The following is a 57,671-nucleotide window of genomic DNA, read 5'->3' as shown; positions in this document are numbered from 1 at the left end:
AGTTTTCCCGACGCCTGTTTATGCCCGCGCCCATCTCCGCAGCTATGCTCGTTTATTAGGTGTGGACGAAGCGAAGATTATTTCGCTCTTTAATGCGGCGCTGGCGCCGGACGATAAGGATCCCCGCACCTTTATTCGCCGTACAACTCAGGAGCTGGCGCCTTACCATGACGCTCAGCCGAAAAACTTTGTCGGTAAATTTGTTGCCGGGCTGCTTTTCTTGGCGGTTGTGATTGCATTGGGTTGGATCGGCTACAACTACTACATGAATCAAAAAACGGAAAAAGCTGCCGAAGAACCTCTGGCGGAGGTCTCTCAGCCGGCTGAAACGCCGACTCCGACGGCCGAACTCTCCAAGGCCCCTGAAGCCGCACCAGTTTTAGTGTCCAATACAACGGTAGAGCCGGCCGCTCAGCCTGCGGTTCCGGTCCCGGCTGCAGAAGAGACTCAGGCTGATCGAGATGCAGCGTTGAAAGAAAAACTTCAGAAAGAGGCAGAAGCAGCCGCAGCCGCTAAAGTCGCTGAAGAAAAGCGTTTAGCAGAAGAGGCTAAGAAAACTGCCGCTGCCCCAGAACCTTCTGTTGCCGCTCCTGCAAAGCTGCTGACACTGACTCACAATGAAGCCGAAGGCCGATGGGATCTCGTGGTACCGAAATCTGCGAACGGAACTTACAAAGTGACGATCGGTGCGGACGGCGGTGAATGCTGGTTCGGCGTCTATCAAGATAAGAAACTTGTTCATAATGCTCAGTTAAAGAGCGGCGAAACTCGTGACTACGAAGTTCCGTATCCTTTCAAAGTCTCCGTCGGCAATCGTGCCAAGGGATTTGTGAAAGTTGACGGAGCGCCTGTTGATTTGAATATCAATAATCGCGCAGCTTCCACCGTGTTTACTTTGGTTCAGAAATAACGAATGTCATCTTCACAAAAAGAACCGATGATTGTCCGCTGGAAAGACAATATCGTTGAGATCGGCGCCGGCCGTCCCGTGGTGATTCAATCTATGACCAACACGGATACGGCTGATGTCGAATCCTCGGTCAAACAAGTTTTAGAGCTCGCTCAGGCAGGAAGCGAGCTTGTTCGTCTTACGGTTAATACACCCGCGGCGGCAAAAGCCATCCCTGAAATTCGTCGAAGACTCGATGAAGTCGGATGTTTTGTGCCTTTGGTCGGAGACTTCCATTACAACGGCCATAAACTTCTGACTGAATACTCCGAATGCGCCGAAGCACTTTCAAAGTACCGAATCAACCCCGGAAATGTCGGAAAAGGCGATAAGCAGGAAGTAAATTTCCGCACAATGATTGAGCTTGCGAAGAAGTATGACAAGCCGGTCCGAATCGGTGTGAACTGGGGTTCGCTGGATCAGGATCTTTTGGCCCGAATGATGTCGGAAAACCAAAAGCTTGAAAAACCGCTCGACGCGAAAGAGGTTCTGCGCGAAGCGTTGGTAAGGAGCGCTGTTGAGAATGCGGACCGAGCCGTTGAGCTCGGTATGAAGCCTTCTCAGGTGGCTATTTCCGCGAAAGTAAGCGGCGTCAAAGATCTGATTGCTGTTTATCGTGAGCTTAAAGCACGCTGTGCTTATCCTTTGCACCTCGGTTTAACCGAGGCTGGGATGGGGCTTAAGGGAACAGTATCCACGACGGCAGCCTTATCGGTTCTCCTATTGGAAAATATCGGGGATACGATCCGCGTTTCCCTGACTCCGGAGCCCGGTCAGTCCCGCACGGCCGAAGTGGAACTTGCCTGTGAAATCCTGCAGGCTTTAGGACTGCGGAACTTTACGCCGCAGGTCGTTTCCTGTCCCGGGTGCGGACGCACGACCAGCTGCCTCTTCCAGGAGCTGGCGAAAGAAACGCAGGATTTTATTAAGTTAAGAATGCCGGATTGGCGCAAGCACAATCCCGGTGTGGAAAATATGAATGTGGCGGTGATGGGCTGTGTAGTGAACGGTCCGGGAGAAAGCCGTCATGCAAACATCGGTATTTCTCTGCCCGGCTCAGGCGAGGCCCCGGTTTCTCCCGTCTTTATCGACGGCAAGAAATGGGGTTCTCTGAAAGGGCCGAAGATGAGCGAAGAGTTTCATTCGCTTATCGAAGAATACGTCCAGAAAAATTACCAAAATGCGAAGGAACAATAATGGCGATTGAAAAGATTCAGGCAATTCGCGGCATGAGTGACATGCTGCCGGAAGATGCCCCTCTTTGGCACTTCTTTGAAAAAGAAGCTTCCTCTCTGGCAAAACTCTACGGTTATCAGCACATTCGTACTCCGATCGTCGAACAGACTCGTCTGTTCAAACGCGGAATCGGTGAAGTGACTGATATCGTTGAAAAAGAAATGTATTCCTTCGTGGATTCCTTAAACGGCGACGAATTGTCTCTGCGTCCGGAAAACACGGCTTCTGTCGTTCGCGCCTGTATTGAACACAACCTCCTTTATGAAGGACCGAAGCGTCTGTGGTACATGGGACCGATGTTCCGTCACGAACGTCCGCAGAGAGGCCGTTATCGCCAGTTCCATCAGTTCGGTATGGAAGCAATGGGCTTCAAGGGACCGGATACGGATGCCGAACAGCTTTTAATGCTGAACCGCCTCTGGAAGCGCCTCGGAATCGCTCCCGTTCGTCTTGAACTCAACTGCTTAGGCCAGCTCGAAGACCGTAAAGCCTACAGAGAAGTGTTGATCAAATACTTCGAAGCGCACAAAGATGTCCTGGATGAAGATGCGACACGTCGTCTTTATTCCAACCCGCTTCGCATTCTCGACACCAAGAATCCCGACATGCAGGACTTGGTCAATAATGCACCGAAGCTCTATGACTCCTTGAGCGAAGAGTCCAAACAATTCCTTGCGGATTTAGAAGCGATTCTGAAAGCCGAAGGCATCGATTATGTTGTGAACCCGAGATTGGTTCGCGGTCTTGACTACTACAACCTCACAGTTTTCGAATGGGTCACCGATAAGCTTGGCGCTCAGGGCACGATCTGCGGAGGCGGCCGTTATGACCCGCTCATCGGAATGCTCGGAGGCCGAGACGCTCCTGCCTGCGGTTTTGCGATGGGCATTGAACGCGTGCTCGAGTTGATGAAAGAATGCGGTGTTAAACCCGAATCCAGAGAATGCGATGTTTATGTCGTTTGGGATAAGGCGCTGTACCTCAACGCACTTTCCGCCGCAGAAAGACTCAGAGATGCCGATATTGCCGCGATCATCCACAGCGGCAGCATGAAGTTCGGCAACCAGATGAAGCGTGCTGATGCTTCCGGGGCTCTTTATGCACTGGTGATCGGAGCTGATGAAGCCGCCGCCGGCAAGGTCGGTCTCAAGGCACTTCGTGAAAACCTCGAGGGTTACGGTGAACAGAAGACGCTGACTATCGATGAAGCGATCTCGTTCCTCGGACATCACGTTTAAGAAGAAGAGGGGACCGGCGTCCCCTTCCGTTTTACTTCTTTTTCAAGAATTGAAATTAGAACCTTTAAATAGACCGGGAGATACTTTACATGGCCTATGACTTAGAAGAACAAGAGTCCCTTGCCGAGATTAAGGCTTGGTGGGAGAAATGGGGCAACCTAATTTTGACCGTTGTGACGGTCGCCTGCTTGTGTGCTGCCGGTTTTCAAGGCTGGCGCTGGTATCAGATGAAAGAATCCACAGACGCCGGTGTTCTGTATGCTCAGATGATTCAGGCAAGCAATATGAAGGATGAGGCTCGCGTACAGGCGATCGCCGGTCGTCTGCATGAAAGCTACGCATCGACGACTTATGCCGGGATGGGTGCTCTGCTTGCCGCGCATAACGCTGAAACCGCCGGTAAATATGCAGAAGTTGAAAAAGCGCTCAAGTGGATCGTAGAGTCTGATAAGTATCCTGAACTCAAACCGCTTGCTTCTGTCCGTTTGGCCGGTGTTTATCTCGATGAAGGTAAGTACGATCAGGGCTTGGCAGTTCTCAACGCTGTTAAAGACGCCAAGGGCGAAGAAGTTCCGGTTTATGACCGTATGGGCGACCTTTATCTTGCCAAAGGCGATGCCGCTGCCGCTCGCAAAAGCTGGGAAGACGCCTTGCGCCATGCTCCTATGACCAATCCGTTGGTCGGTGTCATCGAAATCAAATTAAATTCTTTACCCAAGGAATAATTCATGAGTACAAAACTCAAGATTGCGGCCGCCGTTGCTGCAGCAGTTCTGCTTTCGGCTTGTTCCAGTCCTAAACATGAACCCATGCCGCTGGTAAGTTTCACACCGAGCCTGGAGGTGACCGAAGTTTGGTCGAAAGGACTTTCGTCTGCTGAGGGCTTCTTAGTTCCCGCGGTATATGACGATATGGTGTTTGCCGCCGGCGGCAAGACCTTGACGCGTTTAAATGCCAGAACAGGTGAAACCGAATGGTCCGTTTCTTTTGACAGCCCCATTACCGGCGGTGTCGGCTCTGACGGCTACGTCACAGCTGTCGGTCTTTGGGACGGCAATCTGGAAGTTGTGGATGCCGGAGGAAAGGTCAGCTGGGAAAAGAAACTGACAACGGAATTGGCTTCTCCTCCCGTTGTTTCTCACGGTCTGGTCATTGCCCGCACCATGGACACCCGTGTGTCCGCATTTGAAGCTTCCTCCGGCGAACTGCAGTGGACATATCAGAAGAGTCAGCCCGCTTTGACGGTCCGTTTACCCACAAGAATGCTGGCTCATGATAACTTTTTGTTAGTCGGACAGCCGAATGGCCATATCGTGATTCTGGATATCGCCTCCGGTAAACCGGTGTTCGAATTCCAGGTTGCCCAAGCTAAGGGGGTCACGGAAGTCGAGCGTCTGGTTGACGTTGTCGGCGCCCCGGCCTTTAGCGAAAACTTAGTTTGCGCCGCCGCCTTCCAAGGCGCAGTAACCTGTGTTGACAGCACTAATGGACAGACAAAATGGACGCAGAAGATTGACGCTGTTGCCGGTCCTGCTATTGACGAAGACAACGTTTATGCCGTCAGCGTCAACGGAGAAGTTCAGGCGTTCTACCGCGAAAGCGGTGAGCAGCGCTGGTCTAATAAGACCATGCTGTACCGCGGAGTTTCCGCACCGGTTGTTTTCCCGGGCGCTGTGGCTGTCGGTGACGAAGACGGTTACGTTCATTTCCTTTCACCGAGAACCGGTGAAGAAATGGCGCGCGTTCGTTTGAGCGGTCCGATCGTAACGCAGGCACAGCCTTTCAGTGCAGGCGCTATTTTCCAAACCAGTAAAGGCGAAGTCGCTTATTTGTCGAATAGATAAGAATTATGGTTCCAGTCATTGCGCTTGTTGGTCGTCCGAATGTCGGAAAATCGACCTTGTTTAATCGCCTGACGCGTTCTAGAGACGCTTTAGTGGCGGACTTCCCGGGACTTACCCGAGATCGTCATTACGGCGACGGTCGTATCGGCGATAAACCTTACTTAGTCATCGATACGGGCGGTTTTGAGCCGATCCGCACCGAAGGCATCGTCAAAGAGATGACCGGACAGGCGCAATTGGCCATTACCGAATCCGATGCCGTCTTGTTCCTTGTTGACGGCCGCGCCGGTTTAACGCCGCAGGATCAGAGAATTGCTCAGAATCTGCGCGAATCCGGAAAGAAAACCTACCTCGTCGTCAATAAGGCCGAAGGTTTAACGGAAACAGCTAGAGCCGAATTCTATGAATTGGCTTTAGGCGAGCCTTACACCATTTCCGCAGCACACGGCGAAGGTGTTAAAGCCTTGATGGATCTGGTTCTTGAACCCTTCCCGACCGAAAAGGAAATCGATGAGGAAGAGGATTTCAAACACAAGATTAAAGTTGCGATCGCCGGCCGTCCGAACGCAGGCAAGAGCACGCTGATCAATGCGCTGATCGGCGAAGATCGCCTGATCGCTTTTGACATGCCCGGAACCACGCGCGACGCCATCGAGGTCGAGTTCCAATATAAGGATCGCGATTACACTTTGATCGATACCGCTGGTCTGCGCCGCAAAGGCAAAGTGTTTGAGGCAATCGAAAAGTTCTCCGTTATTAAGACGCTTCAGGCCATTGAAAGCTCCAACGTGGTTGTACTTCTGCTGGATGCGCATGCAGGAATTGCCGAGCAGGATGCCAACATCGCCGGTTACATTCTGGAAAGCGGACGCGCTTTGGTGGTCGGTGTCAACAAATGGGACAGCCTGGACGATTACGAAAGACGCCGCGTGAAGGAGGAGCTTGAACGTAAGCTTCACTTCTTACGCTGGGCGAAGATCGTTTATATCTCCGCGCTTGAAAAACGTGGTCTGCATCACTTGCTGAATGCTGTCAATGATGCTCATACCGCTGCCTTCATGAAGCTTTCGACTCCGAAACTGACTCGCGCTCTGATCGAAGCGACCACGCGTCAGCTGCCTCCGAGAGCGGGCGGAGGACGTCCGAAGATGAGATACGCTCACCAGGGGGGACAGAATCCTCCTGTCATTGTGGTCCACGGCAACGCGCTTCAGGATGTTCCGGAAAGCTACCGTCGATATCTGGAAGGATGGTTCAGAGATAAATTCAAACTCGAGGGTACGCCTCTCAGGATTGAATTTAGAACCAACAAGAACCCGTACGCCCAAAAGGCCTAATTCAAAAAATCCCGCCGCAGCGCGGGATTTGTCATAAGGAGATATGTTTAAGGGCATATTCTTTGTGCGCCTTAAATAAGCATTAACAATGATCTTTCCGGAAGGCATTTACAGCTAAAATAGTTACTGTAGTAAGCGAATCTGCTGCGGGATTGCAGACCCTAACGGGGGATGTCGGCCAACAAGAGTCCTTCGATCATAGAAGTGCAGAAGAATTAAATGTGCGCCCAATATGATTAATACAAAGAACAATTTCGGCGTGCCGCAGCTAGAATTTATTCAGAATTTATGAGCGGAATTTTCCGTTTGGAGAAAAACAATGACAAAAGGGCAATTGTTACAAGACCCATTCTTAAACAGTCTTCGTAAGGGACGTATTCCTGTTTCCATCTACTTGGTGAACGGTATCAAACTGCAGGGCCAGATCGAATCTTTCGACCAGTATGTCGTTCTGCTTCGCAACACCGTAACTCAGATGGTTTATAAACACGCTATTAGCACTGTTGTTCCGGCACGCGCCGTACCGCTGGGCAATGAACAGCAGGGAACTGAAGAAGCAGAAACCGTATAGTGGATTATCAATATCAAAAGGGAGACGAGACACCCGGAAAGGTGTGGCTCGTCTCTGTCATTGTGGGCCGCGAAATTCATCGAGACGCGGCACTTGAATTATCAGAATTAGCGACATCCTGCGGCTTCCAAGTTGCAGGTCTGACGGAAGCAAAACGCGATCGTCCGGACCCCAAAACTTTTCTCGGAAGCGGCAAAATTGAAGAAATCAAAGATGAAGCGACTGCCAATGGGGCCAAGGCGCTTATTTTTGACGTCGCGTTATCTCCCGCGCAGCAGCGCAATATCGAAAAAGCCGTCGGAATTGAAGTCCTTGATCGGACCAATCTGATTCTGGAAATTTTCCGCCAAAGGGCAAAGACCAGAGAAGGCCGCCTGCAGGTCGAACTTGCTCGACTGACTCACTTGTCGACACGTTTGGTCAGAGGCTGGACGCACTTGGAACGCCAGAGAGGCGGTTTGTCCAAGACCGGCGGTCCTGGTGAAAAGCAGATCGAACTTGACCGTCGAATGATCGCGACGCGCGTCAAAGCGTTAAGAGAACAGCTTAAGAAACTTGAGCGCCAACGCAATACTCAGCGCAAATCTCGTCAAAGAGGCGAGGTGCTGACTGTCGCACTGGTCGGCTATACCAATGCTGGTAAGTCAACGCTCTTTAATCGTCTGACTCGGGGCGGTGTTTACGCGGCCGACCAGTTGTTTGCAACGTTGGATACGACCGCCCGCAGATGCTTTGTCGGCGGAGATGTGGAAGTCGTCTTAAGTGACACCGTGGGCTTTATCCGCGGATTGCCGCACCAGCTGATTGAGGCTTTTAAATCGACACTGGACGAAGCGGCCCAGGCAGACCTTCTGCTCCATGTCGTCGACTCCTCGACGCCGGCCAGAGAAGAACAGATGACGGAAGTCAATAAAGTCTTAGAAGAAATCGGCGCTAAAGATATTCCGCAGCTGCTGGTTTTCAATAAGATCGACCTGGAAGGCAGGAGTCCGTTTATCACTTGTGCCGAGGACGGAACGCCGAAAGCTGTCGGTATCAGCGCCGCAAACGGTGAGGGCATCGATCTTCTCAAAGACGCCATTCGTCAAATAGCAGAAAAAGAGCCGGAAGAGCCCCAAGAGGCTCCCGATAATGAGGACTGGCTCGCTGAATTTGAGCGGTAATTCCTTCGGGGCCTTCTTTGAAAAAGATCGGCCGCGATTAGCTCTTTGTTAAATGTAATAAGTCTTTAATCTTAAAAATATTATTATTTTTCAAGTGCTAAAATTCTCTGCTCTCTTGTCTAACTCACTCGGACAAGTTCCCTATGTCCTGTGATTTTTAAGGAAATATTCGACAATGTCGCTTAATGACCCCCGTTGGGGCCGAAAAGGCTCGGAGGATGATTCCTCCCAGAAAGAAAACGAAATCAAAGAGCCTCCCAAAGAGACTGATGAAGAACCGAGAAAAGCTGAACCGAGCAAAAACGAAATGCCTGGACGCTTTGCTCAGAACAACAATGACGGAGATTTAGAAGAGCTTTGGAAACAGTTCAACGATCGTCTGAACTCGATGTTGGGCACCAAAGGCAATCAAAATCGCAATGCTCAGAAAGAAGAGCCGTCAGCTTCTTCTCAGACACAAAATCAGAAAAACGAAGACTACGACTTCGACGAACCCCCGTTGCGCAAAGACCACGAATTCAAAAATCAGCAGAATTCGTTCGGCAATGGCGGCGGCAATGGAAACGGCGGCGGAAACTCTTTCCCGCAGTTTAAAGTTCCGTCTTCATTCTCCGGCGGAATGGCTGTTTCCGCCATTGTTATCGCTTTGGCCGCTTGGCTCGCTTCCGGTTTCTACATTGTTCCGGAAGGTCAGAACGGCGTCGTGACGACTTTCGGCCGCTACACCGAAAGTACCAACGCCGGTTTCCGCTGGCACCTGCCTTATCCGATTCAGGACGTTGCTTTGGTCGACGTTTCTTCCGTCCGTAAGGCTGAAATCGGTTTGAGAGGCGGTACACAGCGTCTTAAAGAAGCGCTCATGCTGACCGACGACGAGAACATTGTTGACGTGATGTTCAATGTTCAGTATCGAATTAAGCAGGGCAACGGCGCTGAAGAGTTCTTGTTCCGCACCCGCGATCCGATGGGTGCAGTTGTTCAGACTGCCGAGTCCGCCATGCGCGAAGTGGTCGGCCGCAAGAAGATGGACAGCGTTTTGTTCGAGTCCAAGCAGGAAATTGCAGAAGAAGTTAAAAAGCTGATGCAGGAAATGCTGGACCGCTACCACTCAGGTATTCAGGTTCTGTCCGTCGCCATTCAGAATGCTCAGCCGCCTGAACAAGTTCAGGCCGCTTTCAATGATGCCGTTAAGGCCGGTCAGGACCGAGAACGCCAGATTAATGAAGGAGAGGCTTACGCCAACGATGTTGTGCCTAAGGCCCGCGGTCTGGCAGAACGACTTCGTCAGGAGGCTGAAGCTTACAAGTCTCGTGTTGTCTCTCAAGCCGAAGGTGACGCAAACCGCTTCAATCAGGTCTACGCACAGTATGAGAAAGCTCCGAAGGTGACCCGCGACCGTATGTACGTGGACACCATGCAGCAGATCTTCAACAACACGACCAAGGTAATGGTTGACAATAAGTCTTCCAATAACCTGTTGTACCTGCCGTTGGATCAGTTGGCTAAACGAGCTGCTCCGGCACCGGCGCCTGCAGCTGCGGCCGCACCTGTGCAGCCGAACGTTCCTGCTTCATCTGCCCAGCAGACGCATAATCTGCCCGGCGGAGATCAGCCGCCTTTAACACCGGACGCGAGTCAGCCTACTTCCCGTCTTTTATCCCGCACTTTGAGATAAGGACAGAAAGATGAAAAAATTACTTTCCTTAGTTATTGTTATTCTTTTTGGCGCCTTGCTCGCGAGAACCTGCCTTTACACGGTCAACGAGCGTGAGTACGCCTTAGTCTTCATGCTCGGTGAATTAAAGAGCGTTGTTTCTACACCGGGTCTGCATGTCAAACTGCCGTCACCGCTTCAGAATGTTGTCTATTTGGACAAACGTATTCTCACAATCGACACGCCCGCAGCGGACTTGGTTCAAACCAGCGAGAAGAAGAACCTGATGATTGATTCCTATGTCAAGTGGCGTATCAATGATCCGCGCCGCTACTGGGTTTCCTTCCAGGGCAGCGAGCGCGCTGCGGACGACCGTATGTCTGCGCTGCTTCGTGACGTGCTCAACCAGGTTGTAAACCGCCGCACGGTAAACGACATCACGTCCAGCGACAGAGCACGCGCAATGGCAGAAATCTCTGAAGCGCTCCAGAAGCGCGTTTCCGACTTAGGTATTGAAGTTGTTGACGTCCGACTCAAGCGAGTTGATTTCACACCGGAAATTTCTGAGTCTGTCTATCGCCGCATGGAAGCCGAACGTAAGCGCGTTGCCAGCGAAGAACGCTCCAAGGGTGCTGCTGAAGCCGAAAAGATCAAGGCTGACGCCGATCGTCAAAGAACCGTTGTTTTGGCCGAAGCTTATCGTGACGCTCAGAACATTAAAGGTTCCGGCGACGCTCAAGCTAACGAACTTTACGCCAAAGCATTTAGCAAAGATCCGGAGTTTGCGAAGTTCTACCGTTCACTGGATGCTTATCGCCAGTCCTTCAATAAACCTCAGGACATGATGGTGGTGGATCCGAGCAGCGAATTCTTCGACTATCTCAAGAATTCCCGCGGTGAAGCTCAAGCCAATAAACAACCATAAATTTTTTGTGATCTAAATCATGAAGGCCTTCTTGTACGTACTGGGTTTCTGCTTTGTACTTGAAGGCCTTTTACCTATGTTGGCTCCTGATTTATGGAAGCGCGCCGTGAGATTTATCTCACGATTTCCTAGCGAGAAAATCCGTTATATCGGGTTAGAAAGTGTAGTCTTAGGGCTGGTGCTCGTTTGGGCCGGTTCATTGCTTTTTTAGAAAGGATCTTTATGTCAGTATGGCTGCTACCTGAAAATATCGCGGATATGCTTCCACGAGAGGCGAGGGCCATAGAGCATCTTAGAAGTTCTTTCCTAAAACTGGTGACAAGCCACGGTTTTGAAGTCGTCCGTCCTCCTCTGGTGGAGTACGTTGACTCTCTTCTGACAGGAACGGGCGGAGATCTGGATCTCAGAACTTTTAAAATCGTCGACCAGGTAACTGGAAAGACGATGGGCATCCGCGCCGATATGACGCCGCAGGTTGCTCGAATCGATGCTCACATTCTCAATCGTTCGGGTGTATCCCGCCTCTGCTATGTTGGAAGCGTTCTCCATGCACGTCCTCTGCATCCTCTTGCTTCGCGCCAGCCGTACTTGGCCGGTGTTGAAATGTTCGGCTCTTCCAGTGTGGAAAGCGAACGTGAAGTGATCTGTTTGGGAATTGAGTCTCTGCGTCAATTCGGTCTTGAAAATATTTTCTTAGATTTAGGCCACACCGGTGTGGTCAAGGCAATTCTGGACAGTGATCCTGTAAGTGAAGTTGTTCAGGACCAAATTCTCTTTGCTTTGAGTCATAAGGACCGCTCTGCACTTGAGGAGCTCAGAGGTGTTCTTAAAGAGAAAACCGTTGATGATTTAATTCGCCTGACGATGCTCTTCGGTTCGGAAGACGTTCTCAATCAAGTTATCGAAGAATTTTCCGATTATCCGGAAATTCCGGAAATTCTGGAAAGCGTCCGCAGACTCGGTCGTGAATCCGGCGCAGATATCGTCAGCTATGATTTCGCTGACGTTGCCGGTTACAACTATCACACCGGCGTGACTTTCAGCGTCAATATTCCCGGCCGTTATCAGCCGATTCTGCGCGGCGGTCGTTACGATGATATCGGTGAGCGTTTCGGACGCAAACGTCCCGCGGTCGGTTTTACGTTATACCTGCGCGAGATTATCGCCGTGATGGACACAAAGCGTCCTTATGCGATCTTGGCGCCCAACAGGCTGGACGATGCCGCCCTGCAGTCCCGCATTCGTGAACTTCGCGAAAACGGCGACATCGTGATTGAAAAACTGCCTGAAGACAATGTTGCTTCGCTGGAAGAATCTTTCCGCTTGGATGAAGAATTAGTTTGTATCAATGGTGTTTGGACGGTAGCGGCCCGTACGTCGAACCGTTAATTTTTTAAGAGGATGAAATGAGTAAAAATGTAGTCGTTGTCGGCGCTCAGTGGGGCGACGAAGGCAAAGGCAAGATCGTTGACTGGCTCACCGAAAGTGTACAAGGCGTTGTCCGTTTCAACGGCGGCCACAATGCAGGCCACACACTCGTGATCAACGGCCAGAAAACGGTTCTTCGTTTGATCCCCTCCGGTGTTATGCATCCTCACGTCAAGTGCTACATCGGTAACGGTGCAGTTGTTAGCCCCGAAGCAATGCTGAAGGAAATCGACGACCTGAAGGCTCACGGAATGGATGCCGAAGATCGTATTTTTGTCTCCGGTCAGTGTCCGCTGGTTCTCCCGTACCACATCGCGCTCGACCACGCTCGTGAAAACGCCTTAGGCGATAAGAAAATCGGTACGACCGGCCGTGGCATCGGGCCGGCCTACGAAGACAAGATCGCTCGCCGCGCTGTCCATGTCAGAGACTTGGCAGAACCGAAAGTCTTTGCAGAAAAAGTTCGTGAAAACTGCAAGCTCATCAACTTCCTGCTGGCGAACTATTACAACAGCGAACCTGTCGACGTCGAAAAGATGATCGAAGATACGCTGGCAATGGCTCCGAGAATTGTTCCGAAGATTCGCGACATTTCTCACATTCTCAACACTAAGATGAAGGAAGGCGAACAGTTCCTGTACGAAGGAGCTCAGGGAACCATGCTCGACATCGACCACGGAACTTATCCGTTCGTCACTTCCAGCAACACCGTTGCAGGCTTTGCCAGCCCCGGATCCGGTGTCGGCCCTCAGAAACTCAATTACATCCTTGGTATCACGAAGGCTTACTGCACACGCGTCGGTTCAGGTCCTTTCCCGACCGAACTCTTTGATGAAGTCGGCAAGACCATTGCTAAGAAAGGAAATGAATTCGGTGCAGTGACCGGTCGTCCCCGCCGCTGCGGCTGGTTCGACGGTGCTGCTCTTCGCCGCGCTGTTGAATGGAACGGCTTAAGCGGTCTGGCTGTGATGAAGCTCGACGTTTTGGATGGCTTTGAAACCGTTCGTTTGGGCGTCGGCTACGAATACAAGGGCGAAAGGATCGACATCATGCCTGTCGGCGCTGAAGAAGTTGCTCAGTGCAAAGTCATTTACGAAGACTTCCCCGGCTGGAAAGAACCGACTTTTGGTATTACAAAGTGGGAAGATTTGCCCGTTAACGCTCAGAAGTATTTAACTCGTCTGTCCGAAGTTGCCGGCTGCCCGATCGCAGTTGTTTCTACCGGCCCGGATCGTGCTCAGACAATTTTGCTTCATAACCCGTTTGAATAATTAGGAATAGGAATGAAAGATCTTCACGTTTCTTGGGAAGAATATCGCCGCCTTATTGAGACTCTGGCTTTTAATGTCTATGACAGCGGCTGGAAGTTTGATTCTTTGCTTTGCTTAGCTCGAGGCGGCCTTCGCCCCGGAGACATCCTCTCTAGAATTTTCGATATGCCGCTGAACATTTTGTCGACCAGCTCCTATAGAGAAGCTGCCGGCACGATTCAGGGAAGTTTGGACATCGGTAAGTACATTGCTTCCAGCCGTCCTGACTCTCTCAAAGGAAGAGTGCTATTGGTCGACGACTTGGTCGATTCCGGACTGACTTTGAAGAAGGTTGTTGAGCACCTTCAGAACAACTATCCGGGCGTGACCGAAGTTCGCACTGCTGTTTTGTGGTGGAAAGGTTGCTCTCAGGTTGAACCTGACTACTATGTCGAATATCTCGGAGATAATCCTTGGATTCACCAGCCGTTCGAAGAGTACGACACAATGCGCCTCGGACAGCTGGTAGCCAAAGTAGAGGGAAAAAGAAAACCCGAATAATGATGGTGTGACAGGGCCTTGAAAACCGTTTGCCTTGAGGATAAATAATTTTGCGGCTTACTGTGCCCGGGTGGCGAAATTGGTAGACGCACTCTTCGCGGGCGTGCTGGTTCGAATCCATTCCCGGGCACCAGATTTATTCCTGAGACCTCGCAGATTCGCGAGGTTTTCTTTTTGCCCTTCGCATTCTCCGGGACCGATAAATTGAAATCGAAGCTCATTTGAAATAATTTATTACAAATAGAGTCTATATAGGTGTTTGCAAAAATCGAATCTTATAGGTAAAATTTCATTTCTCTGTTGCCCGGGTGGCGAAATTGGTAGACGCACTAGCTTCAGGTGCTAGCGCCTTCACGGGCGTGCTGGTTCGAGTCCAGTCCCGGGCACCAGACCTAATTCTTAAGACCTCGTAGATTTGCGGGGTTTTTCTTTGTCCCAAAAATCCCTAGAACTATCCGAGCCTTCATTTCATTAGCGGGTTGCGTGGTTAGTTTAAATTCTCACTTTCAATTCTATTTGCGCGACCTAAAGCGCTCGATGCTTCCGTTCTTTCTAAAGAGACGGTTTCAGATTTGACTTTTAGTTCTCGATAATTCATGAGTATTTGGAGAGGTTAATAGCCTTTTTACGCAAATCCTTAACTTAATTTGGGGTTAATTACGGTAAAAACGCGTTCCATTATTGACGAATCGTAGGAATTCCTTAGGGTGAAAATTAATCATCCCTTCGATGATTGCCTAGCTTCTGCATGGTTCACGTTACTAAGGTTAGTTGGAAAGAGCTTATGGCAAGGTTCACTCAAAATTGGTACGTATCGATTGTTCAAGGTAAAAACAATGCGAACTCGACAGGAGCCATTTTTTCTAAAGTTCCGGTAATGCCTTGGATCCATCATCGCCTTCATCCGGTGCTGGTGAGGATTTTCTTGAGATTAGGTCTTTCCAAAACGCTGAAAGAAGAAAGAGTATTTTCTCCGGGTGAACGTGTTGACCACGTGGTCCTCGCTACTAGAGGCGTGACTGCTCGTGCGATCGGCTCAACAAAAGGAGACAGTCCTGCAATTGCGCTTTCCACACCTGGTCATTTGGCGGCCGGTAACTTGAATTTCTTCTCCTGACGGCCCGAGCCGGACACTACTTAGCGATCACAAATGCCGAAGTCGCTTATGTTCCGCGGAATATTTTGGCGGAACTCGCCAAGCAAGACAGTCTAATCAACGAACTGCTGCAAGTTCAGTTTGAACTTGCCAGTCTCTCTGATCGAGTGGGCGTCTGCTGTTTATCGCTATTGAGTAAGGAAGACAAGCTAAAGGCATTTACTTCGGCTTGGGCGCTCAACTTCGGCACAAGGTTTTTAACAGAGAAGGCCGAAAGATGATTCGAATGCCGGTTCCTTTGACGAGAAAATATCAGGTTCTGGTCACTAACTGCTCTTCGGTTTGGCTCGACAAAGTACTTCATAACTGGGTTCGGGAGAAAAAATGGGAGCGAGACTGAGAATTCGTACTCGTGAGTCCCGAGCTTTTGGACCGTACTACCGCTGGCTGAGAGGATGTATGGATGAAGCGGATACCTACAACTACCCCAAAACTTTGTCTGAGCAAATCTTTTTCGAAAGTAATCCTGCTTGATCGTACTTTTTTCTGATCTGAAATACTAAAAAGCCTTGAAGACTGAGAAGTCTCCAAGGCAAAAATCACTTATCACGCTGTTTCTACGTTAGAAACGCTGAGCCAAACCGGCACCGAGACCCGAATTTTCCTGCGTCTCGTTCTAGGCGAACCGATTTCACATAGATAAAAATAGGCAAAGGAGCCGTCTTTTTGTGCCAAAGGCGCAGTCGGCAGAAACATTTCTTAAGCCGACGCTTTGTCGTTAGAATCCTTTTTCAAGTTCAGGCGGCAATACAGCCGGTCTTGATTCAACTTCAATTTTCCATGCGGTGTTTCTGTGCTTTTTCGTTATTGCGTCCCTAAGGCTATTTCGTCGACCGAGTTTTATCCGATTCCCTATTACGAATCGGTTTATCTGGAAAACCAATGCTTCACGATTGAGGCTGATAGCCAATACCAAGCGGACGAAAAAGCTTATCGTTTTCTCGCCAATCTGCAGAAGAAACATGATTTGGCTTACGAGAAGCTTTTGGATGAACAGGGCATCCGCTTTCGTAAAAGAGAGGAAATCATTGAGCGTCGTCCGATTTATCTGAGAGATCTTCGAAGGCCCGGAGATCTGGATACTTTCGGAAGTCAAAAAGATCCCAAAGTTTGGAATGAATATCGTCTGAACGATTATTACTGGGAAACAGAGCTCCCTGAAAACTTCCAAGTCTCAGGCTACCGCTATGAACAGAATCCGTCGGGAGGCCAATACCGTTTCTTCAGGCAGTTAACGGATCATCAGTTTGCCTACGGACTGGTCTTTCTTTTGATTGTTGTTCTGTTAATTCTGCTTCTTCCCCAGTTCCGCGGACTCGGAATGCTGGATGTGCTTAATTTGGATTGATATTTTTAGTACCTGAAGGCCGAAATCAAATATCTCCACTCTGAGCGATCTTAGGACTTTGTTAGCAACCTCAGCAATTACAATCCAGCATAAATAGGATCAACATTAATTAGTTGAGGCTCAAAATTACTGCGAAGAATAAAACCACACAGAAGTCTGCGTTGACTTCTGCTAAGCCGCAGCGTGCCATCCTGGCTGCCGGAGTGGAAGCGGCTGAAAAGGCAATTGAACGGGAATTGAGGACGGCCGGATTCCCGATGGAAATGGACGACCTGAAAGAGTATGTGATGCTTTCTCATAAGGGCATCTCCTCTGAGGTCTTTGATCGCGCTTTCAATAAATTGAAAGAGGCAGGAAGAATCTTTACGAATCGGGAAGACATTGTTCTCCTGACCTCTTCTGCCAAACTTCATACCGGCGTGGTGCAGGGACACCGTGACGGATTCGGATTCCTGATTTGCGAAGAAGACGTTCCCGATATGTACATCTCTCCGGAAGAAATGACCAAAGTTCTTCCCGGAGATATTGTTGTCGCTAGAGAAGCAGGAACCGACTACAGGGGTCGAGTTTTAGCCGATATCGTCGAACTTGCCGATCGCAAGTTAAAACGCATTGTCGGCCGCTTTGAACTGAGACGCGGCGTCGGAATTGTGGTGCCTGAAGACGCAAGAATTTGCAAAACGATCTTAATTGCACCGGGCCGCTCTTTAGGCGCAACGCCTTCTCAGATCGTCGTGGCCGAACTTGAAGATAAAGGCCTTCTCACTAATAGTCCTGTCGGCCACGTAGTCGAAATTTTGGGAACGATCGACGAGCCGGGAATGGAAACAGAAATCGCGGTTCGTAAATTCGATCTTCCCTACAAGTTCTCCGAAGAAACAAAGAAAGAAATTAAGCGTTTCTCTGACTCTGTAACGAAGTCCGATCTTCGAGATAGAGTAGACCTCCGTGATATTCCGTTTGTGACGATTGACGGCGCAGATGCCAAAGACTTCGACGATGCTGTTTACTGCTTACCTGTGGAAGAAGGCAAATTCCGTCTGCTCGTAGCCATTGCCGATGTTTCTCATTACGTCAAACCCGGTTGCTCTATTGATAAGGACGCTCAGTTAAGAACAACGAGTGTCTACTTCCCGAGACGCGTTATCCCGATGCTGCCGGAAGAGCTTTCTAACGGCTTGTGTTCTTTGAATCCGCAGGTTGACCGCTGCACCATGGTGTGCGACGCGATCATTGGCGCCAACGGATTGGTAGAAGCCTACCAGTTCTACCCAGCTGTGATTCGTTCGGCGGCACGACTGATTTATGACAATGTTTGGGCCGCACTCTGCAACCCGAACGGTCCTGAAGCCAAGGTCATGGAACACGTGCTTGGCAACGTCCAGGATCTCTATGATCTTTACAAGAATCTGATCAAGAGCCGTGAATTGCGCGGCGCGATGGATTTTGAGACGGTTGAAACTTATATTGTCGCCAATGAGCAGGGCAAGATCGAACAGATTCTGCCGCGCGAACGCAATGACGCTCATCGCCTCATTGAGGAAATGATGCTGGTGGCAAACACCTGTGCAGCCGACTTCCTGCAGAAGAATAAGGCTCCGTGTCTCTACCGTGTCCATGAACCGCCCAGCCAGGATCGTCTGGAAAAAGCCAGGGCAACTTTGGCGCCGTTCGGCGTGACGCTGCCCGGCGGAGATTCCCCCACTCCGGGAGACTATGCCAAGGTGCTGGAATCGATCGCTGATCGTCCGGATAAGGCAATGATTCAGACGATTTTGCTGCGCTCCATGCAGCAGGCCGTCTACAGCCCGCATAACGTCGGTCACTTCGGCCTGGCTTATGACGCTTATACGCACTTCACCTCACCGATCCGCCGTTATCCTGACTTGCTGGTGCATCGCGCTATCCGAGGTATCTTACGGCGCCGGAAATACGTGCCGAAGATTTTGGTTGAACCCAATGAAGCGGATGTTCCGGTTCAGACAAGAGAAATCATCTGCAAGGCAAAACCCGATGACAAGAAGAAGGTTGCGCATATCGACTTGTGGGAAAAGCTCGGCCTTCTGTGTTCTGCCCATGAACGCCGTGCCGATGAAGCCAGTTACGATGTAATGGCTTGGCTGAAATGCAACTATATGCAGAAGAAACTCGGCCAGGTCTTTAAAGGCGTGATTTCGGGTGTAAGTCCCTTTGCAATCTTTGTGACGCTTGAAGACTTGTATGTCGAAGGCGCGATTCATATTTCCGGCCTTGGGGATGATTACTTCGTCTTTGACGATAAGTCCAATGAAATTTACGGCGAAGACTCCGGGTTGCGTTATCGCTTGGGCGACGAGCTCACTGTTAAGGTTGCCCGCTGCGATCTCGACGCAAGAAGAATAGAATTCGCTTTGGTTTCGAAGAATCGTCAAAGCAGGCCGAAGACCGAAGCCAAAAGGAAAACCGTAAAATCTTCTGCCGCACCGCGTAAGCCGGCAGCGAGAAAAACGAAGAAAGCACCGTCTGTTGCAAAGAAACGCTCATGAAAAAAGAAGATACAGTCCTAGCCGGCTTCCATGCCGTGTCCTCGAGAATGAAACGCGATTCTTCGTCGATTCGCATCGTCTACTATGATCCGAAGCGCCGCGATCAGCGTATGCGCAGGATGATTGAAGAGATTGAAAAGGCCGGCATTCGTTTGATGCAGGCCGACAACAATCGCCTGGACGGCTTTTCTCATGAAGTTCCGCATCAGGGTTTGATTGCTTTAGCTGCACCGATCGATATCGGCATGTCCTTCGACACATTGATGGATAATCTCGCCGGTAATCCGCTTCTACTGCTTTTGGACGGCGTGACCGATCCGCGCAATTTCGGTGCCTGCCTCCGTGTCGCTGATGCGGCAGGAGTATCTGCCGTAATCACGCCGAAAGACCGCTCCGCCACATTAACGGCTGCGGCAGTGAAGGCCAGCGCCGGCGCATCTGAAACCGTTCCGATTGTGCGAGTTACGAATTTGGCGGGTTCGATTGTTGAGCTCGTTGACGCCGGTGTTCCGATCATCGGCACAGCCGGTGAAGCTCAAAAGACCATTTATGAATTTGATCAAAAGGGCGCTTTCGGCTGGGTACTCGGCGCCGAAGGCGACGGTCTTCGTCAATTGACGCGCCGCCGCTGCAGTGACTTGGCGAAGATTCCGATGCTGGGAACGGTCGAAAGTCTGAATGTTTCCGTTGCTGCCGGTATTTGTTTGTTTGAAACCGTGCGTCAGCGTACTGTTGGCTGATCAGTATCCGCCTTAAGCGGAATCTGAAGTTTGCTAAGTCAGAGGTCGTGCTAAATCACGGCCTCGATTTTTTGATCTGTTGCAAGTCCTTTCCTACAGATCCCGGCACGGAGCCCTATCTGATGGGAAAAGCGGCTCCTCCATGAAAGACAGGTGTAGCCAATGTGTTTTTTGCAACGATTAACGAACACCGGAGAAATAATTTCTCTTCAGGAGTACTCAAGGAAGGTTCAACTATTAGAACTAATAGGTCGATTCGAATAGTAGAAAACGCAGCACACACCATTCAACCCGGATGTTCGTAGAGTAATAGGCTAAGCAAGCAGGCATCTCATTTTCATTAAGGCTATTCCTCGACTTGTTTTTCGTAACTAATTTAGTAATCAGGATTTTTTCTACTGAAAGTGGTGTAGAATCACGCACTTTCTAGTCCTTGTCACACCGGAAGACGCTCCGGGCGACTATTTCCCATAAGGAGGTTCAATGCGTCACTATGAGATTTGCTTCATCGTCCATCCTGATCAGAGCGAACAGGTTCCGGCGATGATTGAGCGTTACAAGGCTGCTGTGGAAAGCCACGGCGGTAAGATTCACCGTCTCGAAGATTGGGGCCGTCGTCAGCTGGCTTACCCGATCGAGAAACTCGTGAAAGCCCACTATGTTCTGATGAACATCGAATGCGGCCCCGAAGTTCTTGAAGAACTCGAAAACAATTTCCGTTACAACGACGCCGTTCTTCGTCACCTCACCGTGAAAATGAAGAAGGCTGAGACAGAACCTTCTCCGATGATGAAGGCTGTCGAGAAAGAAGAAGCCCGTAAGGCTGCCAGCGCTGCTGCTGAAGCTGCTGCTCCCGCACCTCAGGCTGCTGAAGAAGCCCCGGCTGAAGCCCAGGCTTAATTTAGGACTGCGAGGTGAACTCGTTCGAACTGGACGGAATTCTTGAAAAGAAAGACGTCATCCGCTACACCTTAGCTTCTGTTCCCATTCTTGACCTGGCCATCCGCCATATGTCGGTGGTCCAAGAAGCCGGATCGGATAGAAAACTGAGCTTTTCCGCAGAAGCGGCGGCAGTCGGTCCGGCTGCTAAGGCTCTCAATGAGGTGGAGCTCGGAAGCCGTTTGAAATTCAGAGGGTTTCTGACAACATCTTCGGCGCGTTCACGCAAACTTGTCCTGCATATAACGGAATTCGAAAAGGAGTAAATCATGGCTTTTGGTGCCAAAGGAAAGGGTAGACCTCGTAACCCTAATCAGCAGAACGCGCTTTTCAAGCGTAAAAAATTCTGCCGCTTCACAGTTGATCATGTTGACCAGATCGATTACAAAGATATCGACACACTTCGCGACTTCATCCAGGAAAACGGCAAGATTATGCCGGCTCGCCTGACAGGTACGAAGGCTCACTATCAGCGTCAGCTCGACACAGCAATTAAGCGTGCTCGCTTCCTTGCTCTTCTTGCTTACACCGACAATCAGTAATCGGGGGAAATCAACATGCAAATCATTCTGCTTGAATCTATTCCTCACGTCGGTCAGCTCGGCGACGTCGTCAAAGTTAAAGACGGTTTCGCTCGTAACTACCTGATCCCGACAAAGAAGGCTAAGCGTGCTACAGCAGCTGCGATCGAAGAATTCAAAGCCCACAAGGCTGAACTCGAACGCGCTCAGGCTGAACGTCTTGCTAAGGCTGAAGAGCTCAAGGGCAAGATCGATGGTCTGACCATCACTATCGCTTCCAAGGCCGGCGTCGACGGTCGTTTGTTTGGTTCTGTGACCAACATGGACGTTGCCGAAGCCCTCGAAAAACTTGGTTACGATATCCACAAGAGCCAGGTTCGTACACCGCTGGGTGCTATCAAAGCCGTCGGCGAGTACCCGCTGCAGATCGACCTGCACCACGACATCGTTGCTAATGTCAACGTTCAGGTTGTTGCTGAAGCCTAATTGAGGAAGAAATTCCTGAAGACTTCGGTCTTCAAAATGCCTCTCAGAAATGTCACATTTTTGGGAGGCTTCTTTTTTTCATGTCTCTGCTCTTTCAGCTATAGTTTTCTCATCTGCTTTTGGAAAAAAGGAAGTTCATAAATACGATGCCCGATATTCGCAGCGAAGATCGTGAAGTCCAGCAATACCGCACTCCGCCTTACTCAAAAGAGGCTGAAGACGGTGTTTTGGGCGCACTCCTGATCGATAACAATACGTTCGACTTGATCGGCGGAAAAATCGATTCGGAGGACTTTTATGACTACGGAAACCGCTTAATTTTCGAAAACATTAAGCGCTTGCTCTCGCAGGGAAAGCCGGCCGATATTCTGACGGTCCACGACATCCTGCGTGAGGGCGGTCTCGAAAAAGAGACCGGCGGCCTCGAATATCTCAACCGACTCGCGGATTACAGTCCGGGTGCGGCTAACGTTCTGCGCTACGCGGAAATTATTCGCGACCGTTCGATTCGCCGCCGTTTAATTACAACCGGTAACGACATCATCAATGACTCCATGAATCCTGGCGCTCGCGAAGCCAAGGATTTGTTGGACGAAGCTCAGGCAAAAGTCCTTCGCATCAGTGAGGATTTGTCCCGCTCGTCCAGCGGTTTCCAAAAAATCGACGCGGTTTTGGCCGATTACACGGATCATCTTCGTGAACTCTCCGAGATTGACAACCCGAGCAATGTCTCCGGCACTAGCACGGGCTTCCCGGATCTCGACCGTATGACGAGCGGTATGCATGACGGTCAGCTCATTATCATCGCCGGTCGTCCGGCCATGGGTAAAACCGCGTTTGCTTTGAATATCGCGCTGCACGTCGGCAGCAATCAAGGCTTGCCTGTCGGGGTCTTCTCGCTGGAAATGTCAGCCGAAGAAGTTACCGGTCGTCTCCTCAGCGCCAAGGGAGAAATTCCACAGTCAGAACTCAAAACCGGTCATCTGGAAAACTGGCGCGGATTCTACGACGCCGCCGAATCTCTGGAAAAAGCGCCGATCTTCATCGACGATACCGCCGGTATTTCCATTTTGAATCTGCGCAGCCGCGCCCGTCAGCTGATGAGCCGTGTAGGCGGCAAGCTCGGTCTGATCGTGGTTGACTACCTCCAGCTGATGTCCGGCGAATCCGGCGGACGCAATGACGCGAACCGCGCCCAGGAAATTGCTGAAATTTCCCGCGGCCTCAAGGGTCTTGCCCGTGAACTGAAGGTTCCCGTGATCGCGCTTTCTCAGTTAAAGCGTGAAGTGGATACCCGTCCCAACAAGCGTCCGCTGATGAGTGACTTGCGAGAGTCCGGCTCTATCGAACAGGACGCCGACGTCATCATCTTTCTGTACCGTGAAGTCGCTTATCAGCAGAAGACGGACGACATGGGGGAAGACGGTCAGCCGATGCCGGCGGTGGATTCCAATGCGCCGAGCGATGCCGAAGCAATTATCGCCAAGCAGCGAAGCGGTCCGACCGGTACCGTGAATCTGATCTTCCAAGGTATGTATACGCGTTTTGTCAGCAGAGCCACACCGGCACAAATGCACGCAGGTTATTAATCAATGCTGGATATTATTCTTTGGGTCATCGCCGCTGCCCTCATGGTCATCGGCTTTGCAGGCACTATCGTCCCGATGATTCCGGGGCTCCCGCTCATCTTTGCAGGTGCGTGGCTGGCCGCATTCATCGATCATTACAACGAAATTAGCGTGATGACGCTGGTGATTCTTGCCGTGCTGACCGTTATCGGTCTGATTGTCGACTGGATTGCACAGACGCTCGGCGCGCAGAAAGCCGGGGCAACCAAACTCGGCATTTTAGGATCCTTTATCGGTACCATTATCGGCATCTTCACCGGTTTATGGGGGTTGATTTTTATGCCGCTGCTCGGCGCAGCCATCGGCGAATTTATTGATCATCGAGACCTTCTCAAAAGCGGTAAGGTCGGTTTTGCCACATGGCTCGGAATGATGATCGGGATCGTCATCAAACTCGGACTGGCCTTTACAATGATCGGCATTGTAATTGCGGCTCTCGTAATTTGATTGAGACGGCGAGCATCAAAGAAAGAATAGGTTTTTAAGCCGCTCTCCTCTAAAGAAGAGCCCGAAGGAACACATATGCCATTACCAAAAGCCCCGGTCGCTAAGGGATCTGTCCTCACCGACATTCCGGCCGAACTGCCGACACAGGCGCCGGCACCGACAGCAGCCCGCGCGCCTCGTAAAACCAAGGCGGCAGCTAAACCTGCTGTAGCAGCGAAGACTCTGCGCACGAAAACAACCGTTGAACCGATTTCCGCTAAAGAAGCCAAGCAGGAAGTTAAAGCCGCCGCGCCGGTTGAAACCAAAGAGGTTCTCAAAGAAACGACGCTGGCACACAGAAGAAACAAAAATCTCAAGCACGACGGCAAGAACAAACTTTATGTGCTTGATACCAACGTGCTGCTGCACGATCCGACGAGTATCTTCCGCTTCCAGGAACACGATATCTATCTGCCGATGATGACGCTCGAAGAGCTCGATAACCACAAGAGCGGTATGACCGACGTGGCCCGCAACGCTCGTCAGGTCAGCCGTACGCTTGACGGCATCCTGCAGAATTTGGAAGGCCCGATCGACAAAGGCATTCCGCTTGAAACACTGAACCACGGTGAAGCAACTGGCCGTCTGTTCATTCAGACCAAGCCCTTTGACGTGAAGCTTCCGATGCTGCCGCAGGGCAAAGCCGACAACCAGATTCTTTCCGTGGTGGAAGGCTTGAAGGAAAGCGTCAAAGACCGCGACGTCGTCTTGGTGTCTAAAGACATCAACATGCGTCTGAAGGCTGCCGCCCTCAACCTTGTCGCTGAAGATTATTACAACGACAAGATGATCGAGGACAGCGACATCCTTTACTCAGGAACGCTCAAGTTGCCAGCCAACTTCTGGGACGAACACGGCAGAAACCTCAAGTCTTGGCAGAAAGACGGTCGTACTTGGTATCAGATCGAAGGGTCTCTCGTTCCGAGCTTCCTCGTGAACCAGTTCATTTGGTATGAACAGGAAGGCGCCACACCGTTCTATGCACAGGTCATGTCGGTCGAAGGCAACCGCGCCACCGTGCGTTTGATTGATGACTACCTCAATCCGAAGCACACGGTTTGGGGCATTAACGCCAGAAACAGAGAGCAGGCCTTTGCGCTCAATCTCCTGATGGATCCGAACATCGACTTTGTGACGCTGCTCGGCCAAGCCGGTACCGGTAAGACGCTGCTCACGCTGGCAGCAGGTCTGACCCAGACGATGGAGCAGAGACGCTTCAACGAAATCATCATCACGCGTGCCACCATTTCCGTGGGCGAAGATATCGGATTCCTGCCGGGCACGGAAGAAGAGAAGATGGCTCCGTGGCTCGGTGCCATTGACGATAACCTCGAAGTTCTGAACCGCGGCAGCGGCAACGGATCCGACTGGGGTCGCAGAGCTTCTGAAGATTTGATTCGCTCCAGAATCCGCATTAAGTCTATGAGCTTCATGCGCGGCCGTACCTTCCTGAATAAGTTCGTCATCATTGACGAAGCTCAGAACTTAACGCCGAAACAGATGAAGACGCTGATCACGCGTGCCGGTCCCGGTACCAAGATCGTCTGCTTGGGCAACATCGCTCAGATCGATACACCTTACCTGACGGAAGGGTCCTCCGGTCTGACCTATGTGGTAGACCGCTTCAAAGGCTGGCCGCACTCGGGGCACATCACGATGCAGCGCGGCGAGAGATCCCGCCTGGCGGATTTTGCGAGTGATGCCCTCTAACCCAAAACTTTCCAAGAAAACCTCTGCGAGTCGGAGGTTTTTTTGTGCCTGTTGACAGAACGTCCAGCAAAAACTGTTTGATTCATCTTTAAATCGAAATGTTTCAATTAAACTCAAAAGATTACTGATAACAAACAAGTGAAGGTCCACATGAATAACGATTTTCCCCGCATTAAACGACTCCCGCCTTACGTCTTTAACATTACCAACGAACTGAAGATGGCGGCCCGTCATCGCGGAGAGGACATCATTGATTTGAGCATGGGCAACCCCGACGGCGACACACCGAAGCACATCGTCGACAAGATGGTCGAAGTGGCGCAGCGCCCCGGAACCCACGGCTATTCCGCTTCCCGTGGTATCCCTCGTCTTCGCAAGGCCATCAGCGATTGGTACAAGAGACGCTGGGACGTCGATATTGATCCGGACAAAGAAGCCATCGTTACGATCGGCTCCAAGGAAGGTATCGCTCACCTGATGCTCGCAACCTGCGATCGTGGCGACACGGTCCTCGTTCCGAATCCGAGCTACCCGATTCATATTTACGGTTCCATCATCGCCGGTGCCGATGTCCGCAGCGTCCGCATGGGCCCCGGCATCGATTTCTTCAGCGAATTCGAAAGAGCCGTGACGGAAACGACCCCGAAACCCAAACTCATGATTCTGGGTTTCCCGAGCAACCCGACCGCTCAGTGCGTAGATCTCGACTTTTTTGAAAAACTCGTCGCCCTGGCTAAGAAGCACGGCGTCTACATCGTTCACGACTTGGCCTACGCCGACATCGTCTACGACGGATTCAAGGCGCCTTCCATCATGCAGGTCCCGGGCGCTAAAGACGTGGCCGTCGAGTTCTTCACGATGAGTAAGAGCTACAACATGGCCGGCTGGCGTATCGGCTTCATGGTCGGAAACCGTGAACTTGTCGGCGCACTGACTCGTATCAAGAGCTATCACGACTACGGCACTTTCACACCGATTCAGGTCGGCGCGATCGAAGCCTTGAACGGTCCTCAGGAATGCGTCGAAGAAGTCAGAAAAGAATACGAACACCGTCGCGACGTGATGGTCAAAGGCCTGCATGACTTAGGCTGGATGGTAGAAAAACCCAAGGCCTCCATGTATATCTGGGCTGAGCTCCCCGAGTTCTACAAGTCCATGGGCAGCGTGGAATTCTCCAAACGCCTGCTGGAGAAAGCCAAGGTCGCCGTTTCTCCCGGCATCGGTTTCGGTGAATACGGTGAAGGCTTTGTGCGTATCGCCCTGATCGAAAACGCCGATCGTATTCGTCAGGCCCTGCGCGGTATTCGTCAGATGTTCAAAGAAGACGGTCTGATCCAGCCCAAGACGAAGAAATTCCATCGTCGCTGGAAGGGCGAGCCGGCCCCAGCTGCTCCGGAAAAGAAACCGGCAGCACCCAAATTCGCCAAGGTCAAGAACATTCCTACCAAGGGTTCTAAGAAACCCAAGGCAAAAGCAGCTTCCAAGAAAAAATAGTTAAACGCAAGGAGAGGAAATGGCAACGGAAATCAAAGTCGGTTTGGCCGGTTTCGGTAATGTCGGCAAAGGCACGTACGACATCTTAGAAAGAAACCATTCTTTAATCAGACAAAGAGCGGGTGCGCCGATCTCGGTCAAACGCGTGACCGTCCGCAATGTCGACCGCGTTAAACTTCTGGTCGACGAAGATGTGATCGTCACCAACGATTGGCATGATCTGGTTAATGACCCGGAAGTCAACGTTGTGGTTGAAGCCATGGGCGGCATCGAGCCTGCAAAATCTTTGATTTTGGCCGCTATCGACGCCGGCAAGCATGTCGTGACCGCAAACAAAGCTTTGCTGGCAGAACACGGCAACGAGATTTTCTCTGCCGCTCAGGCCAAAGGCGTCAATGTCGCCTTTGAAGCCGCCGTTGCCGGTTCCATTCCGATTGTTAAGGCGCTGCGCGAAGGCTTAGCCGCCAACCGCGTCTCTTCGATCGCCGGCATCATCAACGGAACCTGCAACTTCATCCTCTCTACCATGCGTGATACCGGACGCAGTTTCGACGATGTGCTCAAAGAAGCTCAGCGCTTGGGTTACGCCGAAGCCGATCCGACCTTCGACATCGAAGGTACGGACTCCGCTCATAAACTGATGCTTCTCTCGGCTATTGCTTTCGGCGTTCCGGTCGATATGTCTAAAGTTCATATCGAAGGCATTACACATCTGGAAGCCAAAGACATTAAGTTTGCCGAAGAACTCGGCTACCGCATCAAGCTGCTTGGCATCACCAAGTACACCGATTACGGCATCGAACTTCGCGTCCATCCGGCGCTTGTTCCCACACGCCGCCTGCTCGCCAATGTAGAAGGCGCGATGAACGCCGTCGTTGTGAAAGGCGACGCCGCCGAAAGTTCTCTTTACTACGGCAAAGGCGCCGGCTCTGAGCCGACCGGTTCTGCCGTGGTTGCAGACTTGATCGATATCGCTCGTACTGCGGAAGTGGCTGTCTCCGAGCGTCCTCGTATGCCGACCACAACGCATAACCCGAAAGCCAAATCTTTTGCTGACTTCGGTGATACGGTCTGCTCTTACTACCTGCGCATTCCCGTTGAAGACAAACCCGGCGTTTTGGCGGAAATCGCCCGTATTCTGGCCGACAACAAGATTTCTATTGAGTCTTTGATCCAGAAAGAAGCACCTTTGGAGGACGCTTCTACCGAAATCATTCTGCTGACGCACAGCACCCGTGAAGCGGATATTCAAAGAGCCATCCGTACGATGCAGCAGCTGGCCAATGTCCGCGGCGCCATCGTGCTTCTGAGAAAGGAAGAATTACAGTAATGCAATACGTGTCTACACGCGGCGGCGTGCCCGCCGCCTCTTACAGCGAAATTGTTCTTCAGGGTTTGGCGCGTGACGGCGGCTTGTTCGTGCCTAAGGTCTACCCGCAGGTTTCGAAAGAAACTCTAAAGAACTGGCGCGGCCTCTCTTACGCTCAGCTCGCGACTGCCGTGACAAGTCTTTTTGCCAAAGATATGCAGCGCTCGGATATCGCCCGTCTGTGCGAAACCACTTACACGCCCGAAGTTTACTGTCACGGCCGCGAAGGCACGGATTTCAAAAAAATCGCGCCCGTCGTTTGGCTGGAAAATGACTTCGGCATTCTCGAGCTTTCCAACGGTCCGACGCTCGCCTTTAAAGACATGGCGATGCAGTACTTGGGTTCGCTCTTTGAGTTTGTGCTCGCCCGCAAAGAAACCCGCCTGAATATTCTCGGCGCCACGAGCGGAGATACCGGCAGCGCAGCCGAATACGCTATGAAAGGCCGTGAAGGCATTCAGGTCTTCATGCTTTCGCCAGCCGGCCGCATGAGCAAATTCCAGAAAGCTCAGATGTATTCCCTGCAGGATAAGAACATTTTCAATATTGCCGTCCAAGGCAGTTTTGATGATGCTCAGGATATCGTCAAAGCCGTATCCGGCGACTTGACCTTTAAGACTGAGCATCACATCGGCGCTGTGAATTCCATTAACTGGGCACGAATTGCCGCTCAGGTCATTTACTACTTCAGCGCTTGGCTCCAAGCGACCGAATCCGAAGATGAAGAAGTCACATTCTCCGTGCCCTCCGGCAACTTCGGTGACGTTTTAGCAGGCTGGATCGCCAAGCAGATGGGGCTCCCTGTGGCTCGTCTGATCGTAGCCACCAATGAAAACGATGTCCTCTATGAATTCTTCCGCAGCGGCCGTTATCGCATTCGCGATTCTGCACATACCTTTGTGACGAGTTCTCCGTCCATGGATATTTCCAAGGCTTCCAACTTCGAACGCTATATCTACGACATCACCGGCAGAAATCCTGAGCGTGTGGTAGAGCTCTGGACCGAGCTGGCTCAGAAGAAGGAATTCCTTCTCAATGCAGAAGAATGGGCAGCTGTGAAGGCAAGCGGCTTTACCGCTTCCAGAAGCACCCACGCCGACCGTTTGGCCTGCATCAAGCGCGTTTGGGATCAGTACGGCTTCCTTGTGGATCCGCACACAGCGGACGGCATCAATGCGGCAGTGAAAGAACGAATCCCGGGTGTAAAAACCATTTGTTTGGAAACCGCATTACCTGCTAAATTTGCAGCTACGATTAAAGAAGCCGTCGGCTTTGAACCTCCGGTTCCGGCCGGCTACGAAGATCTGCTCGAAAAACCGCAGAAAGTGCTGGAAATGCCTGCGGATGCGCAGTTGGTTAAAAATTTCCTCGCCGAGCATGACGTCGGGAAATAAGTTTTAATTTGAAGAGGCTTGCTTAACCGCAGGCCTTTTTGTTTTTATGAAGATTGTTAATTTTGTTGGATACTCCGGCAGCGGCAAAACGACCCTGATCGAAAAAATCATCGCGCTGCTCGCTGAGCGCGGCCTCAAAGTCTCGGCCGTTAAAAATGCCCATCACAATGTCGATATCGATAAGCCCGGGAAGGATTCTTATCGTTTTCGTGAAGCAGGTGCGACGCAGGTTATTGTGCATACCGACGAACGCTGGGCCATGCTCACCGAGACGCCGAAAGACAAGCCCACGCTTTCGGATTTGATTCGTCATTTAGATCCTGCGGACATCGTGATTGTCGAAGGCTTTAAGACCGAAGAGCAGGAAGCGCTTCGTCTGGAGGTTTGGCGCAAGCTCGAACGGCATGAAACACCGATTTGCGCACACGACAAGCGCATCGCTGCGGTCGTGACCGATACGACACACCCGGCATTTGGAAATCTGCCGATTTTTGATATAAATGATGCCGAACCCATTACTCGCTTCATAGTTCGAGAGCTTGGTCTCGAAGACGGAGAAACACGGAAATGCTGACAGTTGAACAAGCAAAAGCAAAGATTTTGGAAGGTGCGGAGGCGGTTGCCGAAGTAGAAGATATGGTGACCCTTTATTCGGCAGGCAAGATCCTCGCCCAAGACATCGTCTCCGAAATTAAAGTCCCTCCTCTGGATAATTCTCAGATGGACGGCTATGCCGTTCGCTGCGCCGATTTTGCAGGCGGTCGCCGCAATTTCCCGGTTTCTCAGCGAATTTTTGCCGGCCACGTCGGTACTGAACTTGAACCCGACACTGTCGCCCGCATCTTCACCGGCGCCCCCATCCCTCCGGGAGCCGATGCGGTTATACCTCAGGAAGAAGCTTCCGAGATGGAAGACGGCAGCGTTGAATTCCATTGTGATCCTAAAGCCGGTGCCTGGATTCGAAGAGCAGGCTGCGATATTGATGTCGGCCAGACTGTATTGAAGAAGGGCGACCGCTTAACGCCTCCGGCGCTCGGCGTTGCCGCGAGCATCGGCGTTTCCACAGTTAAGGTTTATCGTCCGATTCGTGTTTCGCTTTTCTTCACCGGTGATGAACTCGCGATGCCGGGAGAAAAGCTTGTCGAGGGCGGCATCTACAACTCCAACCGCTTTGTCCTGCGCGGACTGCTCCATCAGCTGGGCTGCGATGTGGTGGATTACGGCAATATTCCTGATACGTTTGAAGCAACTCTGGAAGCTTTCCGTAAAGCCTCACGCAAGTCTGATTTCATTCTGACCAGCGGCGGCATGAGCGTAGGCGAAGCCGACTTTATTCGCCGAGCCGTTGAAGAGCTCGGCAAGATGCAGATGTGGCGCATCGCCATGAAGCCGGGCAAACCGGTCGCCAAAGGTGAAGTTCGCGGCGTTCCGTTTATCGGTCTTCCCGGCAATCCCGTCTCCGGCTTTGTGACCTTCCTGCTGTTTGCTCAGCCGCTGATTCTTAAACTTTCCGGTCGCGGCCAGATTGATGTGAAGGGTTATATCCTTCCGCTGGCCTTTGATTACAAGTGCGGATCCCGCCGCGAATTCATCCGTGTCCGCCGCAACGGCGCCGGAGAGCTGGAAAACTACCGAACTCAAAACTCGGCAGTGCTCAGCTCCTGCACCTGGGCAGATGGCTTAGCCGACATTCCGGCTGAAGCTGACTTGAAGAAGGGCGATTTGGTGACCTACATCCCATTCACAGAATTCAACTTATAAGAGGCGTCAATGAAGATTGCAGTTCAAACAGAAGACTTTGATGTTCAGGCTGAAGTAGCGGCACTGCATGCGTCTCCCAAAGTCGGCGCCGTCGTGATGTTTTTAGGCACGGTTCGCGACCTTAACGAAGGTGACGAGGTCGCTTCCATGACGCTGGAGCACTATCCCGGCATGACCGAAAAAGCCCTTACGGCCATTGTGGAAGAGGCAAAGAAGCGCTGGGACATTATGGATGCGACCGTGATTCATCGTGTCGGCGAATTATTCGCCACGGATCAGATCGTTTTTGTCGGCGTTTCCGGCGCCCATCGCGGGGAAGCATTTAAAGCCTGCGAGTTCATTATTGACTACTTAAAGACCGAAGCCCCGTTCTGGAAGAAGGAAAAGGTGGGCGAGGGCACCCGTTGGGTACAGGCCAAAGAGACCGACGAAGCTGCAAAATCCAGGTGGACCAAATAAGCTCAAAATAAGAGAAAAACGCACGTCCGTCTCCGCGGACTCTTCAGAATAGACGCATAGGGGAACAGGAGTTGATTCCGAATGTTTCCTTAACAAAAGGAGATTCAAACTCTTATGCGTCAAGATCAATTTACAACTCGGTTCCAAGAGTTGCTCGGAGAAGCACAATCGATGGCTGTTGAGCGTTCCCAGCAGTACATCGATCCGCTTCACTTGCTGCTTGCGGTATTAAAGGACACCGAGGGCACCGGAAGGACGCTCTTAGAGCGCTCCGGCGTGAGAGTCAGAGAACTCGAACGTAAGGTGAAGGAAGCGATCGGCAAACTGCCGGAAGTTTCCGGAGCTGCCGACAATGTCCAAATCAGCCGTGAGTTGATGGCAATTCTTAATTCGATGGAAAGGGAGGCCGAAAGACTCGGCGATAAATTCATTTCCACCGATCTCTTCCTTTTAGCTTTATGCGACAGCAAGTGTGACGCCGCACACCTTGCGCAAGAGGAAGGCCTCAATAAACCGAGCCTAGAAAATGCAATTTTATCCGTGCGCGGAGGTGAAAAAGTGGACAATCCCGAAGCTGAGAACAATCGTGAAGCCCTAAAGAAATACACGGTTGACCTAACCGAAAAGGCCAAAGAAGGAAAGCTCGACCCTGTGATCGGGCGAGATGACGAGATTCGTCGTGCGATGCAGATTCTGCAGCGCAGAAGTAAGAACAATCCTGTTCTTATCGGCGAACCCGGTGTTGGTAAGACCGCTGTGGTTGAAGGCTTAGCACAGCGTATTGTGAACGGTGAAGTGCCCGACACACTGCGCAACAAACGCGTCTTAAGTCTCGATATGGCAGGACTTGTCGCCGGTGCGAAATACCGCGGCGAATTCGAAGAACGTCTGAAAGCACTGCTGAAAGAAGTGGTTGCCGAAGAAGGCCGTATCATTCTGTTTATCGATGAAATCCATACAGTGGTAGGTGCCGGTAAGACAGAAGGTGCAATGGATGCCGGCAACATGCTCAAACCTGCACTTTCCCGCGGTGAACTGCATGTGATCGGTGCGACAACCTTGGACGAGTACAGAAAGTACATCGAAAAAGATCCCGCTCTGGAACGTCGTTTCCAGAAAGTGATCGTCAACGAACCGAGCGTCGAAGACACGATTGCTATTCTGCGCGGTCTGCAGGAAAAGTACGAAGTTCATCATGGTGTCGAAATTACCGACCCGGCGATTGTGGCTGCTGCTGAACTTTCCGCCCGCTACATTACCGATCGTTTCCTTCCGGACAAGGCTATTGACCTGATTGATGAAGCGGCAGCGCGCATCAAGATGGAAATTGACTCCAAGCCTGAAGAACTCGATAAGCTGGACCGTCGCCTGATTCAATTGAAGATTGAACGTGAAGCCGTTAAGAAAGAAAAAGACGAAGCCAGCAAGAAACGCTTGAGCGGTTTGGAAGAAGAAATCGCTAAGTTAAGCCGCGAGTATTCCGATTTGGAAGAAATCTGGAAGAAAGAAAAGAACGCCGCGTTGGGATCTAAAGAAGTCCGTGACGAAATCGACAAGCTCAAGACCAAGATGGAAGAGCTTCGTCGTTCCGGCAAGTATGAAGAACTCGCTGCGATCCAGTACGGCAAACTTCCCGAACTTGAAAAACAGCTGGTGAAGGAAGAAAAAGAAGAAACCAAGCTCTACGATGAAAAACCGAAGCTCCTGCGTACGCAGGTAGGCGCTGAAGAAATCGCTGAAGTGGTTTCCCGCGCAACCGGTATTCCGGTCTCCAAGATGATGGAAGGCGAACGCCAGAAACTTTTGGATATGGCCAAGTACATCGGCAAGCGCGTTGTCGGACAGAAAGAAGCGGTTGATAAAGTCGTTGACGCCATCCTTCGTTCTCGTGCCGGCCTGTCCGACCCGAACCGTCCTTATGGTTCCTTCCTCTTCCTCGGTCCGACAGGCGTCGGTAAGACGGAGCTCACCAAGGCTTTGGCCGAATTCCTGTTCGACACTGAGGACGCCATGATCCGTATCGATATGAGCGAATTCATGGAGAAACACTCCGTGGCTCGTTTGATCGGAGCGCCTCCGGGATATGTCGGCTATGAAGAAGGCGGCTACTTAACAGAAGCCGTACGCCGTAAACCTTACAGCGTGATTCTTCTCGACGAAGTTGAAAAAGCTCACCCGGATGTCTTCAACATCCTGCTTCAGGCATTGGACGACGGCCGTATGACCGACGGTCAGGGACGCACGGTTGACTTCAAGAACACCGTCATCATTATGACTTCTAACCTCGGTTCTCAGGAAATTATGAACCGTCAGGGTGAAGATCCTGAAGTTGTGAAGGAAGCCGTAATGGACGAAGTCAAGAAGCACTTCAGACCCGAATTCATTAACCGTATTGATGAAATCGTTGTCTTCAATGCCCTTGATCAGAAGGCTATTCGCGAAATCGCCCGTATCCAGATCCGTAAGCTTGCTAAACGTATGGAGCAGCAGAATATTGGTTTGGATGTTACCGAAGCGGCTCTGGACGAAATCGGTAAGGTCGGCTTTGATCCGCTGTTCGGTGCACGTCCGCTGCGCCGTGCTGTCCAAGACTATCTGGAGAACCAGATTGCGGTGGATATCCTTAAGGGTAAATACGCTCCGGGAGACACGGTGTTTGTGGACTATGTTGACGGAAAATTCATTTTTGAAGACCGTAAAGACAATCGATAAGATCGTCTGATCAAATCTGAGTTAAGAGGCTGAGAGACCAACAATCTCTCGGCCCTAACTTATTTTGGAAGACGCGAGGGATAGAATAAGAAAAAACACTCTTAAGCCACGCCATGTACGCACAAGGAACTCGCGGTCACGACATCCTCGCGATTTTTCTCGTTTCGATCGCCCACGCCAGCTCTCATTTCTATCACTTAGTGATTCCGTCGTTGTTCCCTTGGATTCTTCCGCACTTCGGAATGAATTTCCTTCAGGGCGGAACCTTGATGACAACGTTCTTTGTCACGAGCGCAGTCGGCCAGTCGATGAGCGGCTTTCTGGTTGATAAAGTGGGCGGCCGGACCTCAATGTATACAGGCCTGGTTTTGCTGATTGCCAGTGCCGTGGCTTTAGGCATGGCAGAAAATGTGCCGATGCTTTATCTCTCGGCGATGCTGGCCGGCGCCGGCAACTCGGTGTTCCATCCGAGCGATTATTCGCTGATGAACTACAACATTCGTGATCGCTTCTTGGGTCACGCTTTTGCCTGGCATAACATCACCGGCAATATCGGCTGGGCAATTTGTCCTTTCTTCATGGTAACGACAGCGGGCTTGTTCGGCTGGAGAGGTGCGGCGTTTGCAGCTTCTTCGGTAGCGCTGATTGTTCTTGTCATCGAGCTTGTATTTAGAGGCGTTTTCTCTCGAGATTCCGTTCGTGACACTACACCGCCGACTCCGAAAGAGAAAGAAGAGGGGACTTTCGGATTTCTGCGAGTGCCGGATGTATGGTACTGCTTCATGTTTTTCTTCTTTACGTCTGGGGCCTTCGGCGTTCTTCAAAGCTTTTCGCAGACGATCTTCAAGAATGCCTATCACTTGAATCTGACCGGAGCTTCGGCGGCTCTGACAGCTTATCTCTTGGGCGCCGGCGCGGGCGCTTTGATCGGCGGGTTTTTAACGAATCAGCATAAGATCTCGAGCAATCGTGTTGTTGCTCTGTGCCTTACGTTTGCTGCCGTGATGGCAGCTATTTTGGCGTCTCAGATTCTGACCGGGTATTGGGCAGTCGTTCTAATGTGTCTGATGGGTCTGGGAACAGGTGTGGCAGCACCGAGCCGAGACATTATGATTCGCGGAGCGACGGTTGCGAAGTTAGGAAAGAAATCATTTGGCCGCGTTTACGGTTTTACTTATTGCGGAATGGATGTGGGTCAGTCTCTGACACCGATTTTGTTTGGACCGCTTCTTGACGTCGGTATGTTTACAGCCGTTCTTTTCGGTGTTGCGATTCTTCAGACCTTTGCAATTTTTACGGCGCTCCGCGTCTCGACTCAGTCAAGTCCGTCGGCGCCTTAAAGAAGCCTGGGTGTAAGCTCGTCCATATCGCCGAGATTCAACATGTTTTCGGTGTCTTCTTCCAGGCGGTTTCCAATGGCGATTCCGAGGAGGCGAACGGTCTGATGGTTGAAATCGATTTTTTCAAGCAAAGACTCAGCTGTTTTGAGGATTTGGGATTTCTCATTAAAGACTGAGTTAGACGTCTGAGTTCTTGTGATTGTCTTGAAGTTATGGAAACGTACTTTTAACGTCAGCGAGCGACCGAGGAAATCATTTTTACGCAGACGCGTCATCAGATAGTCCGTCAGTTCCGAGAGCGTATCTTCTAACTTATTGAGATTTCCTTCGTCTTTGGAGAGCGTGATCTCAGCGCTGACCTGTTTGCGGATGCGTTCGGTTCTGACAGGACGATCGTCAATACACCGGGCAAAGTTGTAATACGACAGTCCCGAACTGCCGAATTGCTCGACTAAAAATGAAAGATCTTTTTCTCGCAAATCTTTTCCGGTAAAGATGCCGAGGGCCTCCATCTTTTGCGAGGTCACCGGACCGACGCCCCAAATAGCCTTCACAGGAAGACGATCAATGAACTTAAGTGCCGCATTCGGATGGATCACGCATAAGCCGTCGGGCTTGCGCCAGTCGCTTGCGATTTTGGCGAGGAATTTGTTGTAGGAAACGCCGGCAGAAATAATGAGACCGACTTCACGACGAACATCTTCTTTGATGAGCTTTGCGATTTCCATCGCATAACCATAGTCGCGCCAGACGTCTGTGACGTCTAAGAATGCCTCATCGATAGAGACTTGTTCAATGAGATTTGTGTAGCGAGAAAAAATTTCGAAGACTTCGGCTGATGCTTTTTTGTACTCGTCCATTCGTCCGGGAACAAAAATCAAATTTGGACATAGCCTTGCGGCAACTGAGGAGGGCATTGCGGAACGTACTCCGAACTTTCTTGCTTCGTAAGAAGCAGACGCAACGACACCTCGAGCGGAATTTAATCCGACGGCAATTGCCTTCCCTTGAAGCGAAGGATTATCTCGCTGTTCAACGGAAGCGAAAAAAGCGTCGAGGTCGAGGTGAAGTATTCGGCGATAGTTATCGAAATTCATAGGCGAATTTTCGCATTATTCATGGCTTTTATCTTGCTGAAAAAAGTAAGGAATTTTCTGAAAAATAGGATTTCTTAAAAAGAGTAGGAACTCGTTCTATCCCATCACAAAACTGGCAGACTCAAGAACCAGAGGAGACGAGGATGAATAAAACATTAAAAGGCATGGCGATGGCCGGACTAGCGGCTGTTTTTTGGGGATCAATGGGTGTTGCAGGACAGTATTTACTTCAAAATTGTCACTTTACACCGATGGATTTGATCTCTATACGCATGCTCCTTGCAGGCTCGATCTTCGTTGGCATTGAGTTCTTTCTTTTAAAGAAGGGGGCTCTGAAAGTATTTGAAACCAAGCAGAACATTATCGATCTGATAATTTACACGTTAACAATTATCGGAACGCAATTAACGTTCTTTGTTTGTATTCAATACGCAAACGCACCTTTTGCCGCTGTTTTAACTGCAACTGTTCCATTGTGGATCATGATTTTCATGGTGGTATTTCAGCATAAACGGCTCACTGTGAAAGAAGTTTTTTGCGGACTTGTAGCTGTAGCCGGAGTGGTTCTAGTCGTAACCGGCGGATCATTTAAAAACTTCAACGTCTCAGGTATCGGCTTTTGGGCCGGTATCGGATCTGGAATCACAGGTGCTTTTTATGTTCTGTTGCCTCAAAAATTTATTGCGCGTGTCGGTTCCGGGTTAGCAACGAGCTGGGCACTTTTGCTTACCGGCGTTACTGTGACGTTGTTCAGTCACTTTTGGAACGAACCTTTGGACTGGACCGTCTACTCAATTTTGGCTTATGCGTTTATTGTGCTTTTCGGAACGATTGCGGCGTTTTGGCTTTTTCAAGCGGCTGCCGAAATTATCCCGGCAGATATTGCCGGCATGATGGAGACCTTCGACCCAGTAGCTGCAACTCTACTGAGCATGATATTTCTTGGGGTGAGCGTTAATTCTTGGGAGTGTATTGGCGGGGCATTGATTCTTGGCGCTGTTGCTTTTCTTGCCGTTCCCTCGAAGCATCCGTTTCTCATCCACTATTCCAGAAAGGCGAGAGCGAGTTTTTCGCAAACTGACAAAGATTAGGCAACTATCTTTTTGACGAGAGTGGCATTTGTTTACAACGTGGATGATTGTACCGAAGTGGAGTAGGGTGTAAACGAAAGTTTGTCTCGCTCTTGGACGCCGAATATTTGGTCTCAGCGACAGTTAGAAGAATGTGATTCGGAGACTTTTTAGAAAAAGATTCTGGCTACGCCACTAGACAGTTCCAGTAATCCTTGGAAGAATGTAGTATTGAAACCTTAGAGTTCGAGTTCAACGCCGAGGACTGGAGTTTCAATAGTTATTGAAACGTGACAGGCGGATCTTTTAAAAACTTCAATGTATCGTTTCAGTAGTTGTTAGAAGAATGTAGTATTGAAGCAATCTGAGTTTCGTAGTAAAGCGGGATCACATGCTGTTTCAGTAGTTGTTAGAAGAATGTAGTATTGAAGCTTCTTTTAAAGGGAATATGTGCTTTGTCGATTTCGAGTTTCAGTAGTTGTTAGAAGAATGTAGTATTGAAGCTAACTGAGACATTCCCAGCCGGCGCCGGCTTTTTTGTTTCAGTAGTTGTTAGAAGAATGTAGTATTGAAGCAGTCTAAAAATTCGGAATCGGAAAACGAACGGAGAGTTTCAGTAGTTGTTAGAAGAATGTAGTATTGAAGCTCGATTGGGCCCTAGTCCTACTGGTGGTTATGGCGTTTCAGTAGTTGTTAGAAGAATGTAGTATTGAAGCTGGGTTGACCAGCGCTTGTCTCCCGTCATAGTGAAGTTTCAGTAGTTGTTAGAAGAATGTAGTATTGAAGCAGGATGCGGCGAAATGATCGCAATGAATACGCAGTTTCAGTAGTTGTTAGAAGAATGTAGTATTGAAGCAGCTAGACAACTTTTCTTTTATTTGCGGCTCCGTAGTTTCAGTAGTTGTTAGAAGAATGTAGTATTGAAGCTGCAGTTTGATCGCGCGCCTGTCCTTTGCACCCTTGAAAGTTTCAGTAGTTGTTAGAAGAATGTAGTATTGAAGCAATTTCACCAAGACGAAAAATCGCTTGGTGTCACGGTTTCAGTAGTTGTTAGAAGAATGTAGTATTGAAGCCTCGGACTCAATTATTTGAAAACAAAGGATTTTGATAGGTTGATTTCGGAGCTGTTTTTCGAAAATGGTCGACCTGCACGAAAAGTGCCGTTATTTTCGAAAAATTGGGGTGATTGCTTGACTATTTAGAATATTTCTGGCAATATTTAATTACATTCTTTTAACAACGAAGTCGCCTTCGGGCGAGCTGAAATCAATTTGATTAAATATTAGATCCGGCTACTGAGGTCTTTGACCTTATCCGGATTAACGAAGAGCCTCCGAGGAGGCTTTTTGTGTTGCTAGAAGCGGTCCCCGCAAAAATTCAAAAATTCGCATTGCCCGCATTGTGCTGAAGTGGCGGGGGAGTCTGGAAGAAGGCCTGTTTCGAAACTACTAATAATCTTTTGAGCTATTTCTATCACTTTCTTTTTTCTTTCTTCCGTGAATTCAACGCGCAGGCTCTTGCCTTTCTTGCCGTAAAGAATGAACCCTTGCTTTACCTCTCTTTGGAATTTCTCCTCTAGAAGAATGGCATAGCCGGTTAGCTGAAGAATGTGTCCGCGAGAAGCGACAAAATTGTCCTGAGCCTTGAATTCAAGCGGAATAATCTCGCCATCCTCCATGATAAAAATACCGTCGGCGATTCCATGAATCGGATAAACAGAGCTCTTCAAATAAATGTTTGACTTGAACACTCCTTTTCCCGACAAGTTAAATTTTGACAGCTTCCTTCTTTTTTGAAGCATCGCGGCCTTTTCATGAAAGTCCACGCCGTCTTGGACCCACAAAGGTGACGGCGGTTTAATCTCCAAAAATACGGACAGAAAAGGGATTCTCGGACAAAAACAAAATTGTCGTATGTAAGAAACAGGTAGACTTTCGCGGTTAGATGAATCCATAGCTATCGGGCTCGCTGTATTCAAAATCCTCGTAACCAATTGATTTCTTGAACTCTTCAGGTTTCAGGACGCAAGGAATACAAAGACATTTATCCTCTGCTCCAAGGAGCTTTCGAGATGAGAAATCCAAAGCATGCCTTTCTGTGGCGGTAAGTGCCCCATAGAAGACAGATTTCTGTAAGGCGACAAGTCCCAGATCTTTCAGCATTTCAGCAAACTTGGTGCGTTTTGGCGTGTTGGGAATGTCGTAACAAATCAAAAAATGTGTGTACATAACTCACCATTTGAATCGAATACCACGATAGCGTTTGCCTTCTACGATAGCTCCTGCAAGTTTATAGACCTGCCGTTGAAGAGCATTCTCTAATTTGCATTGCTTCTGTGAGTAATTGATTTTTGTGCTCATCGTTTTATCGATAAGTTCCACCAATTGTTTCTTCAGCGCAGTGTCCAAAAAGTTTTGCTCAGAACCAAGCTTGCATCTCAGACTGATGACATTTCTATCGACCACCCACGCTCTGTACTCCTCAATGCAGTCAAGTACCAAAGATGGCTTTCCGGCTCGATCTGCATGGAGCAGTCCGGCGTAGATCTCCAGACCGGCGTTGCCTAGCGCATTTTGAATATAACTATGAAGAATTGCGTACCCATAGTTAAGTGCAGCGTTGGTGATTTCAGTGCTGCCTCTTCCTTCGCGTTCTTGGAACGTCTCGGGCAAAAGTCTTGCTTCTTTTAAAGCGTTCCAGTAAATGAGTGAAGCGCTTCCTTCTAGTCCCATTACCGTATTCTTCCAGTCGGGGCCTGAGGCTCGAGTGTTCAGTAAGTTACTGATCTCTTCTAATCGAGTTCCGGCATTCCGAAGTAAAAGACCGTAAGCCGTTTCTCTTTTCATGAGGTATTTGCTGAAATAAAGGAGGACGGCCCGTTGGTTTCGGATTTTCGAAAAAATGATTTCCTTAGCCAGAAGCTGGGCTTGCAAAGATTTGAGGCATTCGAATTGGGATTTTCTGACGCCGACGACGGCATGGCGGTGCATGCCGGATACTTCGACAACTCCTACGCCTTTCCAGTCGAGAAAGTAGATTCGAATACCTCTTGCTGCGCAGGCCAGGATAAGGTTAGAAGATAAGGAAACGCTTTTATCGATTCGGATGGTTCTGAGTCTGGAAAGCGCAGTTTCTAGGATTACGTTATCGCCGTTGCGTACGATCAGGCGATTTCCGTGAACACCTAGGAAATCGCCAAATCCCGAGACTGTTAGGTGTCTCATGACCTTTCCTTACCGGCCTCTGAGAAGATTTCTTTCAGCGAACAGGCTGCACCTCCGACGATGTAGTTGAAAATCACTCTTGGTCCGACTAATTCGAAGAAAATCGTTCCGTTGTGTTTATTGTCCTCCCTTGGTTTAGGGAGGAACTTCGTAAATTCTGCGTTCTCAGTATAAATTTTGTTGTCAAAAACCTCCGAGACGCTAAATTTAAAAGAACTTCCTAAAGAAATAGAATTTTCTCCGAACCAGGCCAAGAATTTTTCTCCAGGCATTTCAACGCGTAGGTAGCGGCGACTGGAAGTGCCTTGAGCAAGCTCGATCCTCATCAAGTCATCTTTGTTGTAAACCTCTCGGAATTCAGACATGGAAATACTTCTGTCGTGATCCACAAAGCGGTAACCGTAAGCGGTTAGATTGCGGTTTTGTAGTGCAGGGTGGATGATCGGAGAGCTCCAGTCTAATTTTCCATTTTTCACCGGGAAAGAGGAGTAAAGATTATTGGTATCCTGAGATTGATAAACGAAGTCTCCGAAAGCTGTTTTTCTTCTGATTCGAACTGCCCCGGATTGAGTAGCAACGACAGGTAGGCTGAATACTCTCTTCGCTTTCGAATGAAGATTTCTTGTTCCGAAAGAAGAGGGCCAAGCAGCCTCTAATGCTTTTCTCAAGGCATTCTCGTCTTTGAGTTCCTCAGCAGTATTTTCTTTGAAAACGTTCCAAAGAACCTTACCCCATTCAACGGCCGCCGGAATAATAAGAGATCCCTTAAATTTAAATTCCTTCGAAGAGTATTCAACTTTTTTGAGACAGCCTTTTTGTTTAGCTAGATTTTCAATTGAGTCTTTGGAAAGTTCTTTTTTAGACTTAATGAGATCAGAAACGGTTGCGGCAACGTCTTGTTTTACAGTAACGAAATGGAGCGCTTCTAGAATCTTCGCGGCTTTATCCTCTTCAGCGGTAAATTTGGAGCCGGCTACTTTAGAGAAAAGCTCGAACGCCTTGTTCTTAACAACTCGATAAATTGTCAGTTTTTCTTTTTCGCTGCTTGGCGCTTTATCTAAGTAAGCTCCCAGGACGCTGAGGATGCTGAAGGGATCCTTTCCTCCGATAGAAATGCGATTGGGCTTTTCCTCAAAAGGCATATTAGAAGGATAGCCGATAAAGATTTCTCCTCTAGAGACGATGATGTCCAAGAATCGTTCGGCATAGATCGTTTCTTTGAAGATGGGAGAATTGGCGATATTCGTCTTATCAGAAAAGCTTCTTGGAGTGTTTTGGATAACTTGGCATGAGCCCGTAAACAGATTGTCGAAATTAATCGGCTCATAGATAGCTAACTGCGATCCCATCCTCTTAGTTTTAAAAGGATCAGAGCACGCCGCCAAGTAAATACACATAGCGTCGATCGAGTGTGAAGCGACCGGTTGCACCTTAGGTTTACGGAATTCTGGCCGATATTCAGCAAAGCGTTTCCGCATCTCGCTCGAATCGGCAGCAGGGACTGAAATGGCATCAAAAATGAGTTCATTGCCTGTTTCCTGAGTCCAGGCTGCTAGTGCTTGTCTGACCTTAGAGAAAATCGAGCGGACGAACCAAGCTTGCGTACCATTTACAGAGGCTTTTCTTCTGGAACCTAGAACGTCTATGACTGCCCGACGGGCTTCGGAGTCTGAGTTCAGGAATAAAGCGTGACGGGCACATGCTCTTTCTTTCTCAGAAAGCAGATCGAAATAGCCAAGTCTGCCTGCAGCTTTTAGCTGGAGCACAGTGCTTTCGATCTCATTAGTAATTTGACTCAGGTCAGAGGTGCCGAAGACGGCAGCCAAATAATTTTTAGCAAGATTAGAGAGTAAGTAGATATTGTTCTTCTTCTCTTGATTTCCCTGTGCGCTGACAAAGATAAGGTTTACTTCGCTGTTATAGATGCTTTCTGACTTCTTTAATGTCAGGCTGCGAGGAATAATGTGATCGATTTCTCCGACGTCATCGAGCGGTCTTCCGGTATAAGCGCAAATTCCGTGACTGTCAGCACGGATTCTTTCTTCTTTGCTTAACCATCTCTTCTCTTGATTCTCTTCATTGCGTTGAATGTCTTCCAGTTTTTTCTTCAGTTTTTGTTCTTTAAGTTGAATGTACTTCAAGTCGGTGAGAGAGGCGGTGAAATTAAAAGAGTTGGCTTCAATGGCGACCGGGATCTTTACGGTTCCATTAGTAAAATCCACGCTCTTTTTAACTTCTTCCGCAATCCTTTTAGCAACTTCCCAAGAATTCCTGTCGATGGCTTTGCGAATAAATCCGTCGAATGGACGAACGCAATCCGCAGGGAGGCGACAGCATTGTGCCGAGCCGTCTGTCATCGTCATACGCCAGGCGTTTTCTAAGTGGGCGGCAAGAGAGACTTTAGAGAAGCCGTTTCTTTCGGTTTCGATGAGGTTATATAACTGAGCCAAAGAATACGGGTTATCAAATTTACTCTGAGCCTCATCCGACAACCGGAGTTCTTTTCCGATAAAGGGGGCAACTTCGCTGACCATCTTCAGCACTTTGATAACGGCAGCAAACTTCTTGGAGAGTTCTTTTTCTGTTTTGCCTTCTTTTAGTGCTGTTTTGACGAATTTGTAGTCCTCAGAAAAATAAGGACCGTAAGTCTTTCTTTCATTCTCGATTGCATTGCAAATCGAGCGAACTGTCGAACGACCTTTGACCTTGCTGTTCCAGATCTCTTCGATAAAGTCAGTTCCTTCTGCAGGTGACACGCCGAGGGCTTGTCCGACGATCACATTAAGGATTTTGTTTTTCATCGGAGGATGCAGGTCAGCCCTTTCCAGCAAAGCGTTTTCCGGGAACCAAAGACCATTTTTTGCCTTAGCGGTTTCTTGATAGTAGCGATTGGCAACTTCAAGAAACTCTTCCAGCTGATGGCCCGAGAGAACATCTTCTAATTTTTCGTTTTTAATGACGACTCCGTTCTCGAAGTCTTCGGCGGTTCTTCTAATCGAGCATTCATCAAGAGCGATACTTCGATCAAACGCTCGCTGCAAGATATAGGCAAGCCGATAATCAGAGTCGGGCAGGACATCCGATCGGATTTTTATTCTGCTTTTACGATCCGTGTTTTTTAAGATCTCAGTCAGATCTTCTGTGAGAAGAGGGTAGGCGCCGGCAAATTTGTTCGCCCAAGACTTCCATTTCTCTCCATATTCAGAAGACAAAGCCTTCGGGTTCAGATATAACGTCTGATCTTCCGGAGGTCTTCTGTTGTTCTGATCCTCGTATGGAGGAATGGTGCGGTCGGGATCAAGACCTGCGAGCACATCCAAAACATCGCCGGACTGCTCTAAAGATTGAATGATTTGTTTTTGAGAAGCAGACCATTCTTTATCGTCTGATCGAAGATACTTCAAAGCGCGGACGAGGACATTTTTTAATTTAACCGCGTCTAATTGTTCTTGTCCTTGCTCGAATTTTGCATCATTGAAATACCAGCGAACCGCACGTTCTTGGAGATTAGAGATGTTGCCGATAATTCTCCACAAATTATCTGTCGAGCCAAATGCTTCGGATAGACGTGTAATTCTTGAATCTCGCTTCATGTCCTGAAGAATATCGCTGAGATATTTAGAGCGATGTTTGTGTCCTAAAGACTGAAGATTTGCGATGTATTTTGAGGCGTCTAGGATAGCGCGGCGTCCTTCGACGTAATTGGCAAGAATCTCCTTCGCACTGTATTCGGGGAAGCTGGTTTTAATGTACTTTTTAAAGTCTGCCTCTTTTTGTCCGGACAATTCCTTATTGAGAGCTTTGGTGGTCTCAGGAGAGTTTGCGATAGCTTCCCACTGAATATTCAGGGGTTCCGAATCATTGAAGAAATTAGTGAAACTCGGCGCGGAGGAAAATACTGAAGGGTCTAGACTTTCCAAAACAGATGTGTCTGTTTCAGCTTCTGTACGGGCGTAACCTCTTCTTTTGAGGTAGCCGGACAAGGCGATACGGAGATTTTCGCGTTCTTCCGGAGCTAATGTCTGCTTCTTTTGGAGAAGCTGATATTCTGCAACTAAAAGCAATAATCTTCTTCTTAAATCGAATCCCTTGTATGAGCGGACCCGGTGTCGTACTGCAGTTCTGGACTTTGATGAGAAAGAAAGTTTTTCACTATTAACGACGGTAAAGGCAGACGAATGATCTCTGTGTTCAGCTTCGTCAGATGGATGAGAGAAGTGCCGGTATAGGTTCCTCCCAAGTCAAGACCGACGCCAATAATGTGAGTTTTCCCCATTTTCCCTCCTCAAGAATTTATTATTTAGTTACAAAATTATAGGTTGAATTAGAAAGTTTGAATATATTTATTTCAGTGAGTCCACAAATACGAGTCCATTTTTCAAAAGAATGTGGGTCGAAACAGTTTGAATGCTTTGTAGCTGCATTTCTCGACTTCTGTTGAAAGAATACGCAATTAAAGAGGAAACTATTTTCCTGACTTTGACTATCTGCTAAAAATTAGGCTGAGTTTGGTCAGGGGCGGAATTTTCCCTTTTTTGGAATGACGGAACGATCCTCTCTTTGAACTGAGATTGGATCGAAAGAGTAAGAAGGAAAGAGGCGTAACAAAGGGAGAGGTGACTTATTGTGCGATTTTTTAAGGCATTGATAGACGGGTTGCTTAATGGCTTAGCCACTATTTTCTCGGTTGTTATGTTTTTATTGCTTCTGCTTTTAATTTCTTTTAGTTTCTACTTCGTGTTTTTGACTTGATGTCTTCGTTTACATGCAAGGGTGCTTCGACGCCCTTTTTGTGTGGATTCCGGCAATAGTATGTGCTTCAGTTATTGAAAGAATGTACGATTGAAGCATACCCGGTGAATCCGTTATGTTCGTCAACTCGAAGAGTTTCAGTTGTTATTGAAAGAATGTACGATTGAAGCCGACGTATTGAATAGCGTTAAGAAGCGCGCCAGTGGTTTCAGTTGTTATTGAAAGAATGTACGATTGAAGCCACTCTGTTCATTAAACGAGTTAATAAGAATTTGAAGTTTCAGTTGTTATTGAAAGAATGTACGATTGAAGCCAGGCATCCCTTGCATCAGCGGTCAATCCTGGTGGGTTTCAGTTGTTATTGAAAGAATGTACGATTGAAGCTAAGTCTCAAGCTCGGTACGATCTGCGTCCTCAAGTTTCAGTTGTTATTGAAAGAATGTACGATTGAAGCTCTCCTGCCGATGGAAGAAAAACAAGGTATTAGAGTTTCAGTTGTTATTGAAAGAATGTACGATTGAAGCGGCAGGTTGCTTGGTTATTAACGATCGTGACGATGTTTCAGTTGTTATTGAAAGAATGTACGATTGAAGCTCAACTGCGAGCTTAATCTCGCAGTGCTTGATGCCGTTTCAGTTGTTATTGAAAGAATGTACGATTGAAGCTCCGAAACCAACTGATTGAAAATAAACGATTTTTGACAGTTGGTTTCTGGTCTGTTTTTCGAAAATGGTCGATCTGCACAAAAAGTGCCATTATTTTCGAAAATTTGGGGTGATTGCTTGACTGTTTTTGATAGTTGTGGCAATATCTGGTTACATTCTTTCAACAACGAAATCGCCTTAGGGCGAGCTGAAATCAATTTGATTAAATATTAGATCCGGCTACTGAGGCCTCTTGGCCTTATCCGGATTAACAAGGAGCCTCTATTCGAGGCTTTTTGTGTTGACCGAACCGACGTAGATTCAGTTAAGCCATTAGAAGGAATTTACTTTGGTTTCAAAGCAATTCCTTTTTTATCGCGTTAGCCTTACTTTCCGAAGATTTTCGAATGTTTCGAAAATTAGGTTTTATTTTTGTCTGTTGTAACGGTTTTGTTGGGAAAGTGAGAAGAATCCCCTAAATTCGCTAGGAAAAAGGTTTGGGCTGTGGTCTTTCTGAAATGGTGCAGGGAGCTGTAGATGGTTCGCATTTCCCAAAAGTTTCAGGAAAATGCATAGACCAACAACGTTCAATGATTCCTGTGATGAACCAAACGGTTGAGCGACCCCAACAAATATTGTGAGGGAAGAAAATTATGATGAGGAGAAGAGGGTGATTTGGTGGCCCGAACCGGACTTGAACCGGTACAGCTTGCGCCGAGGGATTTTAAGTCCCTTGTGTCTACCAATTTCACCATCGGGCCGCCAAGAAGTCGCATTCTAATATAAATTTCAAAAAGCTGCTTTTTTCTTTCTTCAAGTCTTCGATATCAATTGTTTCTTCTCTTCGTAGAAACGAGTTCGTTTTTTTACTCAGATTAGGGTTTACATCTAAATAATCACATAAAACAGGTAAAATCATAGGTAAGAAATTTAAGGAAATTAGTGATTTTCCTAGGTCGAAGGATTTACAAAAATGTTCTGTCGGCCAGGTGAAAAATAAAGGAGGATCAATATGTCTGCGAATTTCTCTTCTGATTCGATCGTTTGGGTTGACGGACAGGTCACTCTGCCGAAGCATATTTTGAAGATTTTAGGCATCGAAAACGGTCATCGCTCTAATGTGACGTTTATCGTAGAGAACGGCGAAGTAAAAATCGTTAACAGCGCTGCCTATGCAATGAACAATCTGAAAAAAGCTAAAGATAAAGAAGCCGCCTAACACTTTCTACACAAAGCAGCTTGAAATCATTTTTGTTTAAAAAGCTGGTTGCATTGATGTGAACACGTCAACAGCCGGTTTGGCGTTTTTAGATTAGATCTGTCCTCAAGTTAGATGTGGATTAATACAATCCTCCTTGGTAATTACCCTTCCTCATTTCCTTCCAACAGAAATTTCTGCAAATTAAAGGGTGTCGGCCTTCTCCTCTCTCATATAATTTTTGAAGAATATCTAACAACCTCAGAAAGTTACGGAGAAATAATGGATTCTCTGATATCCAATACCGCCGCTATAAACGGGCTTCTTGCGCGCTTTGGCGTGAAGTTCGGTATCTATAAAAACGGCGAGTTTCATGAGCAGCTGTTTCCCTACGATTCGCTTCCTCGAATTATTCCTGCGGATGAGTTCGCTGAAATTGAAGCCGGCTTGATTCAGCGTGTCGATGCGCTCAACGCCTTCTTGAGAGACATCTACACGGAAAAGCGAATTGTCGCTGACGGCGTGATTCCGGAAGACTTCGCTTTTTCGTCAAGCGGCTTCCTGCCGGTGTGTGACAACTTTGTTCCGCCGAACGGAATTTACTCTCATATTTCAGGCATTGACCTCGTCCAAGCTAAAGACGGAACTTGGTACGTTCTTGAAGACAACCTACGCATTCCTTCAGGCGCTTCCTATCCTTTAATTGCCAGAAAACTCGCTCGCCGTGCTTCGCCGGAGACATTTAAAAATAACTCGGTCGATCGCAACGATGATTACGGACTCCTTTTAAGAGAAGCAATGGAAAGCGTGAATCCCGGCGGCCGCTGCGTCATCATGACACCGGGAAGGTACAACGCTGCTTTCTTCGAGCATGCTTATTTGGCTGAGATGACCGGATGTCCTCTGGTTATGTACAATGACTTGTTCGTACAAGACAATAAGCTCTATTTCAAGAGCAGATCGGGTTCTCCACAGTTGGTCGGCGCTCTCTATCGCCGAATCTCCGACGACTATCTTGATCCTTTGACCTTTAAACCTGAATCACTCATCGGCGTTCCGGGCATTATGAATGCCTATCGGGCAGGGAACCTCGCGATTATCAATGCTCCCGGAAATGGCGTTGCCGACGACAAGGGTATTTATTACTTCGTTCCCAAGATGATTCGTTACTATCTGGGCGAAGAACCGATCCTCAAAAACGCAACGACTTATCTGCCTTTCTACGAAGAAGACAGAGAGTACTGTCTGGCGAACATCGAACGCTTAGTTATTAAAGATGTTGCCGAAGCAGGCGGTTACGGAGTTCTCTTTGGTAAAGATTTAAACCAAGAAGAGCTTGAAGCCTGGAAAGTAAGAATTCAGACTGAATCACGTCGCTTTATTCTTCAGGAAGTGATCGACTTTATTGACCTGCCGGTTCTCGAAGACGGAACGGTCGTAGAGCGCAAATGCGATCTTCGTGCATTTGTCATTAGTTCAACCAACGGAACGAAAGTTTGGCACAGCGGTCTTACTCGTTTTTCCCGCAAGCCGGATTCGTTCGTCGTTAACTCTTCTCAAGGCGGAGGCTTTAAAGACACATGGATTTTATCTCGATAGAAAAAGGCGAAAACTTATTTTGGCTCGGCCGCTACGTTGAACGTGTCTACCGTACGCTGAATTATCTCGAAGGCCTCTATGATGTTCTGATTGATACAGATGAGACGGCTTATAAAGAATTTTGTGCCGCTTTAAACATTCCTGATGTTTACGAAGATGCATCTGACTTTATGACGAGTTACTTCTTCGACGAGCTCAACCCTGATTCGGTGTACAGCAATCTTTCTCGAGCCTACGACGACGGAATTTTGCTGCGGAATACCATCTCGACTCGCTCTTTGGCTTATATTCAGCTGGCACTTGATGCGATGGAAGATGCGAAGGCAGAAGGTTCCGGAGCTCTGTGTTCGTTTGAAGTCATTGATCGCTTGTTGGCTTTCTGGGGCAGTATTGACGAATATCTCTCTTCAGGCCAAGAACGCTGTCTCGTTAAAGCCGGCCGTTACCTTGAGCGCCTGGACATGCAGCTGAGATTGGGAGAAAGCTGGGAAACAATCGGCGTGACGATCGGTAAACTGGATCGCAGATTACAGGGCGCAAAGATTGCCTACAGCGGTCAAAAAATGCGTGTTCTGAAAAATTTTGCCCAGTTAGCTGATGATGATCCGGAGACCCGGCTGGTGGCTTTGGAAACAGTTCAGAAGCTCTTGAATAATTAAAAACTCGATACAATGAAAAAATTTTTGTATTCGCTTAGGGCGGATCTGTTGTTTTCCGAACCCGTTTCGAATCACACATTTGTGCTTCGCTCTGTCCCGCTCTCGGAGCCGGGACAGGAGCCGATGCGCATCTCTTTAACCTGTCAGCCGGGCTGCCGGCTGTCAGAAACCTTTGACGGACAAGGCAATAAAGTTTTCCTGGGCAGCATCGAGAATAAACATACCTTCTTTTCTTTTTGCTCGACAGGAGAAGTATTGGTCGATTCCTCGCAGCGCAGCAGTTTCGGTGCGGCTGCCTACTATCGATATCCGACTCAGCTTACGACGCTGACTGGCACGCTCAAAGATTATTTTGAAGCCAATAAAGTTGAAGGCGCACCCATCGCCCTTGCTGAATACTGGCTAACAAAAATTGGTACAGACTTCCGCTATCAAAAAGGCGTTACGACAACAGTAACTGCGGCCCATGAAGCGTGGGAGCTCGGCGCCGGAGTTTGTCAGGATTTCGCGCACATTCTTCTTGCTTTCTTACGAGCTCAGAACGTTATTTGTCGCTACGTTGCCGGACTGACCACCGGTGAAGGTGCTTCTCATGCTTGGGTAGAAGTTTTTGACGGCGAAACATGGATCGGAGTGGATCCTACGCATCAGAGATTCTGTGACGATAATTACGTCAAGATTTCACAAGGACCAGACTTTAGTTTTTGCGCTTTAGAAAGAGGCGTCTTTATGGGCGCAGCGGATCAAACTATGTCGGCAAAGTGTAAGTTGGTTGAAATTTGAGAATGATTGAAGACGTCATAAAAGTAAAGATGCCGGTCGGCGAGTCTTTGGTGATTCGCAAGAACCGCCTCTTGCCTGATAACGCTGCGTCAGCAGAAGGCCTTAAAAGACTTTGCGTCGTTTCCGGAATTCACGGCGATGAGCTTGAAGGACAGTACATTTGTTATTTGCTTAATAAAGTCGTTCGTGAAAAGAGTGAGCACCTTAAAGGGGTGTTGGATGTCTATCCGGCATTGAACCCGATGGGCATCGATACGATCCAGCGAGGATTTCCCGGTTTTGATTTGGATATGAACCGGATTTTCCCGGGACGTACCGACGGAGCGGCGACGGAGTGGGTTGCAAGCAAATTGATTCAGGAATTCAAAGGCGCAGAAATGGCGATTGATATTCACGCCAGCAATATCTTCCTGCGCGAGATTCCCCAGGTTCGCGTCAATATCAATACGGCAGGTAAACTCGTTAAATACGCGAGCATGCTCGATGTCGATTTTGTTTGGGTGCATCAAGCTTCTACTGTGCTCGAATCAACGTTGGCTTACAGCTTAAATTCCATCGGCGTTAAAACTCTTGTCGTAGAGGCGGGCGTCGGCATGAGAATTACTCAGGATTATTGTCAACGGCTTGTGAACGGAATTCTGAATCTTATGCAGAATCTCGGTATGTGGGACGGGCCGGTCCAGCCTGTTAAACAGCCGATCGTTTCCTTAGATCGCTCCGTGAGTTTTGTGAATGCTGAAGAGCCGGGTGTGTTTGTCCCGACGGTTCGTCACAGCGATAACGTTAGACGAGGCGAGATTTTTGGCCAAATTGTAGATGCGCTTTCAGGTGAGGTTCGTCAGGAATGCGTCTCCGAAGTCGATGGTTTGCTCTTCACGCTTCGTGAATATCCTATTGTAAATAAGGGGTCTCTGATTGCCCGAATTCTTCAGGAAGAACGTCGATGAAAGAAGAAGTTATTTTCAGAATGGAGTCGGCCTACCGCGAAGACTTTGAAGTAAAAAGTTATCACTTCGGCGGCCCTGAAAAGACCATGTGCATTATCGGCAATATGCGCGGCAATGAAATTCAGCAGCTCTATATTGCCGGCCAAATGGTTCGAACATTAAAGCGCTTTGAGGAAGAAGGGCGGTTTATCCGCCGTCACGGTGTGACGGTGATTCCGTGTGCCAATCCGTACTCCGTTAATGTCGGTAAGCGCTTCTGGGCGATGGATAACTCCGATATCAATCGAATGTATCCCGGATACAACAAAGGTGAGACTACTCAGCGAATAGCTGCCGGTATTTTTGAAAAGATTCAGGGCTACCGCTTCGGCGTGCAGTTTTCCTCTTTTTATATGCCCGGAGACTTCGTCTCTCATGTGCGCATGATGAAGACGGATTATGAGGACACCGGCTTGGCTCAGCTTTTCGGAATGCCTTTTGTCGTTCTTCGCAAACCCGTTCCCTTTGATACCACAACCTTAAACTTCAACTGGCAGGTGTGGGATACAAAAGCCTTTTCTCTTTACAGTCGTTCTACCGAGAAGATCGATAAGAAGGGTGCGGACATGGCGATTGCGGCGGTTTGCCGCTTCTTAAGCCGAATGAACGTTTTAAATTACAACGTTTACGGTGGCTATGAATCGACCGTTCTTATAGAAGAAGAGCTGGTGTCGCTGCGTTCAACCGCTTCCGGTCTTTACATTCCGCACGTGAAATCCTTTGATTCCGTTGAACGCGGACAAGTTCTTGCGGACATCATTGATCCGCTTACCGGCGTGACCGTCGCCCAGACCGAAGCACCCGAAGACGGCATTGTGTTTTTTGCCAAAGATTCTCCCCTTGTCATGGAAAACGAAACTCTCTTTAAAATAGTGAACAAGCTTCACAAGTAACACATAAAGAGAGTCCCCGGATGGCAGATGTCAGCTACAACATTCCGGACCTGCGTCCGGGAGAAGTTTTTCGTGTCGAACAGACGATAAAGCGCAGCCGTTTTATCGCTTCTGTCGGACACACTCCCGGTGTCGAAGAAGCAAAAGCTTTCATCGAACAAATTAAAGCCGAATTTGAAGATGCCCGGCACAATTGCTGGGCTTATTGTGCCGGAGCCGCCGGATCTACCGATCGTATCGGCGCAAGCGATGACGGCGAGCCTCACGGAACCGCCGGACGCCCCATGCTGACGGCTGTTACGCACAGCGGCATCGGAGAAGTGACCGTTGTTGTGACTCGTTACTTCGGCGGAATTTTGCTCGGTACGGGAGGACTAGTTAAAGCCTATCAGTCTTCCGTCAAAATGGCCTTAGAGGCAGTGCCCACGCGAGTTCGTACCAAAACGAAACGCATCAAATTCAGCGTTGAACATCGATTTGTGAATCAGGTTCTGCGCAAGATCGAAGCCGTAAACGGTCGAATTCTGGAAAAGAATTTTGATATGGATGCGGATTTTGATGTCGAAATCCCCGAGGATCTCGCTGAGACTTTTGCTAAAGAATTGGAAGAGCTCACGCGCGGAGCTCTTCTCATTGAATTCGTCGAAGAGTAACCGCTTATCTCGCTAGGCCGATTGTTAAATTCAAGCTCCCTAAACCTGTACACGTCTGGCTTGGGAAAGCTTCATTCTGATTTTGCTTAAGAATGACAAACTCAGGTTTGCTTCGACGGGCAAACAATTCGCTTCTTCCCAAGAGCAGAGAAAGTGCCACGAAGAAACGCTGATCGGCAGAAATTGTCTTCATGCCCGCAAGACCTGAAGCGTCCGAGAGCTCGGGTGCAAATAATTTCACACCTTCATCACGAAGTTTGATCTTGGCGCCGGGGATGAAGGCATCAATGTCTGAAGAGCCGTAGGCGACTGCAAGCGACAAACCTAAACGCGCAATTCCCCCCGGTTCCTCAGCATTGGCGCAGAGAGATTCCCATCGTTCAAGCGAGGTCTGTAGCTTTTGGAATTCTGCTTCTTCCCGTTTTCGGCGATTTTTGTTATTCGCATTTTTTGCCATCTTCTCACGTAGGCCTGTGAGCTGAACAGTGGCTGTGTGGAAGAGATCGGATTTTTCTAAGAGTTCTTCTTCGAGCTGTTCACGAGTGCGCGTCGTCAGGTTCTTCTCCTGAAGACTGTTTAATGCCTGCTGTTTTTCTTCGTACTGCGAATTTACGACACGATATCTTTCGAGCAGTTCATCGTTTTGACGCAAGAGGTCATCTTTCTGCGCAGTTGAGATCTGAGAAGAAAGGAAGCTGGACTCGTTCGGGAAACCGGCCTTTTGAAGTTTTTGGTTGAAAGCGTCCGAAAGCGATTCAATGGATTTAATGGTTTCGCTGCGATGTACTTCGAGACTATTAATTTTGTTCTGCGTAGAAAGCAGGGCTTCCTCTTTGGCAGCAAGACTTAATTTAGCTTCTTCGGCAAGACGTATGGCATTGGCCTTTTCTGTTTCAATCGCGGCAATTACTTCTTCCGGCGTCTGGCTGGCAATTGCTTCATGCCGTTCTTTTTGGAACCGTTTGATCTGTTCAGTGAGAGCCTCGATGTCCTTTTCTAAGGTTTCTGCGCTCTTCTTCTGAGCAGTCAGAGACGCGACAGTATTTCGGAGGGCTTCTTCGCTCTGCGCTGTTTCTTCTTCGATCTGTTTTTTCTCGACGCTCCAGTTGATCCACTGTTCGCGGCGTTTTTCGAGCGTTGGAAGGTTCTGCTTCATGATGGCCGGGTTAGAGGCCTTCAGGCCGAAGCGGGCAAAGGCTCGCTCGAGCAAACGCGTCAGGGAGACGCGATTAAGTTCAGAGTCTTTTTGATTCTTTTCCAGCTCGGCAGACATGTTGGCGAAGTTCTTCAAAGCCTCTTCCAAAGACGCCTGTTCTTCTTTTTTACGAGCGGTTTTAAGCGCTGCATCTTCGCGCTTTTCTTTCAGCGATTCAATCGCTTCCGTGAGCCCTTGAATTTTCTCCAATCGTGCTTCAAGGTCATCTCGACGATTGGCTAAAGAAGTTTGTTTTTGCTTGAGTACAGCTGCCCAAGTGATCGGTTTCTTTTCTCTCAAGCCGACAATATTGAGCTCGCTCGCGATATACAAAATCTCGCCCTTGGCTTCATTGAGTTCTGTCGTAAGCGTATTCAGAATGTTTTCGGCTTCTGTCTGCTGCAGCTGAAGCTGCGCAAATTCAGCTTTGCATTTTTCCGATTCGACGAGCGCGAGCTGAGCGTCTTCTTTTGCTTTAGCGAGTTTGTCTTCCAACGAACGGTCAAACGGCAGTTTGACGGAGTAGGGATGGTGAATCGCGCCACACAAGGGACACGGCTTGCCGTTGGCTAACTTTTCGCGCTGTTCATTCAGCGACAGTACTTCGAGATAGAAGGAATAAGCTTGCTGAGCTGAATTGACGACGGCTGTCTTATCGATATAGGCCTGGCGAGCCGCATTCAAAGCAACCGTCGCGAGTCTCAAGGCGTGCTTGGTGTTCTCGAGCCCTGCTTTTACCTGATTGAATCGGTCGTGTCCTTCTGCCAAGAGAACAATTCTTCCTTGAAGCGCGTCTAGGGCATTTAAGCGTTCATTCTGATTGTCCAGTTCCGCAGCCAGCGTCTCGACGCCTTCTATTCCTAAAGACTTGGAGAGCATGCGCTCTTTCATGGAAAGTTCGCCCGTGACGGCAAGCTCCTCGTTTTTAAGAGCGGCAATGACGTTTTGAACGTCTAATAAAGCAGAGCGGGAGGACTCAATCCGTTTCTGCAGTTCCCGCTGCGTTTCTTCTGCCTCAGCGCTGCGAATGACTTCAGCGTCAATCTCATCAAGAAGACGTTTGTACTCTTCGAGCTCATCGACCAAGAGCTTATCCATAGAAAGGTCATCCATCTTCTTGTTCAGAAGCTGTGAGCTAATGGTCAGTTGGGAGAGGACGTTTTTTAATCGTGTGTTTTCTTCAGAGAGGAGACGAGCCGCGGTTTGCTCGTTAAACAACTCCTCTTTAAGGTGCTTGCTTTGAATCTGAGAATCTTCGATTTTTTCATCTAATTCGCGAACGCGTTCCAGCGTTACACACTTCTCGTTGTAGTTTTCCAGAACGCTCTTGAAATTTTTGTCTGCCTCAGCATGAGCCAGAGAGGCGGAGCGGACGCGTTCAGAAAGCATCGGGACGGATTTTTTAAGTTCCGTAATCAGCTTACCTTCTTCTTTCTCATCGACTCGAAGCTTAGAGAGGACATCGTAGTCGGGAGCTAAGGCGTCTGCTTTCAGCGCTTTTTCCAGAACGTTTTTTTTCACGTCAAAGCGAGAAAGGTCGCCGTTGACTGCCGTGAGCTGCTTAGACAAGCGGGCGGCTTCATCCTTGAGCACATTGATGCGAATGAGCCAGTCCATCGAATCTTTGAGCTGGGCAATTTCGTTTTGCAGAGTAGCGTGAGAGACGCCGGCCTTAATGAGCTGCTGATTGAGGCGTTCTTCTTCCTCATCAGAAACAACCGAAATTCCGTCTATGACAGACTTAGAAGCGGCGAGCAAGGCGGCCTGCTGCTGAGAAACTTCAATGCCCTGAGTCAGGATGGCATTTCCGAGGGACTCGGAGACATTTCCGATCAAAGATGAGGCTAAAGTATCCGCATTCTCTGTCAAAGATTCAGAAGTCGAGAGAATGTCATAGAAAAGGGTGTCTTCTAATTTATCGGCATCAAGATGCGTGATCCTAGCCATGGCGACAGGAAAGGGCGCAGCCTGCAGGTCAAACGGCATGCCGTTTTTGCGGATTTCAGTGTTTTCGTGGGACCGAAGAAGTTCAAATCGTCCCTCTTCTGTGGAGAAGACCAGGCGAACTTCGGGATTTTTTCCAAGTTTCTCGGATGAGATATCGAATAGAGCGAACTTTAGAGCGTCAAGGAATAACGCAATATTTTTCTCTCCCGTCAGGGGAATGGAAAAAACGTCGGTGCGTCCGTCAAAATCGAGATCCCATTGACCGAGGAAAGTCGGTACTCGGGAAAGACCGAAAGCATGAATCTGCATAACGAAAAATCAAAACAACAAATCAGTAAACAACCTTGGTTAATCCGTATCCGAGCGCAAAGAAAATGGCAGAGATCACGGTCCACATGATTGTCAGAACACGGGTCACAGAGAGGATTTTTTCTCGCTGGTAGTCGTCGATGCCGGGCTTAAGCAGCATTCGGCCGAACTTGCTGTAATAGCTTCCGCAGAAGCCTCCGATAACTGCCGGGATCATGCCCCAAAGATAGCTAAAGTTGATCCAGCCGATGAACAGCCCGGAAGCGATCATGGCGGCGATGATAATGGGATAAGCGAACATATTATTTTTACTCCGAAAGGTTCACTTTACCAAATCTCCCGAACTCCCAGAACATAGCTCCGGGATTTTTTCATTTTGAGAAAAATCTTTCGTAAATTTAAATAGTTGAAATTGACTCTAAGGGTAATTCCTGCTAT

Annotated in this window: 50 protein-coding genes, 3 tRNA genes, 1 pseudogene and 2 CRISPR repeat arrays (1 of these 56 running past the window's edge); of the genes and pseudogenes, 44 read left to right on the top strand and 10 right to left on the bottom strand. The window is 49.0% G+C overall.

Annotated features, from left to right (window positions below; translation table 11 throughout):
- The 36 genes from ACZND6_RS00270 to ACZND6_RS00095 all read left to right on the top strand — a co-directional run.
- On the top strand, nucleotides 1-910 hold the 3' portion of the coding sequence (locus ACZND6_RS00270; protein ID WP_293737153.1) for a RodZ domain-containing protein. Its footprint begins 173 nt before the window's first position; only the last 910 of its 1,083 coding nucleotides appear in the window; the start codon falls outside the window, past its left edge; the stop codon is at nucleotides 908-910.
- 3 nt (nucleotides 911-913) lie between these two features.
- Complete coding sequence (gene ispG / locus ACZND6_RS00265) at nucleotides 914-2,146, top strand: flavodoxin-dependent (E)-4-hydroxy-3-methylbut-2-enyl-diphosphate synthase (RefSeq protein ID WP_293737154.1); 1,233 nt, start codon at nucleotides 914-916, stop codon at nucleotides 2,144-2,146.
- Nucleotides 2,146-3,423 (top strand): histidine--tRNA ligase, encoded by a 1,278-nt coding sequence (gene hisS, locus ACZND6_RS00260; RefSeq protein WP_293737155.1) that lies wholly within the window; start codon nucleotides 2,146-2,148, stop codon nucleotides 3,421-3,423. The genes ispG and hisS overlap by 1 nt, the downstream gene beginning before the upstream one ends.
- Nucleotides 3,424-3,512: 89 nt before the next feature.
- The gene (locus tag ACZND6_RS00255) at nucleotides 3,513-4,148 is read left to right on the top strand and encodes a YfgM family protein (RefSeq protein ID WP_300874342.1); all 636 of its coding nucleotides are present in this window, start codon (nucleotides 3,513-3,515) and stop codon (nucleotides 4,146-4,148) included.
- Between the two features lie 3 nt (nucleotides 4,149-4,151).
- The gene (gene bamB / locus ACZND6_RS00250; protein ID WP_293737157.1) at nucleotides 4,152-5,267 is read left to right on the top strand and encodes an outer membrane protein assembly factor BamB; all 1,116 of its coding nucleotides are present in this window, start codon (nucleotides 4,152-4,154) and stop codon (nucleotides 5,265-5,267) included.
- A 5-nt stretch (nucleotides 5,268-5,272) separates the two neighbouring features.
- On the top strand, nucleotides 5,273-6,604 hold the full coding sequence (der, locus tag ACZND6_RS00245; RefSeq protein WP_293737158.1) for a ribosome biogenesis GTPase Der: 1,332 nt from the start codon (nucleotides 5,273-5,275) through the stop codon (nucleotides 6,602-6,604).
- Between the two features lie 319 nt (nucleotides 6,605-6,923).
- Nucleotides 6,924-7,175, top strand: coding sequence for an RNA chaperone Hfq (gene hfq / locus ACZND6_RS00240; protein WP_008811557.1), 252 nt, complete (start codon nucleotides 6,924-6,926; stop codon nucleotides 7,173-7,175).
- Nucleotides 7,175-8,338 carry a GTPase HflX gene (gene hflX / locus ACZND6_RS00235; RefSeq protein ID WP_300874345.1) on the top strand — a complete coding sequence of 388 codons (1,164 nt, stop codon included), beginning with the start codon at nucleotides 7,175-7,177 and terminating at the stop codon, nucleotides 8,336-8,338. Before hfq ends, hflX begins: the two co-directional genes overlap by 1 nt.
- A 175-nt stretch (nucleotides 8,339-8,513) precedes the next feature.
- Entirely contained in the window at nucleotides 8,514-10,013 is a 1,500-nt protein-coding gene (gene hflK, locus ACZND6_RS00230) for an FtsH protease activity modulator HflK (RefSeq protein WP_008863886.1), read from the top strand.
- Between the two features lie 10 nt (nucleotides 10,014-10,023).
- Nucleotides 10,024-10,917 carry a protease modulator HflC gene (gene hflC / locus ACZND6_RS00225; protein WP_008811560.1) on the top strand — a complete coding sequence of 298 codons (894 nt, stop codon included), beginning with the start codon at nucleotides 10,024-10,026 and terminating at the stop codon, nucleotides 10,915-10,917.
- Between the two features lie 19 nt (nucleotides 10,918-10,936).
- Entirely contained in the window at nucleotides 10,937-11,128 is a 192-nt protein-coding gene (locus ACZND6_RS00220; protein ID WP_008863887.1) for a DUF2065 domain-containing protein, read from the top strand.
- A gap of 11 nt (nucleotides 11,129-11,139) precedes the next feature.
- A complete protein-coding gene (locus ACZND6_RS00215; protein ID WP_008811561.1) occupies nucleotides 11,140-12,306 on the top strand; it encodes an ATP phosphoribosyltransferase regulatory subunit in 1,167 nt (388 codons plus the stop codon).
- A gap of 17 nt (nucleotides 12,307-12,323) precedes the next feature.
- Nucleotides 12,324-13,616, top strand: coding sequence for an adenylosuccinate synthase (locus ACZND6_RS00210; protein ID WP_008811562.1), 1,293 nt, complete (start codon nucleotides 12,324-12,326; stop codon nucleotides 13,614-13,616).
- Between the two features lie 12 nt (nucleotides 13,617-13,628).
- The gene (locus ACZND6_RS00205; RefSeq protein ID WP_008811563.1) at nucleotides 13,629-14,156 is read left to right on the top strand and encodes a phosphoribosyltransferase; all 528 of its coding nucleotides are present in this window, start codon (nucleotides 13,629-13,631) and stop codon (nucleotides 14,154-14,156) included.
- Nucleotides 14,157-14,220: 64 nt separating this feature from the next.
- Nucleotides 14,221-14,289: transfer RNA gene (locus ACZND6_RS00200), tRNA-Arg, on the top strand.
- A gap of 169 nt (nucleotides 14,290-14,458) precedes the next feature.
- A tRNA-Leu gene (locus ACZND6_RS00195) sits at nucleotides 14,459-14,545 on the top strand.
- Between the two features lie 395 nt (nucleotides 14,546-14,940).
- Nucleotides 14,941-15,273 (top strand): hypothetical protein, encoded by a 333-nt coding sequence (locus tag ACZND6_RS00190; RefSeq protein ID WP_204848060.1) that lies wholly within the window; start codon nucleotides 14,941-14,943, stop codon nucleotides 15,271-15,273.
- Between the two features lie 363 nt (nucleotides 15,274-15,636).
- A complete protein-coding gene (locus ACZND6_RS00185) occupies nucleotides 15,637-15,786 on the top strand; it encodes a hypothetical protein (RefSeq protein ID WP_008811632.1) in 150 nt (49 codons plus the stop codon).
- 319 nt (nucleotides 15,787-16,105) lie between these two features.
- The gene (locus ACZND6_RS00180) at nucleotides 16,106-16,660 is read left to right on the top strand and encodes a hypothetical protein (RefSeq protein ID WP_008811633.1); all 555 of its coding nucleotides are present in this window, start codon (nucleotides 16,106-16,108) and stop codon (nucleotides 16,658-16,660) included.
- 161 nt (nucleotides 16,661-16,821) lie between these two features.
- Nucleotides 16,822-19,185, top strand: coding sequence for a ribonuclease R (gene rnr, locus ACZND6_RS00175; RefSeq protein ID WP_240141215.1), 2,364 nt, complete (start codon nucleotides 16,822-16,824; stop codon nucleotides 19,183-19,185).
- A complete protein-coding gene (gene rlmB, locus ACZND6_RS00170) occupies nucleotides 19,182-19,925 on the top strand; it encodes a 23S rRNA (guanosine(2251)-2'-O)-methyltransferase RlmB (RefSeq protein WP_008811635.1) in 744 nt (247 codons plus the stop codon). The genes rnr and rlmB overlap by 4 nt, the downstream gene beginning before the upstream one ends.
- Nucleotides 19,926-20,408: 483 nt before the next feature.
- The gene (rpsF, locus tag ACZND6_RS00165; protein WP_022099283.1) at nucleotides 20,409-20,825 is read left to right on the top strand and encodes a 30S ribosomal protein S6; all 417 of its coding nucleotides are present in this window, start codon (nucleotides 20,409-20,411) and stop codon (nucleotides 20,823-20,825) included.
- 14 nt (nucleotides 20,826-20,839) lie between these two features.
- Nucleotides 20,840-21,130: a primosomal replication protein N gene (gene priB, locus ACZND6_RS00160; RefSeq protein WP_008811637.1), complete on the top strand. Its 291-nt coding sequence runs from the start codon at nucleotides 20,840-20,842 to the stop codon at nucleotides 21,128-21,130.
- A 3-nt stretch (nucleotides 21,131-21,133) separates the two neighbouring features.
- Nucleotides 21,134-21,406, top strand: a complete 273-nt coding sequence (rpsR, locus tag ACZND6_RS00155) for a 30S ribosomal protein S18 (RefSeq protein ID WP_008811638.1) — start codon at nucleotides 21,134-21,136, stop codon at nucleotides 21,404-21,406.
- Nucleotides 21,407-21,421: 15 nt separating this feature from the next.
- Nucleotides 21,422-21,871: a 50S ribosomal protein L9 gene (gene rplI, locus ACZND6_RS00150; protein WP_008811639.1), complete on the top strand. Its 450-nt coding sequence runs from the start codon at nucleotides 21,422-21,424 to the stop codon at nucleotides 21,869-21,871.
- A 146-nt stretch (nucleotides 21,872-22,017) separates the two neighbouring features.
- Complete coding sequence (gene dnaB, locus ACZND6_RS00145; RefSeq protein ID WP_008811640.1) at nucleotides 22,018-23,460, top strand: replicative DNA helicase; 1,443 nt, start codon at nucleotides 22,018-22,020, stop codon at nucleotides 23,458-23,460.
- Between the two features lie 3 nt (nucleotides 23,461-23,463).
- Nucleotides 23,464-23,946: a DUF456 domain-containing protein gene (locus tag ACZND6_RS00140; protein WP_008811641.1), complete on the top strand. Its 483-nt coding sequence runs from the start codon at nucleotides 23,464-23,466 to the stop codon at nucleotides 23,944-23,946.
- A gap of 75 nt (nucleotides 23,947-24,021) precedes the next feature.
- The gene (locus ACZND6_RS00135; RefSeq protein WP_008811642.1) at nucleotides 24,022-25,695 is read left to right on the top strand and encodes a PhoH family protein; all 1,674 of its coding nucleotides are present in this window, start codon (nucleotides 24,022-24,024) and stop codon (nucleotides 25,693-25,695) included.
- 150 nt (nucleotides 25,696-25,845) lie between these two features.
- Complete coding sequence (gene alaC / locus ACZND6_RS00130) at nucleotides 25,846-27,189, top strand: alanine transaminase (protein WP_008811643.1); 1,344 nt, start codon at nucleotides 25,846-25,848, stop codon at nucleotides 27,187-27,189.
- A gap of 19 nt (nucleotides 27,190-27,208) precedes the next feature.
- A complete protein-coding gene (locus tag ACZND6_RS00125) occupies nucleotides 27,209-28,519 on the top strand; it encodes a homoserine dehydrogenase (protein WP_008811644.1) in 1,311 nt (436 codons plus the stop codon).
- Nucleotides 28,519-29,952 (top strand): threonine synthase, encoded by a 1,434-nt coding sequence (thrC, locus tag ACZND6_RS00120; RefSeq protein ID WP_008864569.1) that lies wholly within the window; start codon nucleotides 28,519-28,521, stop codon nucleotides 29,950-29,952. The genes ACZND6_RS00125 and thrC overlap by 1 nt, the downstream gene beginning before the upstream one ends.
- Before the next feature lie 46 nt (nucleotides 29,953-29,998).
- Nucleotides 29,999-30,526: a molybdopterin-guanine dinucleotide biosynthesis protein B gene (gene mobB / locus ACZND6_RS00115; RefSeq protein ID WP_008811646.1), complete on the top strand. Its 528-nt coding sequence runs from the start codon at nucleotides 29,999-30,001 to the stop codon at nucleotides 30,524-30,526.
- Complete coding sequence (locus ACZND6_RS00110) at nucleotides 30,520-31,713, top strand: molybdopterin molybdotransferase MoeA (RefSeq protein ID WP_008811647.1); 1,194 nt, start codon at nucleotides 30,520-30,522, stop codon at nucleotides 31,711-31,713. The genes mobB and ACZND6_RS00110 overlap by 7 nt, the downstream gene beginning before the upstream one ends.
- Before the next feature lie 9 nt (nucleotides 31,714-31,722).
- On the top strand, nucleotides 31,723-32,172 hold the full coding sequence (gene moaE, locus ACZND6_RS00105; RefSeq protein ID WP_008811648.1) for a molybdopterin synthase catalytic subunit MoaE: 450 nt from the start codon (nucleotides 31,723-31,725) through the stop codon (nucleotides 32,170-32,172).
- Between the two features lie 114 nt (nucleotides 32,173-32,286).
- Nucleotides 32,287-34,884 (top strand): ATP-dependent chaperone ClpB, encoded by a 2,598-nt coding sequence (clpB, locus tag ACZND6_RS00100; RefSeq protein ID WP_008811649.1) that lies wholly within the window; start codon nucleotides 32,287-32,289, stop codon nucleotides 34,882-34,884.
- A 113-nt stretch (nucleotides 34,885-34,997) separates the two neighbouring features.
- Nucleotides 34,998-36,224 carry an MFS transporter gene (locus ACZND6_RS00095; RefSeq protein WP_008811650.1) on the top strand — a complete coding sequence of 409 codons (1,227 nt, stop codon included), beginning with the start codon at nucleotides 34,998-35,000 and terminating at the stop codon, nucleotides 36,222-36,224.
- On the opposite strand, the gene dinB is transcribed toward ACZND6_RS00095, so the two are convergent.
- Nucleotides 36,221-37,321 carry a DNA polymerase IV gene (gene dinB, locus ACZND6_RS00090; protein WP_008811651.1) on the bottom strand — a complete coding sequence of 367 codons (1,101 nt, stop codon included), beginning with the start codon at nucleotides 37,319-37,321 and terminating at the stop codon, nucleotides 36,221-36,223. The genes ACZND6_RS00095 and dinB overlap by 4 nt on opposite strands.
- 143 nt (nucleotides 37,322-37,464) lie before the next feature.
- Between dinB and ACZND6_RS00085 the strand changes: the two genes are divergently transcribed.
- Entirely contained in the window at nucleotides 37,465-38,412 is a 948-nt protein-coding gene (locus ACZND6_RS00085; protein WP_155165981.1) for a DMT family transporter, read from the top strand.
- Between the two features lie 181 nt (nucleotides 38,413-38,593).
- A CRISPR array of direct repeats spans nucleotides 38,594-39,464; the repeat unit is 36 nt; unit sequence GTTTCAGTAGTTGTTAGAAGAATGTAGTATTGAAGC.
- 281 nt (nucleotides 39,465-39,745) lie between these two features.
- Here the strand turns inward: ACZND6_RS00085 and cas4 are convergent.
- From cas4 to ACZND6_RS00050, 7 genes and pseudogenes are all read right to left on the bottom strand, one after another.
- Nucleotides 39,746-40,345, bottom strand: coding sequence for a CRISPR-associated protein Cas4 (gene cas4 / locus ACZND6_RS00080; RefSeq protein WP_008811653.1), 600 nt, complete (start codon nucleotides 40,343-40,345; stop codon nucleotides 39,746-39,748).
- Nucleotides 40,332-40,619: a CRISPR-associated endonuclease Cas2 gene (cas2, locus tag ACZND6_RS00075; protein ID WP_008811654.1), complete on the bottom strand. Its 288-nt coding sequence runs from the start codon at nucleotides 40,617-40,619 to the stop codon at nucleotides 40,332-40,334. The genes cas4 and cas2 overlap by 14 nt, the downstream gene beginning before the upstream one ends.
- A gap of 3 nt (nucleotides 40,620-40,622) precedes the next feature.
- Entirely contained in the window at nucleotides 40,623-41,615 is a 993-nt protein-coding gene (gene cas1, locus ACZND6_RS00070; protein ID WP_008811655.1) for a CRISPR-associated endonuclease Cas1, read from the bottom strand.
- A complete protein-coding gene (locus tag ACZND6_RS00065) occupies nucleotides 41,612-43,972 on the bottom strand; it encodes an HNH endonuclease domain-containing protein (protein WP_489524280.1) in 2,361 nt (786 codons plus the stop codon). Before ACZND6_RS00065 ends, cas1 begins: the two co-directional genes overlap by 4 nt.
- A gap of 60 nt (nucleotides 43,973-44,032) precedes the next feature.
- Nucleotides 44,033-45,685, bottom strand: a pseudogene (locus ACZND6_RS00060) (type II-B CRISPR-associated RNA-guided endonuclease Cas9/Csx12); the annotation flags it as partial.
- A gap of 5 nt (nucleotides 45,686-45,690) precedes the next feature.
- Complete coding sequence (locus ACZND6_RS00055; RefSeq protein ID WP_489524237.1) at nucleotides 45,691-45,891, bottom strand: hypothetical protein; 201 nt, start codon at nucleotides 45,889-45,891, stop codon at nucleotides 45,691-45,693.
- A 537-nt stretch (nucleotides 45,892-46,428) separates the two neighbouring features.
- A CRISPR array of direct repeats spans nucleotides 46,429-47,032; the repeat unit is 36 nt; unit sequence GTTTCAGTTGTTATTGAAAGAATGTACGATTGAAGC.
- Nucleotides 47,033-47,687: 655 nt separating this feature from the next.
- Nucleotides 47,688-47,772, bottom strand: a tRNA-Leu gene (locus ACZND6_RS00050).
- Between the two features lie 251 nt (nucleotides 47,773-48,023).
- Between ACZND6_RS00050 and ACZND6_RS00045 the strand changes: the two genes are divergently transcribed.
- The 7 genes from ACZND6_RS00045 (at nucleotide 48,024) to ACZND6_RS00015 (ending at nucleotide 53,782) form a co-directional block, all read left to right on the top strand.
- Complete coding sequence (locus tag ACZND6_RS00045; RefSeq protein ID WP_008811657.1) at nucleotides 48,024-48,230, top strand: AbrB/MazE/SpoVT family DNA-binding domain-containing protein; 207 nt, start codon at nucleotides 48,024-48,026, stop codon at nucleotides 48,228-48,230.
- 261 nt (nucleotides 48,231-48,491) lie between these two features.
- Complete coding sequence (locus ACZND6_RS00040; RefSeq protein WP_489524236.1) at nucleotides 48,492-49,808, top strand: circularly permuted type 2 ATP-grasp protein; 1,317 nt, start codon at nucleotides 48,492-48,494, stop codon at nucleotides 49,806-49,808.
- Complete coding sequence (locus tag ACZND6_RS00035) at nucleotides 49,790-50,467, top strand: alpha-E domain-containing protein (protein ID WP_008811659.1); 678 nt, start codon at nucleotides 49,790-49,792, stop codon at nucleotides 50,465-50,467. Before ACZND6_RS00040 ends, ACZND6_RS00035 begins: the two co-directional genes overlap by 19 nt.
- 12 nt (nucleotides 50,468-50,479) lie before the next feature.
- Nucleotides 50,480-51,250, top strand: coding sequence for a transglutaminase family protein (locus ACZND6_RS00030; RefSeq protein ID WP_293737881.1), 771 nt, complete (start codon nucleotides 50,480-50,482; stop codon nucleotides 51,248-51,250).
- A 2-nt stretch (nucleotides 51,251-51,252) separates the two neighbouring features.
- Complete coding sequence (locus tag ACZND6_RS00025; RefSeq protein ID WP_418571710.1) at nucleotides 51,253-52,197, top strand: M14 family metallopeptidase; 945 nt, start codon at nucleotides 51,253-51,255, stop codon at nucleotides 52,195-52,197.
- Complete coding sequence (locus ACZND6_RS00020; protein ID WP_008811662.1) at nucleotides 52,194-53,129, top strand: M14 family metallopeptidase; 936 nt, start codon at nucleotides 52,194-52,196, stop codon at nucleotides 53,127-53,129. Before ACZND6_RS00025 ends, ACZND6_RS00020 begins: the two co-directional genes overlap by 4 nt.
- Before the next feature lie 20 nt (nucleotides 53,130-53,149).
- Entirely contained in the window at nucleotides 53,150-53,782 is a 633-nt protein-coding gene (locus ACZND6_RS00015) for a YigZ family protein (RefSeq protein ID WP_293737885.1), read from the top strand.
- Nucleotides 53,783-53,786: 4 nt separating this feature from the next.
- Here ACZND6_RS00015 and ACZND6_RS00010 read toward each other — a convergent pair whose 3' ends face one another.
- Together ACZND6_RS00010 and ACZND6_RS00005 are read right to left on the bottom strand one after the other, a co-directional pair.
- Nucleotides 53,787-57,233, bottom strand: coding sequence for a coiled-coil domain-containing protein (locus ACZND6_RS00010; protein WP_489524235.1), 3,447 nt, complete (start codon nucleotides 57,231-57,233; stop codon nucleotides 53,787-53,789).
- A gap of 22 nt (nucleotides 57,234-57,255) precedes the next feature.
- A complete protein-coding gene (locus ACZND6_RS00005; protein WP_293737888.1) occupies nucleotides 57,256-57,534 on the bottom strand; it encodes a lysine transporter in 279 nt (92 codons plus the stop codon).
- Nucleotides 57,535-57,671: the final 137 nt, after the last annotated feature.

It is taken from the genome of Parasutterella sp., assembly GCF_057870745.1.
The sequence above is the reverse complement of the archived record's forward strand: the minus strand, read 5'-3'. Positions and strand labels throughout refer to the sequence as shown.

Coding starts and splice junctions, on each gene's coding strand:
- ispG (WP_293737154.1), top strand. CDS start 914: ATGTCATCTTCACAAAAAGAACCGATGATTGTCCGCTGGAAAGACAAT.
- hisS (WP_293737155.1), top strand. CDS start 2,146: ATGGCGATTGAAAAGATTCAGGCAATTCGCGGCATGAGTGACATGCTG.
- ACZND6_RS00255 (WP_300874342.1), top strand. CDS start 3,513: ATGGCCTATGACTTAGAAGAACAAGAGTCCCTTGCCGAGATTAAGGCT.
- bamB (WP_293737157.1), top strand. CDS start 4,152: ATGAGTACAAAACTCAAGATTGCGGCCGCCGTTGCTGCAGCAGTTCTG.
- der (WP_293737158.1), top strand. CDS start 5,273: ATGGTTCCAGTCATTGCGCTTGTTGGTCGTCCGAATGTCGGAAAATCG.
- hfq (WP_008811557.1), top strand. CDS start 6,924: ATGACAAAAGGGCAATTGTTACAAGACCCATTCTTAAACAGTCTTCGT.
- hflK (WP_008863886.1), top strand. CDS start 8,514: ATGTCGCTTAATGACCCCCGTTGGGGCCGAAAAGGCTCGGAGGATGAT.
- hflC (WP_008811560.1), top strand. CDS start 10,024: ATGAAAAAATTACTTTCCTTAGTTATTGTTATTCTTTTTGGCGCCTTG.
- ACZND6_RS00220 (WP_008863887.1), top strand. CDS start 10,937: ATGAAGGCCTTCTTGTACGTACTGGGTTTCTGCTTTGTACTTGAAGGC.
- ACZND6_RS00215 (WP_008811561.1), top strand. CDS start 11,140: ATGTCAGTATGGCTGCTACCTGAAAATATCGCGGATATGCTTCCACGA.
- ACZND6_RS00210 (WP_008811562.1), top strand. CDS start 12,324: ATGAGTAAAAATGTAGTCGTTGTCGGCGCTCAGTGGGGCGACGAAGGC.
- ACZND6_RS00205 (WP_008811563.1), top strand. CDS start 13,629: ATGAAAGATCTTCACGTTTCTTGGGAAGAATATCGCCGCCTTATTGAG.
- ACZND6_RS00190 (WP_204848060.1), top strand. CDS start 14,941: ATGGCAAGGTTCACTCAAAATTGGTACGTATCGATTGTTCAAGGTAAA.
- ACZND6_RS00185 (WP_008811632.1), top strand. CDS start 15,637: ATGGGAGCGAGACTGAGAATTCGTACTCGTGAGTCCCGAGCTTTTGGA.
- rlmB (WP_008811635.1), top strand. CDS start 19,182: ATGAAAAAAGAAGATACAGTCCTAGCCGGCTTCCATGCCGTGTCCTCG.
- rpsF (WP_022099283.1), top strand. CDS start 20,409: ATGCGTCACTATGAGATTTGCTTCATCGTCCATCCTGATCAGAGCGAA.
- rpsR (WP_008811638.1), top strand. CDS start 21,134: ATGGCTTTTGGTGCCAAAGGAAAGGGTAGACCTCGTAACCCTAATCAG.
- rplI (WP_008811639.1), top strand. CDS start 21,422: ATGCAAATCATTCTGCTTGAATCTATTCCTCACGTCGGTCAGCTCGGC.
- dnaB (WP_008811640.1), top strand. CDS start 22,018: ATGCCCGATATTCGCAGCGAAGATCGTGAAGTCCAGCAATACCGCACT.
- ACZND6_RS00140 (WP_008811641.1), top strand. CDS start 23,464: ATGCTGGATATTATTCTTTGGGTCATCGCCGCTGCCCTCATGGTCATC.
- ACZND6_RS00135 (WP_008811642.1), top strand. CDS start 24,022: ATGCCATTACCAAAAGCCCCGGTCGCTAAGGGATCTGTCCTCACCGAC.
- alaC (WP_008811643.1), top strand. CDS start 25,846: ATGAATAACGATTTTCCCCGCATTAAACGACTCCCGCCTTACGTCTTT.
- ACZND6_RS00125 (WP_008811644.1), top strand. CDS start 27,209: ATGGCAACGGAAATCAAAGTCGGTTTGGCCGGTTTCGGTAATGTCGGC.
- thrC (WP_008864569.1), top strand. CDS start 28,519: ATGCAATACGTGTCTACACGCGGCGGCGTGCCCGCCGCCTCTTACAGC.
- mobB (WP_008811646.1), top strand. CDS start 29,999: ATGAAGATTGTTAATTTTGTTGGATACTCCGGCAGCGGCAAAACGACC.
- ACZND6_RS00110 (WP_008811647.1), top strand. CDS start 30,520: ATGCTGACAGTTGAACAAGCAAAAGCAAAGATTTTGGAAGGTGCGGAG.
- moaE (WP_008811648.1), top strand. CDS start 31,723: ATGAAGATTGCAGTTCAAACAGAAGACTTTGATGTTCAGGCTGAAGTA.
- clpB (WP_008811649.1), top strand. CDS start 32,287: ATGCGTCAAGATCAATTTACAACTCGGTTCCAAGAGTTGCTCGGAGAA.
- ACZND6_RS00095 (WP_008811650.1), top strand. CDS start 34,998: ATGTACGCACAAGGAACTCGCGGTCACGACATCCTCGCGATTTTTCTC.
- dinB (WP_008811651.1), bottom strand. CDS start 37,321: ATGAATTTCGATAACTATCGCCGAATACTTCACCTCGACCTCGACGCT.
- ACZND6_RS00085 (WP_155165981.1), top strand. CDS start 37,465: ATGAATAAAACATTAAAAGGCATGGCGATGGCCGGACTAGCGGCTGTT.
- cas4 (WP_008811653.1), bottom strand. CDS start 40,345: ATGGATTCATCTAACCGCGAAAGTCTACCTGTTTCTTACATACGACAA.
- cas2 (WP_008811654.1), bottom strand. CDS start 40,619: ATGTACACACATTTTTTGATTTGTTACGACATTCCCAACACGCCAAAA.
- cas1 (WP_008811655.1), bottom strand. CDS start 41,615: ATGAGACACCTAACAGTCTCGGGATTTGGCGATTTCCTAGGTGTTCAC.
- ACZND6_RS00065 (WP_489524280.1), bottom strand. CDS start 43,972: ATGACAGACGGCTCGGCACAATGCTGTCGCCTCCCTGCGGATTGCGTT.
- ACZND6_RS00055 (WP_489524237.1), bottom strand. CDS start 45,891: ATGGGGAAAACTCACATTATTGGCGTCGGTCTTGACTTGGGAGGAACC.
- ACZND6_RS00045 (WP_008811657.1), top strand. CDS start 48,024: ATGTCTGCGAATTTCTCTTCTGATTCGATCGTTTGGGTTGACGGACAG.
- ACZND6_RS00040 (WP_489524236.1), top strand. CDS start 48,492: ATGGATTCTCTGATATCCAATACCGCCGCTATAAACGGGCTTCTTGCG.
- ACZND6_RS00035 (WP_008811659.1), top strand. CDS start 49,790: ATGGATTTTATCTCGATAGAAAAAGGCGAAAACTTATTTTGGCTCGGC.
- ACZND6_RS00030 (WP_293737881.1), top strand. CDS start 50,480: ATGAAAAAATTTTTGTATTCGCTTAGGGCGGATCTGTTGTTTTCCGAA.
- ACZND6_RS00025 (WP_418571710.1), top strand. CDS start 51,253: ATGATTGAAGACGTCATAAAAGTAAAGATGCCGGTCGGCGAGTCTTTG.
- ACZND6_RS00020 (WP_008811662.1), top strand. CDS start 52,194: ATGAAAGAAGAAGTTATTTTCAGAATGGAGTCGGCCTACCGCGAAGAC.
- ACZND6_RS00015 (WP_293737885.1), top strand. CDS start 53,150: ATGGCAGATGTCAGCTACAACATTCCGGACCTGCGTCCGGGAGAAGTT.
- ACZND6_RS00010 (WP_489524235.1), bottom strand. CDS start 57,233: ATGCAGATTCATGCTTTCGGTCTTTCCCGAGTACCGACTTTCCTCGGT.
- ACZND6_RS00005 (WP_293737888.1), bottom strand. CDS start 57,534: ATGTTCGCTTATCCCATTATCATCGCCGCCATGATCGCTTCCGGGCTG.